This window comes from Siminovitchia acidinfaciens (genome assembly GCF_003605385.1).
GTDB classification, from domain to species: Bacteria; Bacillota; Bacilli; order Bacillales; family Bacillaceae_C; genus Siminovitchia; species Siminovitchia acidinfaciens.
Genome location: NZ_QYTV02000013.1, coordinates 1 through 57,671, shown reverse-complemented (window position 1 = coordinate 57,671; position 57,671 = coordinate 1). Strand labels below are relative to the sequence as shown.

The window sequence follows — 57,671 nt, the reverse complement described above, 5'->3', positions numbered from 1 at the left end:
GTTCTCTACTCGGAGCAAGCTCTTTCATCCATAAATAGATCTGTGCCTTCGCTTTGCGGCCAGATCCGGTCGACTAAGAAACGGAAACCATAATCAGATGAAGGTTCATCGTAAATCCTTTTAACTTGAATTTCCCCCACGGATCGACCCCCCTTTCAACAAATCATTTTCTATACATAGCACATGGGAATGATAATACCAATAATTCGGTAAAGAGTTGATTATTTATGCATGCAGGTAAATCATTGCTGGTCATTATTAATGGTATTATCGTAAAGGTAGATAAATGTTTGCTCAGACTATGACGATAAAAATGCAGAAACGAACGAGCAAAATAAAAAAGCGAGGTCGGATTTAATCCGACCTCGCTTTTTCCTTAATAGGTTTTCCTGTTCCAGAAACGGTGTTCGGCTATTGCTTTCGTATATTCTTCTAAGAAATCTTCGGGTGTATCACCTTTTATAATGCCGGCATTGCTTGGCAGCTCCAATTCATCCAGCAGTTTAGCCCCCTCATAGGAAGCTCCAATCGGCTTATAATGCGAGAAAGCTTCCTTGATAAAATAAGCTGCATCTTGGACAAATTGATGACTGACGTCTGTCCCTCCAATCACATAAACCGAATCAAACAATACTGAGTCGCTCGTAAGGAAGGTTTGATCCACTTGAATAACAGACCCCTCTCTCCCTTGTATCCTCCCTTGCTTTTCACTTATAACTACAGGCATTGTTCCTAGATTTTCAAGCGCTTCTATGACTACTGCAGCATTCTTATTAAAACCTTGACCGATCAATACAGCAATTTTTCGAGTATCCGTCTTTTTAACGGTATTTTCTTGGCTGAGGGCCGGTGAAGAATTTGTAATTTGTGGTCCTGTAAAGTTGCTCGGAGGATTAACTCCTACATTTTCTGCAACAGTCTTTGCCAGTTCAAGATTGATGTTTGCAAGCATATCAACTACCTGCTGGCGTACACTTTTTTCTTTACACATCCCCAATTCGAAACTGAAGGCACTGATGATATGCTCCTTTTCAGGATTGCTCATGCTATTCCAAAACAGGATTGCTTGAGAAAAATGGTCCCTGAAGCTATCGCTTCTCGCACGGATTTTCCGTCCATCTATTTTTTCCTGATAATGCGTATATCCGCCCTCTTCTTCACTTGATGTGGAAGGGGTATTGTCTGCAAGCGAGTTTTTATGATAGCTTACTTGACCTACATTTATCGTCTGTCTTCCATATCCATCCCGCTGATTATTGTGGAATGGGCAAACCGGCCTGTTAATCGGCAGTTCGTGAAAGTTAGGGCCGCCTAGGCGTATTAGCTGAGTATCTGTATAAGAGAATAAACGCCCTTGTAATAAAGGGTCATTCGTAAAGTCTATACCCGGAACCACATTTCCCGGATGGAATGCCACCTGTTCGGTTTCGGCGAATACATTGTCAACATTTCGGTTCAAAGTCATTTTTCCGATGATTTTCACCGGTACCACTTCCTCCGGCCACAGTTTGGTAGGGTCGAGAATATCGAAATCAAATTTGAATTCGTCTTCTTCATCAATGATTTGGATACCAAGCTCAAATTCCGGAAAATCTCCGTTTTCAATCGATTCGTATAAGTCCTGGCGGTGAAAATCCGGATTTTTTCCATTTAATTTTTGGGCTTCATCCCAAACAACCGAATGGACACCCAGCTTTGGTTTCCAGTGAAACTTTACAAAAGAGGCCTGGCCTTCCTCATTAACAAATCGGAACGTATGAACACCGAACCCTTCCATCATGCGAAAGCTTCGTGGTATCGCCCGATCTGACATTGCCCACATAATCATATGAGCCGACTCCTGATTATTAGCGATAAAGTCCCAAAAAGTGTCATGTGCGGTCGCTGCTTGCGGAATTTCGTTATGCGGCTCTGGTTTGAGAGCATGTACCAAGTCGGGGAATTTAATGGCATCTTGAATGAAGAAAACCGGTATATTGTTACCTACTAAATCATAGTTTCCTTCTTCCGTGTAAAATTTTGTTGCAAAGCCCCTGACGTCTCTTGCCAGTTCCCCAGAACCACGTGATCCTGCCACTGTAGAAAACCGGACAAATACAGGAGTTTTTTTTCCTGGTTCCTGTAAAAACTTTGCTTTCGTATATTTTTTCAATGATTCATATACCTCAAATTCACCATGTGCAGCATATCCTCTTGCATGAACAACCCTCTCCGGAATCCGCTCATGGTCAAAGTGCGTCATCTTTTCACGGAAATGGAAATCTTCCATAAGCGTAGGGCCACGTTCACCAGCTTTAAGTGAAAATTCATCCTCCGATAGTTTAAGCCCCTGGTTCGTTGTCATTTTTTTGTCTTTGTCACGGGAACGATAATTTTCCAGTTGTTTATCTTTGCTGTTGCGGTGTTGTTTGCTATCATCCTGCATCTTTATAAATCCTCCCCTGTTAATCATCTCTATATAACTCACTACCCTATCTTTTATATTGGAAACCATGAGATTTGGAGGAACTTTTCTTTTTGAGAAAGGACGTTCATAAAGTGGTAAAGAAGAATCGGTGGAAAAAATATTATTTGCTGACTTGATGCCTCGTTCTATTCTTGAGCGGGATAAGTTGGTACGTTACAAATAAAGGAATATTATAAAAGGGCTCTCCCTGGGGACTTTTGAATACCGAGGATTCAGTAACTGAACCGAGGATCGTACCAATATACCCGCCCCGGGATGGAATAAGCCCGTTCGTGACCGTTCACACAACTTTTCGCAGGGAAAACTGTACTTTCAAAAGGGTACATAAAAAAGCAGATGGAAAAACGAATAAATCGTTTCCATCTGCTACTTTTTTTATGTGCTTTAAAACAGCGCCATATGATTGCTCTTATTCGCTATAAATAGCATTTGAGAGCAGTCTGAACAAGTAATCTGTATGGTCGCGGAAACCTGCTTCCAGAGCAATCAGTGTGACATCTTTATTATTATCTTTGATAATCACCGGCTGGCCTATCGCTCCGGTACGGTCTCTCCAATGACCGGCAAGGAAGAAGTCGTCGGAGTTCTTGTATCTGGCAAGGACTGTATAGTCTCCTGTATTTGTATACCACGCTGGGCGGTAGACAAATCCGTAATCCGTGGAATCGTATCCGGCTGTCAATTGAGATGTCTCGTAATCTACCAAAACAATCCCGTTACTGTCAGATCCTCCGGAGCTGACTCCTGCAGTCGCCAATCCGAGTGTCCTTGTTGCAGAAGATCCTTGCTGGCCGACGGCAATATATTTTCCGCCATTATTAACAAATGCTTGGACTTTTTCCCTGAACTGGGTAACCTGTGCCTGATTTTCCAGACCAAACTCCCTGTTTGAGGCAGATGTTTGAACAGCGATCATTCCTGTAGAGCCGCTGTAAACAAAAACATCTGTATCCCCAAGTCCATTCACTGCAACGTCTCGTGGGGTTTTTTCAGTTACATTAAAGCCCAGCCTTTCAAGCGCCAATCTGGTTCCAGCGTGGGATTGAACCTTTCCAAGACCGCCATCACGCAAGATTGTAACTTTCAAGTCTTGTAACTGCACCGCATCTTTAGGAACTGCCCCTGACTCAACTGTAATACCTGAATCCATTACAAGTTTTTTTAGTGTCGGGTTCATGCCGCTATCAATATGGAAATCTCCGTTATCTGCACGTTTCACAGTAAAGCCGTTTTGAATTAAAGAGTTTGCCAACTGAACAGCTTTGACGGATGTGTTAGGAACGACGTATGGCCCTTTGCCTACCAATTTGCCATCATTATTGACATGCTTTACTTGGGATGTATGGACGCTGAAGTCGCTTTTTGCAGGAACTTCGACTGCTTCAAATCCCCATAATTCCGGTAGGTTCCAAGCCGAAATGTCATACATGTTTGGAATATCATTTGAAATATCTTCTCCATCCCAAAGCATTGTGTTTGCCAAGCCGGCTTTGGCCTGATCCATTTCAACCACAAAAGTTCCTTTTGGATATTTCTTTCCATCAAAGGAGAAATCCTTCTGTGCTTCACTTACAACGATATCGTTTGCAATCAAATGCTCTACCGCTTTTTTGGTAGCTGTCGGATCTTTTTCATCTGCAGGAAGGATGTATGCTTTCGGAAAGAAGCCTTCTTTATGATACGGATGGTCAAAGTTGATACCGCGCTTAAACATTTCAATCTGGTCTTTAACCATGTCTACTTTATTTTCGCTGGAATATTTCAATGCTCCCATTACTGCGTCATACATCCATTTTACTCCGTCCCAGTCATTGGTAGGAGTTTCAAGCGTAAAACCATAAGACCCATGATACATGGCATACATCGGTGTAAAAATAGGAGGATAATCATCCCATCCGGAAGAATTGTCACGAATCGGGATTCTGGTGCCTGTCATTTTATGATAATCAACCCGGGAAACAGCTGTATTTGTATTTTCATAAGTATCTTTTTTATCCATAATTTCCGCTTCCATAGCTACCGCTTGATTTGTTGCCCATTTTAAATACAAATCATGTTGGTAGTTTGGATTGTGTGGCGGCGTACATGGCTCGATCAACCCTTGCCTAGTGCCCCCTGATTGTTTAACATACCCGTGAAGATCAAGGAATACCATAGGATTCCACTCTGTAATCAGATCAACCATCTGCCTTGTTTCAGGCTGTGAACGGGTAATGAAATCACGGTTCAAATCAATTCCGTTTCCATTAAATCTGGTGGCATCTACCCTGCCGTCCGGGTTTGCCACTACGTTAAAGACAATGATATGATCTTTTAAAATTTGTTTCGTCTCTTCGTCATTGTCATTGGAAAATCTATCAATCAAGTGGAGGATTGAATCCGTTCCTGCAAATTCAGTACCATGGATCGATCCATTGACCATGACAGGAATTTTCAGGTCGGGATGCTTGTCTATAAATGCCTGAGCCTTGTCAGGATTATTAAACATCTGCTTTCTGATAGCCTGGTACTTTCCAAACTTACCCTTCGCCTGTGGATCGGAAACTGTAACAACAAGCATATCAAAGCCGTCAGATGAAACTCCCCGCTTTTCAATGGTGACCCGGTTGCTGTCTTTCGTAATTTCTTTCAATTTCGCTTCCAATTGTGAGTATTTGACAAAATTATAATTCTCACTATTGAAAAGGCTTTCATCTTTTTCATCGTAAGAAGTTTCATAAACGTTCACGTTATGCCATTGAAACGGTGCTTCCGCCATCACCGCAAATGGCGCTGAAAGCATGCTTACACTTAATACCCCTGCAGCAAATTTCTTTTTCATTTGAGCATTTTCCTCCCCTTTTATCAAAATAGTCCAACTATTGATAGTTTATCCTAATAACTATCTTTTTGTTATCAGACAATATTCCCGTTTAATAAAGGTAAAACAGGTATAAGCACCCGATAAGCGTATATTACTTTAGTCATAGGGTGGTGAGATTAATAGGGAGCTTTTAAGAATCTTTCGATAAAATGTTTCATCTAAAATTTCTCGGGAATCAAGAGGAGTAGAAACACAATACATCAAAGGAGGATTTTATCATGGCAGACAAAAATAACAACAATAATAAAATGACGGTGGAAGAAGCAGGACGTAAAGGTGGAGAAGCGACTGCAAGAAATCACGACAATGAATTCTACCAAGAAATAGGTCGTAAAGGCGGAGAAGCCACATCTAAAAATCACGATAAAGATTTTTATGAAGAAATTGGCCATAAAGGTGGAAAAGCCCGCGCGGAACAGCGTGATAAGTAAAACCACAACGAAATAATTAAGCACAGAGCCGTATTGGCTCTGTGCTTTTTGAATTGAGCTTTTTTATTCCAACAGCGACCTTCCTAAAGGTCATTTCCCCTGCTTGTGCTACAGTATGTATTCGTTATTTTATTCAGCTAACCAATATTCAAACTCAGGTTTTAAAACATCTCTGACGTGATAAACTAGCCTTATCTAACGGTCCATATTCCGTGACTATCTAGAAGTGTTCAGTTACGATAAAGTAGTACTTTATTTGAAGGAGAGAATCCCATGTTCAATGAGAAATTGGCAGAAGCATTAAACAAGCAAATGAACAACGAGTTTTTTTCAGCACAGAATTATATGGCGATGGCGGCCTACTGTGAGCATAACAATTATCTCGGGTTTGCCCACTTCTATCTTCAGCAGGCGGAAGAGGAGCGCACTCACGGGATGAAAATTTATCAATATTTGAATGACCGCGGAGTCCATGTGAAATTTTCGGCATTAGACGAGCCGAAAACTGACTACGACTCAGTATTAGACACTTTTGAAAATGCCTTATGGCATGAAAAAGAAGTAACGAAAAGGATTTATGATTTAACCGACTTGGCTTGGGAGTACAAAGAGCATGCAACGATTTCATTCCTCAGATGGTTTCTTGATGAGCAGGTCGAAGAAGAGGCATCCTTTGAAACCCACATTGACTACATGAAGCGTATCGGAAATGACCAAAATGCCCTGTTCATTTATGAAAATGAGTTGGGAAAAAGAAACACCGCAGCTGAATAAAGAAAAGCGGAAGCGGCTTGTGACCTCGCGCCTTAAGGCGCGACATCCTGCCGCTTCACTTGCACTCGTACTTCGTGTATGTCGGTAGCATTTGGACCTCCTGTCCGTCGCAGCTAGACAAAACACACCCGATTCCTGACTAATATTCATCTAACTATAACGTGAAGACCTTGCATGCCAAACCGCCTGCAGGGTCTTCACGTTATATGACAGGCTCTATAAAAACATCCATGATTCCGCCGCAAATTCCGCCGTCCTCATACAACAGCCCCTCGGTCAAATCCACCCGATGCTGTATCGGTGTCCTCATTTTCATGACAGTAAATGCTTTTTCAATAACTTCGCCTTCCCCGCAACCGCCGCCAATCGTTCCAAAGATCTTGCCGTCCGGATAAATAATCATCTTTGCCCCAATGTCCCTAGGTGTTGATCCTTTTGTCCGGATAATCGTTGCAACAGCAGCACAAATCCCTTTGTCACGAATAGCCATGACCTTTCCGTAAAAATCAAGCGTGTTCATTTTTTCACTCTCTCCCTGAACTTCAAGTGCGAGTAGCTGGAAATTTTCTCTTTTAACGAATTTCCGCTTCTTCCATTTTTCACTTTTAAAATTTCTGCCATGATGCTGACAGCTATTTCAGCCGGGGTCTGCCCTCCGATATCCAAACCCACCGGAGAATAAATATTGGTAAAATTATGTTCAGAAAATTCATCTTTCAGCTGTTCGAAAACCCCAGATATCCTCCTCCTGCTCCCGATCATTCCGATATAGGCTGTACGCTGCTCCTGTTCAATTTCTTCTTCCCGCCTTAACAATTCCTGCAGACTGACAACATCAAATTTATGTCCCCTTGTCAGTAATACGATGAAAGTATTTGATGTAATGTGAATGCTTTTGAAGAATTTAATATAGGGGGAGCAGACAACTTCATCCGCCATTGGGAAACGCTCCTTATTGGCAAATTCAGGGCGGTCATCTATGACGGTTACATGAAAACCGGTCATCTTTCCGATTTCGGCCACTGGTTCTGATACGTGACCGGCTCCAGCAACAATCAGGCGAGGCGGCACCAGAAAGAATTCCATATAGCATTCAATTGGCAATTGTTCATATTCAAATTGAACAGTTTTTGATCGCCCTTTTTTAAAAGCAAGCAGAGTGCTATTGATAATAGCGGTTTGCAGACCATCTGAACAGGCTCCATCACTCATAAGAATACCGTCTTCACGCAGAAGAAGTTTTGCACCTATAATGGCATCGTCGGGATGTTTTGTAACCGTAATAAGAGCCACATCCTCCTGGCGATCTTTGATTGACTTTAAAAGTTCGGCATACATTTGTTCGTCCAGCACAATCCATCACCCCGAAACGAGTTCTTGTGACTTCGACTCCTGTATCGCTTGATAAATTTGTTCCGGTTTAGCGGGCAATCTTTTGATCCTTACTCCCACTGCGTCATGGATAGCATTCATGATAGCAGGAATGATTGGAATCATGACCACTTCCGCAATTCCTTTTGCGCCAAATGGGCCGGAAGCCTCCATTGATTCGACCGGAACCGTTTCAATCACAGGGGTTTCCCGTATGGTCGGGATAATATAATCTGTCAGGTTCCTTGTCTGATGATAACCGTCTTTCATGATGACATCTTCATACAATGTATATCCGATCCCCATGATAGCTCCGCCTTCTGTCTGCCCTTCCAACCCTTGAGGGTTCAATACTTTACCAACATCCGGAATAGCAACGACTTTCAAAACATCGGTTTCTCCCGTCAATGTATCCACTTCAACCAACACGACATGCGTCATATAGCCATACAGATGATGTGGTGCCCCGCCGGAATTTTTCAATTCTCTTTTTTCGCGTGGAAAATAGAAGTGGCCTTCGACACGAGTGGATTGATTTTTATCCCTCAACACTTCATATATCTCTTTATACGAAACAAAACGCTCTGTGTTGTTGGCTACAATTAGTTTATTCTCGGAAACTTCAATTTGATCTGCTGAAACACCAAGTAATTCTGCTGCCGTTTCAGATAGCAGGCCGATCATATTGGGTGCGGCAGTCGCTATTGCGCGGCCGCCGGTATACGTTGACCGCGAAGCGGATATTGTCCCGCTATCGAGCGTTTCCCTTGTATCACCTTGTAAGACAATGATGTTATCAATATCGCATTTTAAACATTCGGCCGCCACCTGCGCATATACCGTTCCATTTCCGGTCCCGATCTCTTCTATGGCCAAGCCTACTTTAAATTTGCCGTCTGGCATTAATTCAATCGAAGCCGCTCCATAATCCGGTGTCCGCAGGCCCATCCCAATGGCATGAAAGGAGGTTGCCAACGCCACGCCGCGTTTCTTCCAAGGCTCGCTTGCCTGCGATTTATGAAGATCCCGGTTGACCCAGAGATCGCACTCTTCGGCCCTTTCAAGCGTTTGGATGGTGCCGACACTTGACTTCACGACATGGCCAAGGCTTGAAACCTCCCCTTGGCGATAAGCATTTTTTTTCCTTATTTCAATCGGATCGAGCCCTGTTTTTTTCGCCAGCATATCAATATGCGTCTCAATGCCGACACAGACCTGGTTGACACCGAAGCCTCTAAATGCACCTGCAATTCCGTTATTTGTATATACGCAAAAACCTTCCATATCAACATTAGGTATTTTATACGGGCCTGCCGCATGTTCGATGGCCAATGCGACAACCGCTCCGCCCAATGAAGCGTATGCTCCCGTATCCCCTACTGCGCGTACTTTATGAGCCACTAATGTACCGTCTTTTTTAGCTCCGGTTTTCACCGTCACTTTAAAAGGGTGGCGCTTGATCCCAGCCACAACAGATTCTTCCCGGGAAAGGTGAAGCTTGACTGGCCTTCTGTTTGTATTTAAAGCCAATAGAGCCAGGTAGATCTGCACAGTGATCTCGTCTTTCCCTCCGAAGCCCCCTCCGTTTGGACTGGAATGGATGTGGATACGCTCCGGGTTCAATGCAAGCGCTCGAGCAATTTGGAGCTTATCCCGGTGACCGTACTGGCCCGGACATTGGATGGTCAGGGACCCGTCTTCCTCAACTTTCCCCCATCCTCCTTCGGTCTCAAGGAATGCATGCATCTGTCTTGGTGAATAAAACGTATTTTCAAATATGAAGTCCGCTTCCTCAAAGCCTTTGTCAATGTCGCCGTTTTTGATCACCACATGGCTGTGTATATTTCCATCCGGATGCAGTTGCGGCGCCCCTTGAACCATGGCAGCTTCCGCATCTGTTACAGCTTCCAGCGGATCGTAATCCACCTCGATTAAGCCGATCGCTTCTTCTGCAGCTTCTAGTGTTTCTGCGGCGACAAGTGCGACAGCATCCCCTGTACACCTGACAATATCTTCACATAATACGGGCTGGTCAGGAGTGACGATACCAAACCCGTTGAATCCAGGGATATTTTCATGTGTTAAAACACAGACGACATCTGGATGCGCCTCCGCCTTGGACGTGTCGATCGATCTGATTTTTGCAAAGGGGTATTTGGCCCGCAGCACTTTACCCCAAACCATGTCCGGGTAATGGTAATCAGTCATATACTTCTGTTCTCCGGTCACTTTTTCAGGACCGTCAATCCTTTTGACCGCCTTCCCGACCCATTTCAACCCCTCTCCTGTTCCGAATTTTTGGACATCTTCCATTTGCTGGCTCATCTTTCCTCCCACCTTTTCATTAGCCGGTATAGTCCTCTTGCCAATAATGCAGACGCCATACTTCTTCTGTATTTTGCCGTTGCTCTTCCATCCGTAATCGGCATGACTTCTTTCCAAGCAATATCCGCGATATCTCTGATTGTTTCGTCAGTCAATGGACCAAGACTGAGCATCTTTTCACATTTGGCTGCACGGATGATTGTCGGTCCAACTGAACCGAATGCGATTTTTCCACCGATACAATTACGCGGTCCCTCACCCATTTTTAGCGATATAGCCGCATTGACAATTGAGATGGACTGCGCTTTCCTCGGACCAAGCTTTTCAAAAATTCCTATCTCGTTCTCCGCCTGCGGGCGGATAATGATGTTCGTAATCATTTCGTCCTGTGTTTGTACCGTATTTCCTGGTCCATTGAAAAACTTTGTGATTGGAACGATTCTATTTCCCGCCAGAGAACTTAGCTCAATCTGAGCATCAAGAACGAACAGCGGAGGAATGGTATCGCCTGCTGGCGATGCAGTCCCCAAATTGCCTCCAATCGTTCCCATGTTCTGGATTTGGACGCCCCCGACTTCATTGGAGGCTGCCGCCAAAACATCTGCCTTATTCCAAAGCAATTTTGAATGGATAATATCCGTGTGAGTTGTCAAAGGCCCAATATGAATTCCATTACTTTCTTCGCGGATATATCGGAGGGAATCCAATCTCTTAAGATTAATCCAGGTTTCGGGTCTTCCAATGCCATCCTTCATTCGAACCACGGCATCTGTTCCTCCGGCTAATAGCCGTACAGACTTCTCTTTATCACTTAAAAAATACAGACATTCCTCTACTGTTTCAGGGGTGACCATATCGATCTCCGATACGTTCATTTGGACCCTCCTCGCCTGCTATAATAATCTTCCGGTCTATTAAAATTTAATAGAATGGCTGAATCATTTACATCCAGGTAAGTAATTTGTTTTTGAAACTTATCAATGATGCTTCTCAACCCCATCGTTTCTTCATTTACGAGCATCAGTTCATTTTTCAGCGATCCGTGAAACAATATGGGATGACCGCGCTTTTTATTAAATGTTGGTATGACTGCTGCCGCTTCGGTATGTTTCAAATGCTTCACCATCTTCGCTAATACTTCCGATGGGACAGGCTGATCGACAGCAGAGATAAAAATCCCTTGCGGCATTCTCCGAAGACTTTGTACTCCTTTTCGGATGGAAGAACTTTTTCCCTCATCGAAAGAATCGTTTTCGACTACCTTCACCTCATACATCGAGATGGTTTGTTTAAGCTGCTCCGAATGATAACCGAGGACCACGATGATTTCATCAATTTTTGCCAGTTTCATTTGTTCAATCTGGTATTGAATAAGCGGCACGCCTTTCCACGAAAGCAATGCTTTTAATTGGCCCATCCGGCTGGAGCGGCCAGCGGCCAGCAGGATGGCTGCTGCTTTTGTCAATTAGGAATTCCCTTCGGCTTCTGCTTTTTTTGGGCTGCCGTTTGGACAGCTTTGATGATTTTCGTATAACCTGTACATCTGCAAAGGTTTCCGCTCAATGCCTTCATGACTTCATCAACTGATGGAACATGGTTGATACTGTCCAAAAAGGATCTGGCCATGACGATGAATCCTGGAGTGCAGTAGCCGCATTGTGTTGCGCCTTCGTCGTAGAAAGCCTCTTGTATGGGATCCATATTCACTGTCTGTCCAATTCCCTCAACAGTGACAACGCTCTCATTCTCTACTTGTCCCGTAAGCATCAGACATGAACAGACAGCCTCGCCATTGATAAGCACAGTACACGATCCGCATTCTCCCTTTCCGCAACATTCCTTGCTACCGGTCAACTGGAGTTGATCTCGCAATACGTCTAACAAAGGCATGCTGGGCGGGCAATTGACAGACTTTTCCTGTCCATTGACCAAGAGTTTGATTGTTTTCAAGAAATCGACCTCCATACAAAATTGGTATAGCCACTTTCTATTTCAGGATGTAAAGGTATGGGATTTTAGGGAGGAACCTTCTATGAAGTGAGAGCTGGAAGAAGAAAATAAAAAAGCTACAAAAAGGAGCCTTCAATAGTGAGAAAGCGCCTTTTCGTAGCTAAGGTTTACGGTTCCCTGTAGAAACCCCCACACCGACAGCGGGGTTATACGAAAATGGCTAATAAAAAAGCCTGGGTATTTAGTTCCTGATATTTGGCTTTTATTATATATGCAGACGATTTAAGTGTCAATACTAAATTTTCTAAAAAATAAAATATACCTTGGCGATTCATGTAATATTTTAGCGGAAGGCTATTACCTCATGCTGGTGCAGTACTTCATATTTCCCCAAACAAAACATTGGAAGCAAAACGCACAATGACCATTTTTGACGGAAAAGACCTGTCAGGGCCATTATCGAGCCCGGAGCCAACGATTGATGTAAGGCGAAGAGACACTTTGCAGGCTTTAGCGCCAATGCAGATTCCTTCCACAAAAATCTCAAACCACCTTAGCTGAATACTGAAAGATGGTTTTAAATCTAGAAATTGTATTTTTACTCTTTTTCGGTTCTTACGACAAGAACATCGCACTCGGCATGACGTGTAATATGTTCGGATACACTTCCAAGGAACATTCTTTCCACGGCATTGATTCCTGTCGCCCCACAAATAATTAGGTCCGCATTGACTTTTTTGGCAGCATGCTTTGTGATTACCGTTTTTGCTGAACCTTCTTCAACAAGCGTGCCAACTTTATCAAGACCATGTTCCTTCGCTTTTTGAACGTAGCCATCTAAAAGCTCCTCGGCATGCTTGATAGCCTTTTTCGTAAAATTCACATCGTACAATTCGATTCCACGATAGTGGCTCGTATCAACAACATGAACGAGGTTCAACGTGGCGTCATTCCTTTTTGCTACTTCAATTCCTTTTCTAAAGGCCCACTCTGCAGGTTCAGAACCATCAACAGCAACCAGTACTTGATTATAAGACAGATCCATATGTACATCCCCTTTAATATTATCTTATCTCTATTAAACTATTTTATTTGTTTAAAAGCCAGAAAAATATGGAAAAAAGGGTTATACCAAGCGGATTACTATGAAGTATGAAATTCAGCCAATCGAAAAAGTCATTTGAAATCCTGAAAATAATTGAGCCACCATTTATAAGGGGAGTCTTTTATAATCACTGGGCATACTATTTCGAGCCTTCCTTAAAATAGAATTGATAAAAGATGCTGGATTATTTCAGGTTCCTGTATTTTTATCGCCTAAATACCTATTCTATTAGCTTTTTTCTCCATGAGAAGGATCGTGTTGTGGCTGCCAAGAGAGGCAGCTAAATGCATTACAAAGAGTTGTTAAAGAAGCCATGATTTCTACACAACTTTTATTAATATATAAAAAAGCATGTTTTCACCAAAACATGCTTATGCATTATTGCTATGCTAATCATAAAACCGTATTCGCCGGTTCAGCCGGCAGGATTTCTTTGATGCGATTATTTTCATCCATAATGGCCACTTTTGGCTGATGTGAAGCGACTTTTTCTTCCGGGATAAGTACATAGGAAATAATGATAACAATATCTCCTTCCTGCACAAGGCGGGCAGCTGCCCCGTTCAGGCAGATAATGCCGCTTCCCCTTTCACCCGGGATGATATATGTCTCAAGCCGTGCACCATTATTATTGTTAACGATCTGGACTTTTTCATTGGCAGTCATCCCTACTTCATCCAATATGTCCGCGTCGATCGTAATGCTGCCGACGTAATTTAAATTAGCCTCAGTCACGCGGGCCCGGTGGATTTTTCCATTCATCATTGTTCTGTACATGCTGTTTCCTCCTGCTGGTTTTCTTTCTAAAAACTCACCCATATTCGGATTCTCAAATAAAAATGAATCCCCGCAAAATGGCAGAAGGATCTTAATTTCAAATTAATGTTCAGTTCATCCTTCTGTCCCCGTCCGAAAAAGGATCTGGGCAGATATATTTCTTCAAAACTCTTTTGCGAAGGTGCAGTTCAGTTGTGATACCGCCCATCAGAATTATATCAAAAACGGATTTCCTTAGGCTACTAAATATTTACCAAGTTATTTTTTCCTGTGAACTTTCTATAATTTAAAAGCCAATATTAATTTAGGAAATTCGCCAATAAAAACCACTGTTCCCTGTCCTCAAAGTGATATTCCGATTACGCTCGCTGACTTTAAGGCTTTCTGTACGCCACTTACAATGAAGTGCACCCATTACAGGGCCAAGCTGAAAGAAACACTGGTCATGCCAATATTTCTTTTGGTATTAGCGTTGATGGTCCCTCTGTTCATTTATTTAACAGAGCTAGTACAAAGCTTTTTAATCCAGCTCTTCCTATTGTCGAAAAAATACCATCTCTCATTATTTCCATTTGTGTTCTGTATCCTGTTTATGCCCTTTACGAGCGTTTTAAAGCTTGTTCGGGCAATTATCCATTTATAAAATTTGATTTTACCAGCATTATTGAAGAGGATGATTTCACCAAGAAGGGAGTGCCTTTATCAGCTAACTCACTCTTTTTGCTTCACACATACAGTTCCTTTCTATACTGCTAAAAATTGCAGGATTTGCGTGGTCAGCCCTACTTTATCTATTTAATCATTTGCCTTGAATGGTTCAACCCCCTTGAGTTATAGAACTTGGGAACTGTCGGATGGTTCATCAATTTATGATCCCGTGCTGAACAATTTCAACATTAAATGTTGTTTCAATTGGAATCTCTGGATAAGCCTTATTCCAATCTATCTTTTTCCATACAGGATGGTGATAGGCTTTCACTCTTTCACCAAGTCCCAATGCATCACTGTTGGCTTCCTGCATTTTATTTAATGTCTCCTTTGCGAGCTCATTCAGGGCCTTTTCCACTTTTTTTGATAAGACCTTAACTTCTTTTTCACTGCTCAACTTGTTTGACGCATACTCATCAATATCTAGCTTGAGGTTTATTTTTATCTTAGCCCGGATTTGATTATTATTCGTATTGATTTTGATCTTTCTTTTTATTTTACGGACAACTACATTGACAAATTTCTTTTCATTGTTTTTTTCATGATCGTTGACATTTAAATTCAATGACAGGGCTTTGGTCCTGTTGTCCTGTAAAATCAATAGCATACCCGATTCTTGAAGTCCAAGCCGGCCTGTGAATTTATCATCATTGAACAAAGCCAGGCCTTCCACCTTCACTGCCTCTTCCTTTTGATCGCTTAATCCGATATAAGGTAAAACCACATCCTTGCCTTCCGATAAAATGATCGGGCATATTGCCTGGACATTTTCATTTTTTGTGATTCCCCCCCGCTCAGCACTGCGAAGAAGCTCAGCAAAAAACTGACTGATCAAAATTGAATCTTCTTCCTTGAAATTTAAGGCATCTTTTGCTTTTCCGTCTACAATCGCCACTTTTGCATTCAAAGGTCCTCTTAAATCTCGATAAGTAGAGTCCAAAACAGGAAAAACGCCATGCGCCGCCAATTCTTCACCAAACAAAATAACCTTGGCCTTTGACATATCAAATTTTTCTGGAATGATTTTATCCATATGAACCTCTGCATCCCGGACTGTTTCGCCCTGTGAAGAAATCACTTTACTACTTTCATTGGAAACTCCATTTTGCTGTATTCCAGCTTTATTGACTGGATAGGAAACTGTATTTAAGATTTTCTCATCATCAGTCTGGTCATATCCTACTGTCAGAACAAGTGTGTGATCTTTTAATAAACGCTGGTCCCAGCATCCGCAAAGAATGATTGACATGCTAGATGCCCAGATTAGAACCGCTCGATGGTTCATGCATTTTCCACCTGCCCCTTCTTTTTGAATAGGATGGAAATCACTAATAACAGGAACGGTAATCCAAAGCCAAATGGGTAGACAAAATAATTGTTGACTTTAGAAAATGAAGCAATTTCATACTTTCCCTGGAAATTGATAGCAACTAGAAAGCAGGTGCTTGCCGCAATTAAGGAAAAATATTTTATTTCTTTAACGTTCATGACATGTGAAAAACCTAACGATATCCCGTATACCAAATTTACGAAGGTCGTTGCCACTAAAACAATCCACATGGAGGTAAAGAGTAAGTCCGGCCTTTCAACCATTTTAAAAGAGAAGGATTTGATTAAATAAAAAACAGGCTCAGGGACCAACTTTAATTCTTTCGGACTAAAAAAAAGGAGACTTGTTAAAACAAGGAAGGAATAGAACAGGGTGACAAAAACATTTGCAATCGTGGCTGCTTTCAGGACTCCATTTTTTTCACCTTGCACAAAAGGGTAAACGAGTAACAATAACTCGAATCCTTGGAAAGAATAAATACTGGGCTTTATTCCTTTTAAAATCGGAACAAGCCCTTTTTCACCAACTGGCAATATATATGTGATATTTGCATCTTTTAATGCATAGGCGGATAGGCCGATAAACACTACAATCACAACCGATGACAGAACAAAGAAACGAACCATAAGTTGAAGGTTGTCTTTGACAATATAGTAGGCTGTAAAGGTCATAAGCAGCAAGGTTAGCCATGTTGGAGTCAAAGGCAGCATCCAAACCTTGATAATATAGCCAAACTTTGCCAGAACCAGGCTTCCGATTGAGATAAAGTAAATGCAATACAGAATGATGATTGCTTTACCAAGAATTTTACCAAATAAAGCTTGGATGATTCCATATAAATTCGTTGATGGAAAACGGGCCATCAATGCCCAGATTAGAAAAACCATGCCCTGAAGAATAATTCCGGTGAGAAAAACAGATATCCAGCTGTCCCCATCCGCTATCAAAAAAACATCAAATGGCATGGATATGACTCCTACCCCCACCTGGGCGTGGATTAGCAAAAATATCAATTGAAATTGCGTAATCTGTTTTTTACTAATCATTCTTTTTTCCATTCCCTTGATGCCTTTTGTTTAAGAGTATTTTGAGCCTGTGCATTTTTCGGACGGCTATTCAGCAGCCAGACCGGAAAGCGGACAAACGAGTCCTTCAAATCTTTGAAATGCACTGGTGCAACAGGCGATAAGTATGGTGATCCAAAAGATTCGAGTTTGCACATATGCATAATAATGATCATCAGTGAAAAAACAATGCCCACGAATCCAAGAGTTGCAGCTCCAATCATAATAGGAAGCGACAATATCCTAATGGTGTTGCCCATTTCATAAGAAGGGATTGTAAAAGACATGATTGCCGTAAGCGCGATGACAATGATCATCACATTTGACACTATTCCTGCGTTAACCACTGCATCACCTATTATGAGACCCCCAACAATGCCAATCGTCTGACCGATCGGTGTCGGAAGCCTTATACCCGCTTCACGGATCAATTCAATCGTGATGGCCATGACAATCGCTTCAATCAATGGCGGAAACGGAATGTTTTCGATGGAACTTTTTACGATAGTAACGACGTCCTGCGGAATGATCTCATAATGAAACCCGACGACTGCAATGTAAATCGGCGGAAGTGTCAAAGCTCCCCAGAAGCTGAACAGTCTCAGCAGACGGAAAACTGAACCGGCGTAAAATCTGATATTAAAATCATCCGGAGTCTGGAAAAAGGCAAAAAATGAGACTGGAACTATGGATACGTCTGAGGTCCCCTCACTCATGACAGCTATCCTTCCCTCCATTAGATGAGCCTCCAGCCGGTCAGGCCTCTCCGTAAACAATATTTGCGGAAACGGTGAAAATGGACTGTCCTCAAGACATTCCTCGATATAACCGGGGCTGAAAACCATATCGGTAGAGATAGATTCTATTCTCTTTTGGACCTCTTCCACCAATGATGGATCAGCCAGATCACTTATGTAAATTACTGCCAGGTTTGTTTTTGACTCCCATCCCAGTTCGAAATATCTAATCGTCAGTTGACGGTTTTTAATACGTTCCCTGACCAGATTCAAATTTACATTTAATTTTTCTACAAATCCTTCATGTGACCCGCGGACCACTTTTTCGTTTTCGGGTTCATCCGGAGTCCGGACATTCACTTGAAGTGTGTTGAACAAATAAATCTCGGTACCGCCCTCGAAGAAAAGTGCACAACAACCTGATAACATCTGGGATACGGCCTCTTTTAAACTGGCTGATATATGAAGCTCCACACTTGTAATTAGTTCCTCGATACTTTGGCTCTCCCCGGCTTCTGATAATGGAATCAGAAAGCTCCTTTGAATTTCCTTTGTATCAGCTATCGTATCCAGATATATAAGCTTTCCCTGCTTTCCGCGGAAAGTCACTTGACGCATTTTCAAATCATCCGTATTGTAGAAAGCTTTGCATATGTAATCAATATTATCTTCAATCAATGGGAACAGCGGTTTAACTTCTTTCTCCTGATTGCCCATGGTTTTTAACGGCTTTCCGTTATATTTTTTAAAAAAAGACATTCGTATTGCTCAACTCGTCTCCTGTAATATTGCTACAAGTATTTACAGTATTTGCCTGTCCTATTCAAAGTCGGACTTCCTTGTAAAGCAAAAAAGAGCCCATTCTTTTCAATGGACTCTTTAGATAGAAGCTTATTGGTCACCCTTTTTAGTGGGAGGCAGCACTTCTACAGCATCCTCCCCAATCACTGGTTCAGCCGGGCTTTCATTCCAGGCAGGATGCTCCTCAATGTTTTGGTTTACTTTGATTATTTTCTTTTGAGTGTCAGACGTGTTTTCACTTATGGCAAATTCCTGTACAGATGTGCACGCCGCAAGCAGTAGAATGGAAGTGATCGGCACAATCTGCTTCCATTTTAACTTCATACATAAAACCTCCAGATCTTCAGCTTGATTCCGAGCCAATTATAACAGTGTGATAAATAGAAAACTGCATATTTATCTCATCTTAATGAGTGTGTGGCTATATTATAAAAAAAGAAATATGATTTTAATTATTTGTGAAGATATTTCCAGTAATTTGTGGGCTTGTTTTTGATCGGAACGGTTATAAGAGAGTGGCAGCTTATGCAGATACTGTTTGTGAAACATTTTCTGCTTAAACCGGAACACCGGGAAAAGGACTCCTTTCACATCCACCACTTCAATGCTTCCGCCATATTCAAAATCAGGTATATTAATCTATCTGCCTATGAGTCTTGCCGTCCTTTTCGAAGGCTTCCCGAAAAAGATACCAGGGCTGGATCCGGAAAATAATATCTGCTTGTTAGCTTCCAGCCACTTCAATTGCTCGTAATACTGCGACACTGTCAAAAACATGGCCGGCATTCTCCACCTTTTTATTAGAATACATAGACCGCGTTTTTCCCTAATATTCCTGTACTCCTGTATCAACATACTTTGACTCATTAGAATTCTCCTCTGGTAAATCTAATAAATGCAACCATTTTACTCCCTGTCCGCTAATCACTAGCTCGTTATAAAGAAACTTGAATAAACTATACTAACTGTTCGAAAGGCGGTGATTCATATGGGATGCTTCGGTTGTGGCTATGGTGGCTACGGTTACGGCGGTGGTTATGGAATGGGCAGCTCCTTCGCGTTAATCGTGGTTCTTTTCATTCTGTTAATTATTGTCGGCACAGCATTTGTCCGTTACTAGTCCATCCACATGCGTAGACTGTCACCCCAATGGTATTTAAGCCTTTAACTCACCTCACCTCACCACCTGAAGAGCGCTACCGCCAGGCGCTCTTTAATATCCTGTTTCCTTCTCTTAATACCTTCCGAAAACTATTTCCACCATTAAACTTCCATGACGTTTATTGTTAACAAGGATATTTCGGTAGTTTTTTAAAAAGCATTCGCTTTACATGCCGTATCAATTTGTCTGAACTCTATCAGTACAACTTCTTACCTTAATTCTTCGCACGGCAAATCATGGACTGGTACTCCGTCCCTGGAATGGGTCCAGCCTTTTTCAAGCAGCTGATCAATACAAAATTTGCGTTTAGCTTCTAGCGAAACTCTCATAAATCTTCCACTCCTTTCATTGCACCAATTAGCATCTGAATAGCTTTCTCTCTACTCACGCAGGCATAGCTAACCGAGAAAAAAATCAGGATATGGTCCATCGAAAACTAAGCACAGGAAGACGGATTTAAGGAGCCTAAAAATAAAGCTGTAGCGTCAACACCTAAAAAAGACAACCCAAGCGCCATAAACTACTAAGAAAGCTTAGGCAAAGCCGGCACCCGCTCCTAAATCAGATTCGGAGCCTGAATTAAAGGAAGCCGAAGCGGAATTTATCATGTTGCTGGAAGTACACATTACAACAGGACAACAAATGTAGCTCAGTAGTCTGTTCTGAGCAAGAAGCGATAAATGCTCGATACAGGGCCCCGAAGAGATAAAACAACTGTTTTTGAAGAAACGAAAAAAATTGATGAAGGGATAATAGTTGTATCAAGTAAAAACTAGAAACGTACAAAGGGCAGAAGCTCTTTCATTGATGTTGGTCTACTACAATACATAGGTTGGATTATTGTTTCTGGTTTATTTTTTTTCAAACATCTTCAGTAATTTTGAGGTGTTCAAGGGGTATTTTTAGGGGTGTGTTATCACCCGACAAGTGATATAAAAGAACAAAACAAAAAAGCACAGTGTGTGCATGAAGTAATATCAACACTCATCCAAAGCAAAGAGTACACGGTACAAAATAACGAAATATTAAAAAAGGAAACCACTCTTAAAAATTCGAACTCCTTCTCTTTTGAGAGGGGTTTAATTTTTTATATGCGATCGGAAAAAGCAAGAAATATTTATTACATCTTTTTCCACAATCGCGCCCTTTTAATGGAATAAATAGCCTCTATCAGTTCGTTAAAATTACCTTGCCTTTATTTCCTTCCAAAGTTTCAACAATCCGAACGGCTTCCCGTATTTCCGTTAAGCTGTAATATGATTCAGGTCTCATAAGCCTTAACTTTTTGTCTTGGACCAATGTTATTAAGTAGTTAAATGTCTCCTGCCAAGTATTTATTGAGACTCTTTTATTCCAATGACGCAGATGAAATAACTTTACGTTTACTTTTGCTTCATTTGCAATTCTCGCCCAGTCTACTTGGATTCCTGATAAAAGACCTAAGGTTAAAAAAGTACCTTCAGGACGAACGCAAAATGCTAAGTCGTTACCATCTGGGCCTCCAATTGAATCAATAGCTGCATTGGCTCCAACCCCACCAGTTAAATCCATAACTGTTTCGTGCAATGGATCAACCGAGGTATTGATCACACAAGATGCACCAAGCCTTTGTAGATCCTTTGAATAATTATCATTCCTGGTTATCGCTATTAATCGGAAGCCTACAACTTTAGATAATTGGGCAAATAAATGCCCGATAGATGAGCCACAGGCGTTGACTAAGAGGACATCATCTGGTCTTAAACCTAACTCTTGGGTACAGATGACCCAAGCTGTGATTGGATTTATGTACATTTGCGCAGCTGTAAAGTCATCAATAGAATCTGGAATTGTCACTGTATATTCTGCTGATGTTTTAACGAACTCCTGCCAAGTACCTTCTCCCCTTAAGGGTAAAACACGCTTGCCGACAAGACTTTAAGATACTGAGAATCCTACATCTTCAACAATTCCAACTCCCTCATAGCCCGGAATATTTGGTAAAGAGATTCTATGAGAGTAAGCACCCCTTATCGGTATTAAATCAGATGGGTTGATTGGTCTGGCTACCATCCGTACAAGTACCTCGTTTTCCTTTGGGAGTTGAATGTCTTTATATTCAACTTTAAGTACTTCTTTGGGGTTGCCAAATTCAGTGAATTTGAGACATTTAGCTTTCAAGGAACCCTCTCCTTCAGTCATAATACAGTTCTATGTTCTTAAACAATATGACCTGATTACAGAACGCCCTTCTTATTCAAGAAAGGCACCCGTTACTTGAATATCTGTTATCCCATGAGGTGTGCGATAAAATATAGGAAACCATACGCCCCTAACGAGCCAACACTTAGCCCCAAAACTACAATTGATAAAAAAAGATTATAACCGTCTTTCCTCGTATTAAACAAAAAAAGAATAGATAAACATATACTGACAATAAAAATGATAATCCATAGATTGTTTAATGCAAAAGTTTTAAAATTAATAAGGTAGTTCACCATATAAAATACGTTTATCAAAATCAATATAATCAGAATGGATTTTTTCAAAGTAACACCTTCTCATCCGTTACTTCAAGTGCATTTCTTCACAACATATCCCTAATTTTATCATGAAATTTTAACTGTCTTGCTCCACAATCTGACCCGTTTCTGCAAAACAGGTCGCTACCCTTATTCCTAAATAGCGCTCTTTTCTGGAAGATCGTTTAGCAGCCGATAGTGAAACAGGAAATAAAGTCAATGTTCAATTTATAACACGATATATATATAATAAGAGTAACACATTTTACACGGAAGATTTAAATAATTAGAAAGTTGGTAATAAAATGGAAAAATTTTATCTATTTGTCGCTATGTGTATTTTTCTAATTATTTTACCAGGTCCAGATACTGCGATTGCTACAAAAAACACTCTCACTGTTGGGAGATGTGGCGGTCTTAAAACAGCTTTAGGTACGTGTTGCGCCCTTCTTATCCATACTTCTGCTGCTGTATTAGGACTTTCAGCAATCATTGTTAAATCAGCTTTATTATTTTCTGTCTTCAAATACATTGGTGCTGTTTACTTAATTTATCTCGGTGCAAAAGCATTATGGTCTTTGAGAAAAAAAGAAGAAACAACATGCGTGGAGACGGGCACAAAAAAACAATTTGAAAACACATCTTGTTTTAAACAAGGATTCCTTACCAATATCCTTAATCCCAAAGTTGCTGTCTTTTTCTTAACCTTTTTGCCTCAATTCGTGGACTCTGGAGGAAATACCTTTATACCATTTCTTATAATGGGCATCACTTATACTGTATTGACCGCCATATGGTTTTTGGTTTATGTCTTTTTAATTAATCAGATTAGTTCTTTTATGAAAAAACCTAAAGCACAAAATATTATTGAAGGAATCACAGGCAGTATACTGATAGGTTTTGGAATAAAACTAGCCCTAGAAAAGTCTCATAATTAGGTGTTTTATATTTAAATTAAAAGAGTAGACCCTTAATTTTCGTAAATCAAGGGTCTTAATTTTTGCCAGAATATCTTATGTTTACAATTTTGATAAACATACCTGCACCATAATAGTCCACATTCTGCGAAAAAAATATCCTTATGATAATTAGTGTGATGTTCCACAATCTGGTCCAATAATGAAAAAAGGGCGCTTATTTCCTCCGTTAAAGCGCTCGATTGCTTAATAAGGCTTGTTAATTATAATGACTTTTTCATAACAATTCTGTTCCTATTTACAGAATAATTCTTCTTTAAGTAAAAGCTCTCTGCCAGACCGCCCTTAGATGTTAGAAGATAGATACTTGTAACATCATTATTTATTAGTTCTTTCTCCAATGATTCAAGTAATAATGAACCATATCCCTGCCCTTGCTCCTCACTATTAATACATAGTTCAGCAATATAAAATACAATTCCTTTTGGAGTTCTCTTTTTATTTCCAGCTATAAAACCAACTAATTTGTCGTAATTGCATAAGGTATATCCAACAAATTTTGGAGTGTGATATAAATCATCTAGCCTTTCCTTAGCGACTTCATAAGACCAATTTTCTTTCCAAGGTGCACTGTTAAAAACTTTTATGTAAAGATCTATACACTCTTCTATGCTATCAAAAGTGAATGGTTTAATTGAATTTGCTAAGATAAAGATCCCCTCCCTGTTTTTTAGGCAATAGTGCCCGATTGTTGAATATCGTTATTGAACTAAAGCTACCCGTTAGCTCTATTTTGACTAACCATTCACCGAATGTTCTTTATTAAGCGAAGCAGCATTCTTGGTATAAACATTAAGATGTTCCATGCCACTTCAAATAAGATTGATTCCCTAAGTTCGATTAGGATTTCTTTAAAAAAGTCGTTCTGTCTTTCTCTTTTCTTTTTCATCTTCTAACTCCCGATAACTCGATATATATTGAAATTATAATCCCATTTAATTGCCAAGTGTTATTCAATTATCTGGCCCATTTATGAAAACAAGCCGCAAATCCTTATTCCGGATAAGCGCCCTTTTCTGGGAATAGTCCCTGTACTTATTATTAGTTGATATTGTCTTAAAGAAACGATAAATTCAGTCAAGTTCATGGTTTACGGTACTTCCATCATGGTAAGCACGGAATTGACTCGGTGAAAGTCCTGTATTTCGTTTAAATGCATTATAAAAGCTAGAAATGCTTTGATACCCTATATGATAACCAATCTCCGTACTATTAAAGGCCGTCATTAAGAGTAGTTCTTTAGCTTTTTTAACTCTGATCTTTTCTAAATATGTTCGAGGAGTATACCCTGTTCTTTCTTTGAAGATCCGATTTAAATAAAAACGACTAACTCCTACTCTTGATGCAATTTCATGTAAAAACATGTTTTGATCATAATTATTTTCAATCAATCGTTTAGTATCTTCCAAAACTGATTCCAACGGATCATATATTTTTATATTTAGATCTGGTCGGCATCTTTTGCATGGTCGATAGCCTGCCCTTTGAGCTTCGTTTGCATTTGAAAAAAAGGATACATTTTCACAATTAGGAACCTTAGACTTGCAAGAAGGCCGGCAGAAAATTCCAGTTGTCTTGACTGCATAAAAGAATATCCCGTCATATGCTGGATCACATGCTACTGTTGCTTTCCACATGGTATCTTTTGAAAGGTTATTTTGATCCTTCATTAGATTTTAACCCTCCCTTGGAGGCGAGTATCTTCTTATTCAAAAACATATAAATCGTATATATAGCAACAACTATTAACGGAACAAATATATATAATTGAAAAAATGGAATTACCAGAAAACATAAAATGAAAGAGATCAACGATGCCCACCATGCCGATGTGTTCTTCCTAAATAATTTAACGCCTGCTGCCATTGAAAGAACATAAACTATAATCCCAAGAGAAGTCGGTATAAACAAAATATCATCAAACGTCAGTGACAAAGCCTTCGTCACTAAAACACCTGATACCGAAAAACAGATAACAAACAATACCATCTGTCTTGGAATTTGAGTAGTTACATGCAGTCTTGAAAAAAACTTTGGAAAAGCACCATCCCTGCTTAATGAATATCCTAATTGCGTTAGGCTGGCTACAAAAGCATTCGATGTCCCTGTACAAATAATTAACGCCAAAACTGCCGTGACGACTTTGGCACCAATACCTACTGTATCTCCCATTATAACACCAATAGGAGACAGGTTGCTTTCCTGATTCCCATACGTGGCCGTTCCAATAGTGACAAGGCTTAAAGCTAAAAATAATAATCCAATGACAACTGCACTGACAACTGCTCCTTTGACAATATCTTTTTCAGGCCTTTTAAAGTGCTCAGCCAGACTACAAATCGCCTCCCAACCGAAAAAAGACCAAAAGATACCCGTTATAGCACTCCCGACAGAAAACCATCCATTTGGGACAAAGGGAATAAAATTCGCCCATTGTATTCTTGGAAACGAAACAAATACAGCTGCCACTAAAAGAATCAGTAATAAAGAACTTAAAATAAATGCAACTTTACCACTGACATTTACACCGTAATAATTGGAAACACCTGCAATTACCAAAATAAAGACGGCAATCAAAGTTGTTTCTAAATGCGAAAATCCAAAAGCCTGACTGACGTAAAAAGCACCGGTTAAGGACACAATTGTTTGACCAACTGCTGCAGTTACAAAGTAAAACCACCCAACGATATTGCCAAGATGAAATCCGAAAGAATTTCTAACAAAGGTTGCTGCTCCACCGGCATCAGGATATTGCTGTGCCAAACTGGCAAAGGAATAAGCAAGCGGAAAGCTAATTAATATAACAATTAGCCAGGATACAATGGATGCAGGGCCCGCTATTGAGGCCGTTACTCCCGATAAAAAAAGGACACCAGACCCTAGAATAGCTGCAATGTATAGTGCAATTCCTTGAAATAATCCAATGGATTTTTTGTTCATGATTTCACCCCTTATATAGCATTTAGTGTACTAGTAAAGGGGTGAAAGCTCTTCTTGATTTTTGCGGTTTAATTCGTTTAATAAAGCAATCAAAAACATTTTTATTATATTTCTTATTACACAATCTGGCCCGTTTGTTGAATAAGAAAATTAATAAGCCACACGACAATCCGATTATCCATTTTTATATTCAACTTCAACAATCGATTCAAATTAAATTATATTTATTTGTTCCCTTATATCAACAACATGAATCCTTCTGTTTTGCTGGTCTAAATAATGAAGGATCCCTTCAACTTCTTCAAAGAACCCATTCATCCAGATGGTGATTATCAATGGTAAATTAAACACAATTGCAATATGTAATGTCTCGTTGATCTGCTCCCATCATTGCTCATCGACGACAGGATTTTTGAGTCGTTCGTAATCAACGTTCAACTCTTTAAGCACCTTCACATGTTCCGGCAGCATCATTGCAATCCACTTTTTCGTACCGCGGTCTTTAATATCCATCAAGCTCCCCTCCTTTACCTAACCGGGGCGATCGATAATACGTTGGCCAGATTAAACATGCGGAACTGTCTTCTGGTAAAGCAGTAAGCTTTTATGGTGATTCGGTTACTCCCTTCACTTTTATGATGCGTTGAGATATTTGATTACTGTTCGATATGTAAATTAATTCTAACCTCTGCCTGGACCCAGCTGCACGTTTTAACAAGCTTTTCATATTACCCTCCCGAACATGTTTGCATTTATTACGAACATTCGCTTGGTATTCAAGCGAAAAGTTTTCTTGCTATTAAAGAGATATTTGTCATTTTATGTAGAAATATAGTTTTAATGAACTATTTCGAATAGGGTGCATAGGATTGGATTTGGCGATGTTTTTTCTTTCAACGGAAGAAGTCATCAAGGAAGTACTTTCAGCTGTGAAGGTAAAAATCAAGTTGGTTGCTATTGATCGTGATGGTTCGTTGTTTTTGATTGCAGAGTTAGGGTAAACGGTTAACCTATTTAAAGACCCCCAGACTAAGACTTTCAGGGCTTTTTATACTTGGAATAGATTACATAATAAGTAAGTTAAAACAATATGAGAATGAATGGTGATATCGGGATAATCTAGGTTAGGGGAGTGATGTCAATGAAAATAGGTATGCGGAAACCAAGTTTGAAACGCCGCATTAGTGTCCGTACAAGCATTAAAAAACAGGTTGTCCACCGGGTGGGATTAAAGATGCCACGGGGTTACGGATGGGTGAGGAATCCCAAGAAGTATGGCTACAATAAAGTGTATCAGCGTACAACTTTTATAACTTTAAAGTTTTGAAGAAGCTGTTTAAGGAAAGCCCGGCTAACGCCGGGCCTTTTTATTACCAATCACAGTCTTCTTCATGTTCATGTCTGCGTTCTCTACATCTGCATTCAAATTCACGTCTGCGTTCTCTTTCGCGTTCACGCTCGCCTCTTACTTCGAAACATTCGCAGATTAATCTTCTTCTACGTCTTTCTCTTTCTCCACCAACAAAATCCCACATAGTCGCACCTCCTGAACATCCGTTTTAAGCCGGCCGACTTGTTAATAGTATATTGGAGATTGTCAAATATGATTGGATAGATTGTCTGGTAGAAAAGAGGATTTTTGTTCCCAAAAAAGCCCTCTCAAACGAGAGGGAATGTGCGCAACCAGAAAAAGAGGGATGTTTTCATTATTGGCTTATTATTTTTATTTAAACAGCGAACCTGTCCCCGATCCCACGTAAATATTCCGTTTGCCGCGACTGGTGTTGATCGTCACCACTTTAGGACATGGCCTGTCCAGGACATCACACGCCAACCGAACTAGGAAGATTATTTTCCTTCAGATTTTTTTATATTATTTGGAGACCCTATTACAATTTTACAGACAAACGTTCTATATTCAAGCGAAAAATTTAGAGTAGGATAATTTTGATTTGATGTAGAAGAAGAAAAAAGACTCGTGACAGAGTAGATTATTTTCCATCGTAGAATATATATGCAGGATAAGAATCTAAGTACGCATTTTTTGATGAAGGGGGAATCTCATGAATAAATTTGTAGATGACAATTTACATGAAACGAGAAATAACCTAGTAAAGGAGATTACTTTATTAAGCGATGCTCAATTTAATAGTAAGCCTAGTATGAATAAGTGAAGTATAGCACAAGTTTGCCATCACTTGGTTTTAGTGGAAGAGGCATCAATAAAGGCTATTGCATGGGGATTAAAAGAGACTGACCACGCCCCAAAAGAACGTAAAAATGTTCATGCTATATTATTGAATAGAACAAAAAAGATCAAAGCTCCAAAAATCGTTGAACCAGATGTAAAGCCACTTGAAGTTCAGCAAATAATTGACTTGTTAAACCAATCCAGAAAAAAGTTGATGACTTTTCTTAGTACTATAGAAGATAAATCTATATTGGCAAAAAAATCAGTGATACATCCAGCTTTAGGTGAATTACCACTTGATCAATGGATTGAACAAATATATTTGCATGAACAACGACACATAGAACAAATAAACGAGTTAAAATTACTATTAGAGGCGACACCTTAAACTGCTTAAGAAAGCCTGATCAACACCGGGCTTGTATTTGTCCCAGAAATAAAAGACCCTCCCTATTTGGGGAGGGTCCACAATTGTAATAAAAAAGGGACATTTGTATTATCGTCTAATTTATTTAACCCTCAACTTTTGGCCAACAATAATTTTATTGATGTCCTTGAAATTATTCCAGGCTTTAATCTGTGCCTATGTGCTGCCATACTTAATAGCAAGCCTGCTTACCACGTCACCGCAGTTGACGGTGTGGTAAACGGGTTTTTGAGTAGGTGATTTTGCGGGAGCTGCTGAACCTGACAAATTGATTTTTTGCCCTGGATATATTAAGTTGGGGTTTTTAATCCCGTTGATACGGACGAATTCGGCTACAGTTGTTTTGTATCTGGCTGCAATTTTGCTCAAGACATCACCTTTTTTGACAGTATAAATGCCACCTGTACTAGCAGCTGTCTTAGGTGATGGGTTTGCGACTGGTCTGACAACAGGCTTGATTTGAGCTTGCACACTACCCCAATGCCCTGGGCTCTTTTTAATACTATTACGATCAATAGCGACACCGGCCATAACAATGTCATTATGATACTGGTGCATATGGTTGAAGTCTGCAACTTTACCGCCGGACCAAGCGTAGGTTTGCCAGTAGTAATCAACCTGCCCTTTAACAGCATGCATGACAGTGTATGATCCATACATCCCTACTTTATATCCTTTGAGTGTCTTTTTAACCCTAGTAATATAATTCAAGATTCCCCGCATATGGATAAAAAAATGGACAAGAAAAATACTGCCCGTTTTAAAGATTACATGGACAGTATTTTGAAGTAATTTTTATTTTTTAGGGGTGCTTTAGGGGTGTAAGTCCTTTTAGCCTCCACACCCACTATCTACCCCAAATACAAACGTTGCTATATCAAGCTTAATAAAGCGTCATATACTGTTCCCTTTCCCAAGGGTGTACTTGGGTCCTAAACATTTCCCATTCAATCTCTTTCGTTTCGATGAAGTTTTCGAAAATATGGCTTCCCAAACCTTCTTTAATGACTTCATCAGCTTTCAGTTCAGTGAGTGCTTCTTCAAGGTTATGCGGCAGATCCACTACTCCCTCTTCTTCGCGCTCGTGTTTGTTCATGATATAAATATTACGGTCGACTGCATGTGGCGGAGTCAGCTTATCTTTAATTCCGCTCAAGCCGGCCTGTAACAGGACAGCCATCGCCAAATATGGGTTAGCCGTCGGGTCAACACTTCGAAGCTCGATACGCGTGCTTTGGCCCCTTGATGAAGGGATCCTGACAAGCGGGCTGCGGTTTTGGGCAGACCATGCAATATAGCAAGGCGCCTCATAGCCAGGAACAAGCCTCTTATATGAATTGATTGTCGGGTTTGTAATTGCCGTGAACCCTGGAGCGTGTTTAATGATACCGGCCATAAATTGATAGGCCGTCTCGCTCATTTCCAAGTCTCCATTTGGATCATAGAAGGCATTTTTTCCATTTTTAAATAAGGACATATTGAAATGCATTCCGGAACCTGCCACGCCGAACAGCGGCTTTGGCATAAATGTGGCATGCAGCCCATGATTCCGCGCAATTGTTTTTACAACTAGCTTAAATGTTTGTATATGGTCACATGCTGTTACAGCATCCGCATATTTAAAATCAATTTCATGCTGGCCTGGCGCTTCCTCATGGTGGGATGCTTCAATTTCAAATCCCATTTCTTCCAGCTCGAGCACGATATCGCGGCGGCAATTTTCTCCCAAGTCTGTTGGGGCCAAGTCAAAATATCCGCCATTATCATTCAACTCAAGCGTCGGGGCACCATTTTCGTCCAACTTGAATAAAAAGAATTCCGGTTCAGGACCAAGATTGAACTCAGTGAACCCATATTGTTCCATTTCTTTTAAAACTCGCTTCAGATTGCTTCTCGGGTCGCCCAAAAATGGCTCACCTGATTTATGATAGACATCGCAAATCATTCTGGCGACTTTACCTTTCCCGGCAGTCCATGGGAAGATGACCCACGTATCAAGGTCCGGCACCAAATACATATCTGATTCTTCGATTCTTACAAAACCTTCAATTGAAGATCCGTCAAACATCATCTTGTTATCAAGAGCTTTTTCCAATTGACTGATGGGGATTTCCACGTTTTTGACCGTTCCCACAATATCAGTGAACTGGAGTCTGACAAACTTCACGTTTTGCTCTTCTGCAAGCTGTGCAATGCTTTCTTTCGTAAATATTCCCATCGAACTATAATTCCTCCCGTTTGAAGCAGAATGACTCTGCAGCCATGACATGATCTGCGGAGAAAAATATTACTTTAGTAATATAATTCCCGCGTTTTCATCTGTCAAGATTTATTTTAAAATGACAGCAGTAAAATGCTGTCATTCTTATATATACACTTAATTGACCTTTATCAAACCTTTTTCAATTAATCTGTCGACTGCTGATGTAATGGCTATTTTTACATGAGCGTATGTCAACCCGCCTTGAACATAGGCTGCATAAGGAGGTCTGATGGGACCATCTGCTGATAATTCAATACTGGATCCCTGTATGAATGCACCCGCTGCCATGATTACTTCATCGTTATAGCCAGGCATCTCACTTGGTAAAGGTGTTACGTATGAATCAACAGGGGACGCCGCCTGAATTGCCTGACAGAATTCAATCATCATTTCCGCATTTGGGAATTGCACCGACTGAATCAGATCCGTTCGAGGATCATCCCATTTGGGCGTGGTTTGCATACCAAGCAATTCCAAGAAGGCAGAAGTAAATACGGCCCCTTTTAATGCCTGACCAGTCACATGCGGCGCCAAAAAGAAGCCTTGATACATTTCCAAAAGGGTATATAAGGAAGCTCCGGATTCGGCACCCAGTCCAGGTGAAGTCATTCTGTAGGAGCAGGACTCAACAAGATTTTCCTTCCCGACAATATAGCCTCCGCTTTTTACAAGTCCCCCTCCCGGGTTTTTTATCAAGGAACCCGCCATTAGATCTGCCCCAACATTGCAAGGCTCAAGTGTCTCAGCAAATTCACCGTAACAATTGTCGACGAATACAATCACTTGCGGATCAATTTCTTTAACAAAACGAATCATTTCTTCGATTTCCTTAATAGTAAAAGAAGGACGATCATCATAACCTTTTGAGCGCTGAATACCGATAACTTTCGTATTCGGCTTCATGGCAGCCTGAACAGCTTCAAAATCAACCTTTCCATTTTCCTTTAGCGGTACAGCTTGATAGCCGATGCCGAACTCCTTAAGCGACCCGTTCGTATTGCCGCGAATGCCGACAACTTCCTCCAACGTATCGTACGGTTTCCCTGTAATGTATAGCAATTCATCACCGGGACGCAGCACACCAAACAATGCAATGGAAATTGCATGCGTACCTGATACGATTTGCTGGCGGACAAGGGCAGCTTCTCCGCCAAACACATCTGCATATATGCTTTCCAACGTTTCCCGCCCCAAGTCATTGTATCCATAACCAGTAGATGGGGTAAAATGAACCTCACCGACCTGGTGCTTCTGAAAGCTTTGAAGTACCTTGTATTGATTCTCTTCAATGGTACGGTCAATCTTTTGATGGATAGTGCTTATTTTTTCCTCGGCCTGCTCAATCATTGGCCTTAATGTTTCCCCATGTTGTAAGTACTTATGCATTCTTTTCAATACCCCTTCATATCTCAAATAATTTTAATGATCCGGTAACCGGGTGATCTGCAAGGACATACCCTTTGCATTTATAGGCCTGTTGTTCCTCAAGAAAAACAAGCTCCCGTAAAATAGTTTCACTTTTTAATACGGATAGCAGACGGCCTTCATCCGATGGTACGATCACGTGATAATACTGCATGGATGCAACTGCCAGATCTTCAATTTTTTTCTTTAATTGGTTTCTGTCTGTTTCATTGAACGCGCTGATCAACGTTGTTTCTCCCGAGCTTGGGACAAAATCCGAACGCACCTCATCCGCTTTATTATAAACGGTCAGCTGTGGGAGATGATCCATTTCAAGCTCTTTTAACAGTTCATTAACGGTCCGCTCATGGTTGAAATAATCTGGACTTGAACTATCCACAACATGAAGCAATAGATTCGCTTCTTTCACCTCTTCCAAGGTTGACCTGAAAGCCGCAATCAAGGTTGTAGGCAGATCCTGTATGAAACCGACAGTATCCGTAATTAATGCTGAGTAGCCGCTGGGAAGAACGATTCTTCTCGTCATCGGATCAAGTGTAGCAAACAGTTTGTCTTCTTCAAATGATTCTGCCATGGATAAGCGGTTAAATAATGTGGATTTACCCGCATTCGTATATCCAACAATAGCTATTTGGAATGTATTGTTCCTTTTCCGTCTTTCGCGGTATCTTTCCCGGTGCTTGACAATCGTCTGGAGCTGATTTTTTATGTCATCAATACGCCTTCTGATGTGTCTTCGGTCCGTTTCAAGCTGGGTTTCCCCCGGCCCTCTTGTACCAATTCCCCCTCCTAGGCGGGAAAGCGCAGTTCCCTGTCCCGTAAGACGCGGCAATAAATATTGCAGTTGAGCCAGCTCAACCTGCAAGATACCTTCCTTTGATTTTGCACGCTGGGCAAAAATATCGAGAATCAAATGAGTCCGGTCCAGCACTCTGGCTGAAAGCACATTTTGCAGATTCCGCAATTGAGTCGGAGTTAACTCGTCATTAAAAATGATCAAGTCAGGTTCCAGTTCATCTTCAAGCTGATGCAACTCTTCCAATTTACCTTTTCCTATGTAAGTTGCCGGGTGCAGACGGTCACGCTTTTGTTGAACCTGCGTTATGACCTCTCCCTGGGCAGTGGCAGTCAGTGAAGCAAGCTCTTCCAATGAATAGTGGAATTTTCGGTCGTTGTCATCCAGCTGACAGCCGACGAGAATCACTTTTTCCCTCTTTGGTGATTGCACAACATCCCCTGCTTTCTTTGCATTCTTCTTTCATCATAGCAAAAGATGGATATTTAATAAAAGAATGAGCGACGTGGGTTTAAGCGACAAGCAAAGCGCAAGAGGAAATTGTATGTGGAAGCTTTTCCGTATGTCCGCTTGCTTTAAAAAGCTAAAAGAAGGCATGAATATAGACAGATCCTTCTATTCGAAGAGGGATTCGCTATGTCCAGTTTTAGGCGCCATCGGCTCAAGGTCACAAATCACGAGAAATCTTGCTCAGGAAGTTGTACTCCTGCGGCATATCCTATACTCGGAAGCGTCTATTTCCCTCGATGCAATACTGCATGAGGTAATTAAAGTCCGCTGCTTTGCTATGGTGGCTGAGGTACCCTCTCCTTAAAATTCGCCAAAGGCTTCGCGCCTTGCGCTTTTCTTACACCAAAGAAAAACCGCCAAAAGGCGGAGTCCAATCTAAGTATTTTCCTTGAAACTAATATCCACGCTGTGGAGCATCACCAGATCATTGCGATTGATATGTGGCTCTGTCAATAGCCTCATGGCCTGCGATCTCACAGCTTTTTCGATAATGTTCCTGACGTACCGCCCGTTTGAAAATGAAGGCTTATTTCTTGCCTTCACATATATTAGATGATCTTTTAACTTGGATCCGGCATCCGCGCTTAGTTCATATTGCTTTTCCTTTAACATCCTGCCCGCAATTTCCATCAGTTCATTGACCGAGTAGTCTGGAAACTGGAAAACAAGTGGGAAGCGGGACTGCAAGCCGGGATTCAAACTGAGGAAATAATCCATTTCCTTTGAGTATCCCGCCAGAATCAATATGAAAGTATGCTGCTTATCTTCCATATGCTTGACGAGAGTATCGATTGCTTCTTTTCCAAAATCTTTTTCACCGCCGCGTCCAAGCGAATAGGCTTCGTCTATGAATAAAATTCCGCCCGCAGCCTTTTTGATTAAATCACGGGTTTTTTGAGCTGTGTGACCGATATATTCTCCAACAAGATCAGCCCGTTCCGCCTCTATCAAGTGCCCCTTAGGCAGGACACCCATTTTTTGAAAAAGCTTTCCAATCAAACGGGCAACGGTCGTTTTCCCCGTTCCCGGATTACCTTTAAACATCATGTGCAGCGCCTGTGGGCTCGTCTTCAGCCCGGCAGCCTCCCGCTTCTTATTTATATAGATCCATGCATATACTTCTTTTAATGTCTTTTTCACTTCCTGCATGCCTACAAGTTCATTCATTTCCTCTTCAATTTCCCTTAAGATGGCATGCTGGTTGGAAAAAGAATGTGAAGCAGGTGCCTTTCCATCTAATTTCTTTGCCTTTTCGCGTTTCTGCACATTGAGCATAATACTGATCTGGCCGTTATTTTTCATCTTGATTGGTTCATCCACAGCTACTCACCTCTCATTCAGAAACAGTATACGCCCAAATATGTATTTGTGTTCCTTGAACCCGCGAAGGCTCAATTAAATATATTCGGCAGATCACTGGTTGATTACTTGGGAAAATGAAAGCCAAAGCATAGAGAATTATTCGGCAAACAGAGATTTTCCTTTAGTACTCAACCCATATTTTTTCAGTTTTCTGATCACGGTTGTTTGATTCACTTTAAGTGCTGCTGCTATTTTCCTGGAAGTTTTATATCTGGCGATAGCAGTTTCTAATAATTGTTTTTCTACGCTTTCCACTGCATCGTTTAATGGGACGATTCCTTTCATGACTACAAGCGGCTTTCCGTTTCCGCTTTTAACCTGAGCAGGCAGACAATCCAAAAAAAACAATATCGGTACTTGCAGTCACAACCAACTGCTCAATCATGTTCTCAAGCTCCCTGACATTTCCCGGCCAGCTATATGACCGGAGTGCGGCAAGTGACTCATCGGATATGATCACATTGCGGTCATATTTTTCATTGAACCTTTCCAAGAATAATTGGATCAGAAAAGGTACGTCTTCAACGCGCTTTCTAAGCGGCAATATATTTAATGGAACTACATGCAGACGATAATATAGATCCTCTCTGAACAAGCCTTTTTCCATCATTAACTTCAAGTCTTTATTAGTCGCGGAAATAATGCGGATATTCACTTTCCTTAATTGATTGCTGCCTACTCTTCTGAATGTTTTCTCTTGTACAAGGTGCAGTAATTTCACTTGTATTTCAAGTGGAAGTTCACCAACTTCATCGAGAAAAAGAGTACCCCCATCGGCCATCTCTACAAGCCCTGCCTTTCCCTTTGTTTGGGCTCCTGTGAAAGCTCCCGATTCATATCCAAATAGTTCCGACTCGATCAGCGAAAAGGGGATCGCCCCACAATTCACTGATATAAAGCTTTTATCCTTTCTTAAGCTTTCATCATGAATAATTTTGGCAAGTATGCCTTTGCCGACGCCAGATTCACCTTGAATAAGGACCGTTGACTCTGTCACGGCAACTTTCTTAGCTAATTCGATCAGATTCAGCATGTCATCATTATGGGTAAATAGTGGGCCTTTCCCTCTATCGGTATCCTCTCCTGCTGTCCTTTCGTTTAAAATGGACTTTGCCTCTGCCAATTCATTTTTAAGCTGCACCAACTCTGTAATATCCCTGGAGTTTGTGATTATCCGATAAATCTTCCCTTCATGGTCAAAGATGGGGATTCCTGTCGCAACGACTTGAACACCATTCGGATAGCTTTGATTAGCAGATACCATTTTCTTTTCCTTTAAAACATCAATCGTGACGCTATTATTTATTAGACCTTTTTTTACAAGTTCATAAACACTTTCTCCTAAAAACCTTTCCTTCGGAACACCTGTCATCCTCTGACAGGCATCAGAAACCAAAAGGACCTTACCCTCACCATCTGTCACAAATATCTCATCGTACGATGTATTGATAACCTGTTCAAGCTCTATCACTTTTTTCTGCAAAATATTTATTTCTTCTTTTAATAGATCGTTCATTCTTTCCGTACTATGCAGCTGCTTTTTCACCAAGACCTTTTTTAACTGATCCTTATCATAAACAAAAAATTCTCCAGGAGAGCCCGGGAGGATAAAAAACTCGGCAGAAAAAAAAGCCGAACTTTGAATTTCAGCTATTTCATTTACCAATTTGAAGTTTGTATTTATGCAAAGTTCCACCGGTGCTTCATCTCCGTATATTGCAAGAGTCCGCCAATAAGCAATCTCGGAAATGACACCCTCTATCGTCTCTTTGTCACTGCCAATTAATAAAGCCGGAAAACCGGCTGAATCAGCCAGTTTTCTCAGCTCTCCAAGCTGCATTTCTTTATAGATGAATGATGCGGAATGATCTGTCATAAATTTCCCTCCCCTAAAGGCTTGCCGCATATTCAAATCCTTCCAGGATCGCTTCTTCCACTGTTCGGGGAACCATGCAGTCGCCAATTCTTTTCACATTAGAAAATTTCTGTTTTAAGTCGTTATATAAGGCCACTTCCTGAATAAGTCCATATGCCAGGACAAGCGTATCAGCTTCCCTCTCGAGTTTCTGAGCCGTATATATATTTTCGAATACTGCCTTGCCCGGTTCGGCATTCAATAGTTTGTACTGAGGAGTTACTGTTACCCCTTTCATTGCCAGGCGTCCAAGAAGCATATCCCTGACGTACTGCTGCAGTGAAAAACCAGCATGGACCGAGTTTGTGATCAACTCTACTTCGTGACCTTTTTCAGCAAGATAAAGGGCAACACCTATACCAGGCATATCACCTTTCCAGTCCGCGATCACAACTTTGTGTCCGACTTGACCTGTCCCTTCAAGAACCTCCCAAGCATTTAACACATGTGGAGACTCCAGCCCCCCTGCATTCGGATAGAACGGCTTTCCACCAACTGCCAAGATAATTTCATCCGGCTTTTCCTTTTCTAGGAGATCGCTTGTCACTTCTTTATTCAATACCACATTCACCCGATAATAGTCAAGCTCCCGCTTCAGATTAGGAACCAGTTCTCCGAATTCCTCTCGAGTTGGAATTTTTCGTGCAAGTTTCACTTGTCCTCCCAATTCACCACTCTTTTCATATAAAGTTACATGGTGCCCCCGTTCAGCAGCAATGACTGCCGCCTTCATTCCTGCAGGGCCTCCACCTACGACAACTATTTTTTTCCGCTGTTCTGCTTTAGGCATGGCGGAATACTGAATTTCACGGCCCGTAACAGGATTCTGCAGACAGCTGATCGGGATGTTGTCATGCATATGGCCAATACATGCCTGATTACAGCCGATACAAACGCGGATCCGATCAAATTCTTCGCGCAGGGCTTTATTAGGCATGTGAGGATCGCAAATCATGGCTCTTGTCATCGCCACCATATCCGCCTGCCCATTTGCCAGTATTTTTTCACCGATTACCGGATCATTGATTCTTGAGCCAACCATGACTGGTATGGACACAGCCTCACGTATTATTGCAGCGTGAGGTGCAAAGTGGGCAGGTGGAATCGTTGCAGGAGGAACGATAAATACAGAGCTGGCAAGTGTTGCTGAACTTCCGCCGATTAAATTAAAATAGTCCAATCCCCCGATATCTTTGTCAATATATCTAAGAATATCAACGACTTCGTCAAAAGTAGATCCCTCTTTTTCGAAATCATCAACACTCAGCCGAAGACCGACGGTAAAATCAGGGCCTGTTTTCTTCCGGATCGCCTCAATTACTTCAGCCAGGAATCGAAGGCGGTTTTCGAACGATCCACCGTATTCATCATCACGCAGATTTAATCGTGGAGACCAGAATTGACTTGCCAGGTAGCCGTGGGAAGCAACAATCTCAGCACCATCAAGCCCGCCTTGTTTTACACGAAGGGCAGTTTCAGCATAGCCGTTTACAATGTCCTTAATTTCATCCTTTTCCAAGGCTTTCGGCATTACCCCGAATCGGTCGGTCGGTACCATGGAGGGCGCCACCGCTACAGAGGTGCCGGACGGGAATACTTCTCTGCCGGGATGAAACAGCTGTACGAACATCTTACATCCAAATTCGTGCACTGCTTCACCCATTTTTCTGTAATGAGGGATGATTTCGTCCGTAAAGGCACTCAGCGTATTTGACGTGAAGGCAGCGGACGGATGGACCGCATTCGCTTCAACGATTACCAACCCTGCACCGCCCTTTGCCCGTTCCCGGTGATAGGCGATCAATTGATCTGTCGGCAGTCCGTTTTCTACATATGTTGTCATATGACCCGTACTGAAAATTCGATTTTTTACTGTTATGGCACCTATTTTCTGGGGGGTGAACAAATATTTGAACGATGACATTCCACGTTATCTCCCTTCTGTCAGCTCATTGACGATTTCTGCAATATCACGTGTGAAATAATTGGTCCCATCCTTTTGGTTGATCGCCCCGATTGCCTCTTCCATCATGACTAAGCAAAACGGGCAGCCTGTTGCTGTTGTTGATGCGCCTGTCGATACAGCTTCCTTCGCTCTGACATTATTAATTTTTTCACCTTTGTCCACATCCTGGAACATCATTCCGCCGCCTGCGCCGCAGCAGAATGATTTTTCCTTCGTATGTTCCATTTCTTTTATTTCATATCCAAGGATTTCAAGAATGCTTCTCGGTTCTTCAAAAATGCCGTTTTGTCTACCGAGATAACACGGATCATGGTAAGTGATGATTTCTTTCTTTTCTGTTTTAGGAACTTTTAATCTTCCAGTCTCAATCAATTTATAAATAAATGTTGTATAATGCTCGACTTCAAAACTTCCGCCCAGTTTTGGATACTCGTTTTTGAACATGTTGAAACAGTGCGGGCAGGTAGTGACGATCGAAGTCACTCCATGTCTGTTCAATGTTTCTATGTTCGTTTTCGCCAGATTTTCATATAGATCTTCATCACCCATCCTTCTGGCAATATCTCCGGTACACCGTTCTTCATTTCCCAATATTGCAAAGCTGACCTCCGCTTTGTTCATGATATCTGCAAATGCAGCGGCAATCCGTTTTAACCGCGGGTCATAAGCTGCCGCGCATCCTACCCAAAATAATACTTCCATGATGTTATGCCTCCTTCGATGTATTTTTTGAATCTCTTAATACCGGTACATTCAAACCCCTTGTCCAATCTTCCCGTTCGGACCAAGGCGAACCCCAAATGTTCTGATCGTGGCCCAAATGCACAAGGGCCTCTTCCGCATGTGGATTCAACAATTCTTCAGGCAACGCTCCTCTGCGCATGGCAAGTATCAAATCAACGTGATTAATAGATACCGGACAGGCTTCCACGCAAGCGCTGCAGTTGGTGCACTGCTTTAATTCTTCTGCAGAAATAAATGAGGAGATGAGCTTATTTTCATGCATATTTTCACGGATTTTCATGATGATGTTCCTTGGTGCCAGATCCTTCCCGCTTAAATTAGCGGGACATACTTGATCGCATCTTCCGCACTCCGTACAGGCATCCGTGCTCAGCAGCTGCAAGTTTGTAAAATCATAAACACTTTCGACTGCAACCCGTTCTTTTTGATCGTCTTTCAAGAGCACCACCGCATCAAATTCACCTGTACGCTTGACTGGCGAAATCAAAATGTTAAGTGGCGCGGTTATCACATGCAGCAGCTTCGTAAATGGGATCATTGCAATCAACACAAATGCAAACAAGGCATGGGAAAGCCACCAGAATAAATACGTATCTCCATTGAACAGCATGCTCCCTGAAAATAAATGACTTAGTGCATACCCAACTGGAGACCAATGAGCGTAATGGATATTTGTCTCACTCAAACGGATCCCTTCTGTTATATAGCCGCCGATTCCGATCAATATGAATAATATAAGGAACAGGTAATCCATTTTACTTTGAAGCATTCGTCTTCTGAACTTTCCTCCTCTGATAAAAAGGAAAGCGATGAGTCCAATGATGAATGCCAGGCCAAAAATATCCAGTACCAGCTCATAGATCAAATAGAATTTACCTTGCAATATGGGTATTCTGAAGTCCTGGTCGATAAAAACTAGGACAGTTCCAATAAATAATGCTGTAAAGCCGTAGGCGATCATTTTATGCATTGTACCGGCTAATTTATCTTTTTTTAATTTTGTCTGTCTGACAGCAAGCCGTGAAAAATAGCTGAAATTATCTTTTAAATTTTTCCATTGAATCTTTTCTTTCCGACCTCTGTTCCAGAGTCTGTATCTGCGGTAAAATCCGTATAAGAAAATGACGCTTGCGACACCTGCAAGTACATAAAACCAAATTTGCATTTCCGGTGAAATATTCCAAAAGGTATCTCTTCTTATCTCCATTTCGTTCTACTCCTTTAACCATTTCATCAGACGCTCTGCTGTGAAATGAAGATGCTCCTCTGATAATGCATTTGTTTGCTGCGACAGACCGGTATCGCTGTTGTTAGAAAATCCCATTACATTCATCAATCGTTCCAGAGGATTCTCTTCCTCGGGCACTTTTCCAAAAATAATATTCGGTTCAGGGGAGCCGAGCCTTCTGTGAGATCTGGGAATCTGGTCAACTCGTTCTCTTTTCGTGATTTCGATTTCATATTGAAAATGTCTGCTGTATCTCAACTTACTGATTTGAGTGGTAAAGGACAGGGCAACTGGAAATTGGATATCAAATATTTGTGTTGCTCCTCTTTCCTCTTTGCGGTGTGCAAGCAGGTGCTGTGCCCCCTTAGCTTCAATTTGGTGGACAGAGGTCAGAACATCCATGCCGAGAGAATATCCCAACAGCGGGAGCAAACACGAATTGTGCTCATCTTCAGTTTCATCACCGCAGACAACTAAGTCATACATGCCTTGCTCAATAGATGATGCCAGATAGTGTGCGTCGGCCTGCTCGTTCCCGCTTTTTGGGATATGTGTGCATGTATTTAGCGGAAACCTTGCCAGTTTTTCTTTCAAAGTTTCATTGCACTCTCCATCTGCCAAAATGTAAACATCAATGGAGGCATTATGTTCCTTTGAATAATCGCTAGCCCATTGCAGAGCATTCAAGTCTGCCTGATTGATTGTGGCCTTCCTGTTCTTGAAATCATTGTTTTCGTAATCCCAGTGAATGGATTTTTGCTCATACACTTGCCTTAAGATGACTAGTATTCTCACTGTTATTCACTCCACTTTTGTTCTTTATGATGTCGATCAAGAGAGGGATCGCTTCTTTAAAATCACCGATTATACCCAAGTCGGAGCGTTTGAAAATAGGTGCTGCAGCATCGTTGTTGATAGCCAGGATATGTTTGACGTTTTTAATTCCTTCCAAATGCTGCGATGAACCCGATATTCCAATAGAAATGTAAATGTCTGCTTCTTCCAATGAGACGCCGCTTGATCCAATGCGTTTTTCTCTTGGTATGAGCTTTAGCTCATCAGCCACTTTACTACCCCCAATAGGTGCGTTTAATATTTTTGCCAGTTCTTCAATCTGCTCCAGCTGATTGCCGATGTCCGCGTTGTGTACTCCTCTTCCTACTCCAATTACGCAATTAGCTTCCGTCAAACCAATATCTTCCCAGCTCAATTTCTTACTCTCGATAAAGCGGATGCTTGTGTTTGGCTCGACATCCATAGTCGAACGGAAAACTGGTACGTCCTTGTTAGCATTGTTGTTTGCATATGGCAGAAATGCCGGATCATATGTGATGATGCTTCCTAAAGCGCTATCTTCATATAAACAGGCTTTTCCTCCATAGACTTCTTTTTTGATAGACAGGTGCTGATCATTATAAAAAGCATCCATCACTTTATTAACAATCGGCCGGTCCAGTTTGAATGCCAGTCCGGCTGCTATTTCATTGGCCAACGGGGAAGCGCTGAATAAAACGGCTTCCTCCTTACGACCATTTTGAAACTTTTCAAACGCTCTCATATGGTTAGCTGCAATTGGCCACATTTCTTCCGATAGTTCAATTAGATGTATTTCGTCGCAATCCAACGGGGGATGAATTTCATCTATCCCGCAGTGGACGATTAATGCAATCACTCTGTTATTTAGCCTTTTGGCTTGTTTCAGAAGACCGTGAGCTGATGGTTTAATCTGTTTTCCATCCAAAAGAGGCACATAACATACCGTCAACGTCAAACCCTCCTTAAAATGCAACCTTTGAAATCGGCAGATAATAAAAAATGAATGTAATAAGAATTATTAGAATTCCACTTGCCATAAGAAAATACGGGTATCTAGCCGTCAACTTTTGTTCTTTGCTGTCCAGTTCTTCAGCAGGTAACTGTCTTAACTGAGCCTGGAACGTGCGCTCCGCTTCGGTAACTGTCGTAAATTGAGAGACAACAATGATTGTGATTGTACTCAACGCAAATCCGATAATGGCCGGATGCAGATAAATCGGAAGAGAGACTCCCAACAGTTTGAGTACTTCACCGCCGACAACCCCGAGGAATCCAAAAATAATGCTCCAAAAAGCCGCTGTTTTTGTAACCTTTTTTGAATATATACTGAAAAACGCTGCCGGTCCCCATGATGCAGCAAATAATGTGGCCGCAAAATAGCCGATCCACATGACAGATGGCGGCTGCCAAAATGTAATCAATAAAATGATGACACTAACACCAAGCATGGATATCCGGCTGAGCTTCAATGCCTGCTTATCAGGCAGTTGTCCTTGCTGCGCCTTTGGAAGAAGGTCACGAGTCACACTGTTACCGATCAACTGAAGGAACGTGGAGCAGGACGAGATGGCGGCAGCCAATATTCCGCTTACAGCTATAACCCCGACACCTGTCGGAAGCAGGTTTTGCGCAGCCCAGATGAACACTTTTTCCGATGGGACAATATCAGGATTGACCACAGAAACCAGTGACGTACCAATTTGCAAGAATAAATAAAGCGTGATTAATGAAATCATCGCAATTACACCTGAACGGATAGCAACGTGCTCATTTTTAGCCATCAGGTAACGACTTGTCTGCCAAGGAGAAACCGCGATGACGAATCCCCAAACGAGCCCCATAATGATTGCCCAGGCAAGTGCTTCTCCCGGCGTCCCCATATAGGCCCCTTCACCGGTAATTCCATGCCAGCTTAATAAGTCTGGCCTTGCAGCCAATGTTGCGCCTTCCGTAACCGCCCCAGGCCAGCCGCCAACTGCTTTTATAATGAGCGGAATCGAAATGAATGTCGCTATTGAAAAGAGCAGGAACATGAACGTGTCTGTCACTAAGACTCCTTTCGCTCCCGATAAAGTGGTGAAAGAAGTATATACAACCCACATTAAAATAAGTGCAAAAGCATATTTCACTTCGAGAATTTCCGATAATAAAACAGCACCGCCTTGTGTAACGGCAATCAAATAGGCTGAAACGCCGAAAATGGTAGTAGCAGCTGTCAATGTTCTTACCTTCGATGAATCATATCTTTTTCCAAAATACTCTGGCAGCGTAAGCGCCTTGCTTCGGCGAAGGTACTTACCGAAAAACAATACCCCGAAAACGTAGCCGCTTGCGTTAAATATCGTTAATATCAATAATAGAATTGGATAGCCGTCATAAGAAAATCCAACCTCTCCCATGAAAGCGACTGTACTTAAAAAGGAAGCCACCAGGGATCCTGTAATTAACAAAGTGCCGGCATTACGGCCACTTACATAATATTCCTCAACGCTTGACACTTTTCTTGATAAGCCGATTCCTATGACCATGAAAATAACAAAAGATACTAAAATGCCGATTGAAAAAGCCATGTCAAATCACACTCCCCTGCCTGTTTTTGCTAAACTCTTCTTCCCTTTCTACTTTTTCTGATACTTGCTTGGACGTCATTACTTTTACGAGAATACCTGCAACAATCAATGCACCGCCGTAACAAAAGGTAAAAATCAGTTCTCCCATTCGTACCCCTCCTGATTTGTCATTCGATTATTTACAATTGCAAAAACTGTGCCAAACTGAATTGTTACCGTTTACAATGCTTGCGTACACTTTAAACTCCCATTTGAACACATTTTGCATCAATCAAACAAAAAGACCGAACACAAATTGCATCATTAGATGCGATTTGTGTTCGGTTGTGTCAGTCTTTTGAATAAATAAAAAGCGCATCGAAATTTCGATGCGTTTTTACTTATTGTCTAGCGTAATTAATACCGCTTAAGTTTATAGATAACTTATTATCTATTTGTAGTACGTCCAGCTCCGACGGACAGGATGTCCTAGTGGCGCTTTAAGACGGCCAGCGCCTAGCCCCTCGCGGTCACAAGCATGCATGGAAAAGTGTGCTCCTGCGCCAAAGCATATTCTAAGAAGTCTTGGTTCAACTCGTCGCAAAGCCGCTTGAAGCATTTTCAGAAAAGTTTTCACATGATGCGGTGGAAATCAGCAGCTTGGCTGAAGAACTTCCTCCTCTGGAATCGTCTTGTGCTTGTCGGGGCTGATCAAAGGCGCCTGCGCTTTTGTTATTCTACTGCTCCTCGTAGCTTATCTGAACGTTCCTCTGCGGCGAGAATGTTGATATCGCATGTTTGAATACTAGCTGCTGCTTACCTTCTGTTTCAAATAAAACGGTAAAGTTATCGAATCCTTTCACCTGCCCACGGAGTTGAAAACCGTTCAAGAGGAAAACGGTGACAGGAATTCCTTCTTTGCGTAACTGATTTAAAAATTGATCTTGAATATTGACGGGTTGTTTCAATCTGATGGCCTCCTCTTTTTCTCTATTAGTTATGTATTCGCCTTTATTTGTAGCTTTCCTGCAATAAAATCAATAATTTCCTCTATTTTGTTCAAGTGTTCCCCTTCATTAGTCATATCAAACCAGGTAACATCCATTTTGTTCCGGAACCATGTGAATTGCCGTTTAGCGTAGCGACGTGTGTTTTTTTTCAGTAAGTCCACTGCAGCATCAAGGGAAAGATTGCCGGAAAAATATTCATATAGCTCTTTATATCCGATTGCCTGGACGGACTGGACATCACGGATGCCTTTTTCGTAAAAGTGCCTGGCTTCTTCCACAAGTCCTTCTTCCACCATCAAATCTACCCGTTTATTGATCCGTTTATACAGTTTATCCCGATCCATGCTCAATCCGATAAGTGCGGTATCATATAATAATTCGTTATTGTGTGCTTTAGGCTTGTCACTCATCTTTTTTCCTGTCAAATGATGAATTTCCAAGGCGCGAATAACTCGCTTTACATTATTCGGATGAATCCCAGCAGCGCTTTCCGCGTCGACTTTCTGCAACTCTTTGTACAACTCAGTGCTTTCTCCTGCAACTGCCCTTTTCTCCAATTCGGATCTGAATGCAGGATCCCCTTCCATTTCTAAAAACCTGTAATCATAGATGACTGATTGAACATAAAGCCCTGTCCCTCCAACTATGAGCGGAATGGAGCCACGTTCGGTGATTTCATCAATTTTCTGCCTGACAGCGGTTTGGAACTCTGCAACAGAAAACGACTCGTCCGGCTGCCTGATATCCAAAAGATGATGAGGGATCCCCTCCATTTCCTTTGGCTTGATTTTAGCCGTTCCAATATCCATGCCTGTATACACCTGCATCGAGTCCCCGCTAATGATCTCGGCATTGAATGCTTTGGCTATTTCAATACTTACTTTAGTCTTCCCGACTGCCGTTGGACCGACTAGTACTAATAGTTTTTGATTACTATTCAATTGTTTCACTGCTTTCATCTGCATGCTTATTCCCATATTAACAGAAGTGATGTTTTTATCAAAATATCTTTTCATCGGCTATGAACAAGTTTTTGTCTTTAGGCATTTATCGGTTCGCGTTATTTAACCAACTTCAAATGATAGTTAATTTTAGATCTGGCAGGTATTTTGGCGTAAGCCCAGAATAATAGCTTTAACTATCCAAATCCGGAGGGATATTGATGAAAACGGAGAAAAAGACCGCTATTGTTACTGGAGGAGCTTCTGGAATCGGCAAGGCGCTATGCAGCGAGCTTGTTTCACAAGGAATTTTTGTCATCATTGCCGATATCAATGAAAAGGAAGGACGGGATTTAGAGTCCAATTTTAACGAAAAAATGCTGAATTCTAGGTATGAATATTTGGACGTTACCGATTTTACACAAGTTGACCGGCTCATAAAAGACACGTATGAAGAATATGGCCGGCTTGATTACCTCTTTAATAATGCTGGAATTGCCATGTATGGCGAGCTGTTTGATATGACGATCGATGATTGGAAAGAAATGATGGACATTAATTTATGGGGTGTGATTCACGGCACCCAGGCTGGATATAGCATCATGAAAGAGCAGGGCTTCGGTCATATTGTCAACACCGCATCAGCGGCTGGGCTTGGACCTTCTCCCGTCTCATCCGTTTACTCCACGACAAAACACGCAGTAGTCGGACTGACTACGTCACTGCATTATGAAGCAGAACAATTTGGAATTAAGGTAAGCGCACTTTGCCCTGCGTTCGTAGACACACCCATCTTTGAAAAAGCTAAAGCAGTTAATATTAATAAATCACTGATAATGAATCAATTGGAGAAGCAGAAGGTGATGACACCGGAAAAGCTCGCTAAAATCACTTTGAATGGAATCCATAAAAATAAACCCGTCATCTGCCCTATGCCTTTTCGAAAAACAATGGACGCCTTCTTCGCCATATTTCCTCCTGCACATCGTGCGCTGATGAGGATGGTTTGCAAAGTAAGCAGGCAGGCCCGTATCAGCTGATCGAGACTTTGCAAAAATAGACTTCAGCCGGTATGTACTAAACTTCTATTTACATGGATAGCATGTGGACGCGCGGCCAGCGCTTCGTTGAACAACTGAAAACATCGTACAGAAAAGAAATGATTCGGTATTAGCATTTTTTAACATGCTTCCACCCAAAGGAAGAAAACATCATTAGGCTTGGTGAGGAATCAAAAATCTTCGGGAAGTATTGCCTGCTTTATATAAATATCGAGCTCGTGTTCATATGTCCTTTGTTGTTCAGTTGACCAACTCAAGGTCTCTGACATTAAATTGATCGCTTCAAACATACATCTTTTGACCCTTTGAATATTAAAATAAAGATCTCCCGTCCGCCTGATGAAAAAGTCCGAAGGTGTTACCGCCATCTCATCGTTCATAGCATACATTAACTCCGCAAACAAAAGACGGTCGGCCGACGGCTCTGCATCCAATGACCAATTAAATAACACCCCAACATTCGAGCCGTATTTTGAAGCCAGATAGCGGCCCTCCTGCTCTGTTAAACCGAAAGTGGCCGCTTTCTTTGCATGATGGTTGATAAATTGTAAGAATTGATCCGCATCTCCGACCTCACCGCCTGACAGGACGCACTCTTTAGTTGTGCACCGCGCAAACGCTCCTCTTCGCATTGTGAGCAGCCTTTTAACTACAAGTGAAACCACTTTCTCAGCCATTTTTCGGTAACCGGTCAACTTGCCGCCTGCTATCGTGATCAGGCCAGTTTGTGATTCCCAAATCTCATCTTTTCTCGAAATTTCCACTGATGCCTTTCCCTCTTCATATATGAGCGGTCTGACTCCTGCCCAACTTGATTCAATATCGTCTATTGTTAATTGTACATCTGGAAAATAATGTTTAATACATCCAAGTAAATAATCTCGGTCTTCCTTGTCCGCTTTTGGAGTGGAAGGATCACCTGTGTAAAAGGTATCTGTCGTTCCAACATATGCTTTTCCATCCCTTGGAATTGCAAAAATTAACCGACCGTCAGGTGCATCAAAATAGACGGCATGCCGGAGGGGAAATTTGGTTTGGTCAATGACAATATGGACTCCCTTGGAAAGCTTCAAATGCTTTTCTTTATTTGAGCCGGTTCTATCAGCGGCGCGAACAGCATCCACCCAAGGACCAGCGGCATTGACCACAATTCTTGCTTTCACTTTACTGATTTTCCCGCTGAGTCTATTCTTAACATGCACACCTGCGATTTTTCCATCGTGGTTATATTCAAATGACTCCGCTTGTACATAATTAATGATATCCGCACCATTTTGAGCAGCTGTTTTCAATACCTCAATTGTCAGGCGTGCATCGTCCGTGCGATATTCCACATACTTTCCTGCCCCCAGCAGCCCCTCTTTTTTTAACAACGGTTCTATTTCCAAAGTTGCTTCTGGTGATAACATTTTCTTTCTTTCCTCTTTTTTTACACGTGCAAGGGAATCATACATTGTCAGCCCCAAGGATGTAGTCCATCTCCCAAAAGTACCTCCACGATGAAAAGGCAACATCATCCAGATCGGGGTTGTAATATGTGGGCCGTTATTATATACAATGGCTCTTTCCCTCCCGAGTTCCGCCACTTCCTTTATTTCGCCCTGTTGTAAATAGCGAAGCCCGCCGTGAATTAATTTTGTTGACCGGCTGGATGTTCCTGATGAGAAATCATTCATTTCCACAAGGGCCGTATCTATTCCGCGTGCTGCCGCATCCAAAGCAATTCCTGCCCCTGTAATGCCGCCCCCGATAATCAACAAATCATATTCTCTTGATGTCATTTCATCGATAATATGTTGTCTTGCCAAAGAAGAGAAAATCATCGCTTTTTCACCCACTTTTATTGGCCCATCAGTTCAGTTTAAAAGCTGTAGCTGCTTTTACCGCTGTTTTCCAGCCTTTAAATAATTTTATCGATTGATTCTCGGGCATTCTTGGGTGGAACTCTTGATCCAGAGACCACCTTAGATCAATTTCTTCTTTATCCTTCCAATAACCGACAGCCAATCCTGCTAAGTAAGCCGCTCCCAAAGCAGTGGTTTCATTGACTTTGGGCCTTTCCACCCCTACTCTTAGCAGATCGCTTTGAAATTGCATCAAGAAATTGTTTTTTACAGCTCCACCGTCCACCCGCAGTTTTTTTAGGGAAATACCGGAATCCGCTTCCATGGCCATTAAAACATCTTTTGTCTGGTAAGCCAGCGATTCGAGAGTCGCACGAATGAAATGTTCCTTGGAAGTCCCCCTTGTCAACCCAAAAATGGCGCCGCGCACTTCACTGTCCCAATAAGGTGTCCCTAGTCCCACGAATGCAGGAACGACATACACACCATCCGAGGAATCCACCCTCATGGCGTAATTTTCGCTGGAAGGAGAATCATCAATCATTCTCAGCCCGTCTCTTAACCATTGAATGGCAGAACCGGCTACAAATATGCTCCCTTCAAGAGCATATTCGACTTTTCCTTCCAACCCCCAAGCGATGGTTGTCAGTAGTCCATGTTTTGAGGTTACAGGTTTTCCCCCCGTATTCATCAACATGAAGCAGCCCGTTCCGTATGTGTTTTTAGCCATGCCCGTTTCAAAGCATGCCTGTCCGAACAATGCAGCCTGCTGGTCTCCCGCCGCTCCCGCAATGGGCACTTCCTGCTGAAAAAAGTGCTGTGGAATTGTATTTCCGTATATTTCGGACGATGGTCTTACTTCTGGAAGCATTGAAGCTGGTATATCAAGGATGTCCAGCAATTCCTGATCCCACTTCAACGTATGAATGTTGAACAATAAAGTCCTGGATGCGTTGGAATAATCTGTCACATGAGCTTGACCGCCAGAGAGTTTCCAGATGATCCATGAGTCCATCGTACCGAACAAGAGTTGGCCGCTTTTTGCTTTTTCCTTAGCTCCATCGACATGATCTAGAATCCATTTTACTTTTGTTCCTGAAAAATATGGATCAATTAACAGTCCGGTCTTTTCCTTGAATTTGTCTTCAAGTTGCTGATCACGCAATTGGCTGCAGATTGCCTCCGTTTGTCTTGACTGCCATACGATAGCGTTGTAGATTGGCTGTCCTGTGTTTTTATCCCAAATAACAGTAGTTTCCCTTTGATTGGTGATGCCTATTCCCGCAATCTGGGAAGGTTTGACTCTTGCTTCGGTCAAGCAGGTAGCGAGTACTGCCAATACCGAACCCCAAATTTCATTTGCATCGTGTTCGACCCAGCCAGGGTGAGGAAAGTGTTGGGTGAATTCTCGCTGTGAAATATTAACAACCTCACCCTTTTTATTGAAAAGAATTGCTCTTGTACTTGTTGTCCCCTGATCGATAGCGATTATGTATTTGTCCATTGGCCACGTCCCCTTTCCAATAGTTTATTTATTATAGCAATTGAAAGCATAGAACGGTATACTATAAATTCTTATCGACTATTTTTTTCTCATTTGACACCATCATGATGATTTATAGTTTTGACTTCCATGTTTGTAAACAATAAGTTATTTCATTTTATATGGGTAGAAATTAATAATTTATACGCCCATAATCTTCGATCAAAGTTGCCCCTTCTTACTACGATGTTGCCCGTATTTCCCACTTTTCCACTCGTACGGGGGTAAAGTACCGAAACCGTCTAAGGTGATTTTTCCCATGCCGCAGGTCACCATGGTAAAAGTTTTATTCAATTTATATAATATGCTAAACACACATAACCTCGCCCTGACTTTCAGGCGAGGTCAAATTTAAGTTGTTTAATTTTTAATGAAAAACATTTCAACTGAAACTTTTATTCGAAACAGGCCTTTGGCAGCGTTGTAGCCAGGTTGGACGATTTCACAGCTTCTCATTGCTTATTTAAGAACTGCGCCCGACTGCGGAATATCCTTACAGTATTTTCATTTTCATTTTGTCACCGGGTATACAAAAAGACAGGAGAATATCCTGTCTAGATGAGCATTCCAGCAATCGCTGCACTTAATAGATTAGCTAATGTCGCCGCTACTATTGCTCGTAAACCCATCTCTGCAATATCTTGCCTTCTTGAAGGAGCAATTCCCCCCAACCCGCCAATTACCATTGCCATCGACGCTAGATTAGCAAATCCGCAAAGTGCAAAACTAATGATAACAACACTTTTTTCAGAAAGATTAGCTATTTCAGGGGCAAAAGCAGTATAAGCTACAAACTCGTTTAAAACGAACTTCTGACCGATAAAAGAGCCAGCTTTTAATGCTTCATCCCATGGAACACCGATAAGGAAGGCAATCGGTGCAAACAGATAACCTAAAATCTGTTCTAATGTTAATGTACCAAAACCAAAAATGCCACCAAGCCAGCCAATTATCGTATTAAGTAAAAATATCAAGGAAATAAATGCAAGTAAAAGTGCCCCAACACCTGCAGCGATTTTTAACCCTTCCATCGCTCCACGAGAAGCTGCATCAACGATATTTCTTGACTCAGTATCTTTTATCATCTGAACACGTTCAACAATATTTTCCCTCTTGGTTTCGGGCATGATAAGTTTGGCTAATAATAACCCTGCTGGAGCACCCATAAATGCTGCTGCGAGCAAATAATCCAGTGGAACTCCAAGCATTGCATATCCACCTAGAACTGCACCAGATACACATGCCAATCCTCCGACCATAACTGCAAATAACTCAGATCTGGTCATGTTCTCAATATATGGTTTGACGACTAGTGGAGCTTCCGTTGGACCTAGAAAAATGTTCGCAGATGCCGACATTGATTCAGTTTCACTCGTTTTTAGTACTTTTGCTAAAAATCCACCAATTATCTTAGTTGCCCACTGCATTATCCCTAAATAATAGAGAACTGAAATTAATGAAGAAAAGAATATGATAATGGGTAAAACTTGTAATGCAAAAGTAAATCCTGCATTTTCCGCGCCTAGTACCCCTCCGAACAAAAACTGAATTCCTGCATTTGAAGAATCAATTACTTTTTGAACTCCCATTGAGAAATATTCAAGAATCTGTTTTCCGAATCTCCATTTCAATACGATTAAAGCAAAAAGAAACTGAATGGCAAACGCGCCAATTACAGTTCTCAGATTAATTGCCTTACGATGTTTAGAAAAAGCTAATGCTATTAATAAAATACCTATAATTCCTATTATTCCCCATAAGTATTGCATAAACCTTTCCTTTCTTTTCATAGTCGAAAGACGTAGGATTTAAAAATGAGAAGGCTGGAAACTGCCACTCTTCATTCTCACAATCAGACTGCCTCCGTAATTGTCAATACCCCCTTCTCAAAGATTAGAAACCGGTTGCCAGTAAAGCCGCTTGGTGAAATAAGGTTTTCTTTGGGCCTCAGCCCTTAGAAAATGTATTCAGGCTCTGCGTGATTAGCAATAAGTAAGGGATGGATGAAAACGACCGCTGATTGACTTTCACTATGTCGAACACAATTCTTCAATTACATTTTTTGAATGCGTTCCGATCAAGTACCATTTAAATGTGTACATTATATTCATCTTCATGCTGCAATGTATTTGTGATCATTGTCATCCAAAATTTAAGATTTTATACACATTTCCAACCAACTATTGTGATTGGAAAACCTGAATGAAATACATTTTTGCAGCTTCGGCCTCAACCCAGAAATTATAATACAACCGGGGTTGTCCTAAGGTATTCTTCGTACCACTCATAATCTAAAGTTGAAGGGGACTGGTAACAATTGTTGGATCTTTTTTAATTGCCATTGCAATGAATGAATATCTCCTTCTGGTAAAGCTCTTAATATGACACTGTATCATCGCCGGCTGAATCCGTATCAATAATAGCCCGTTTTTTCCCTATCATTGGGAATTCTCCCCGGTTACCTGCTTAGCTAATTCCGTCATGTAATCGAAGAACGCATCACGATTCACGTCATAAACTACATTCACCGGTCGCCCATCAGGTGTTTCAACTGTACGTCCTTGACTTGGGCCATCTGTGATGACAACACTATTAACCGTTTGTACCTTAACAAGATCACTATTGCCAATAAATGCAGTTGTTAACACATCCCATAAATAGTAGGTGGAATTTGTTGAAAAATGAACAAGCGGCGGCACCATAGCATAACATTGGCCGAGGAAATCAACCCCTATATATTTACGCTCTTTTGCCCATCGTTCACGAACATCCAAGGTTAAAGGTACTTGGTTTGTGCTTTCGAGCGCAACTAAATCAATTTCTATGTCAGTTTCCCATACCCGGGCAGCGGCTTCCGGATCCCAAAAGACATTCCATTCAGCCGTTCCATCATGTTCAGGTTCGTGAACATTTCCGGCCTCTCGAAAAGTGCCGCCCATCCAAACAAGTCTTTCAATTTTCTCTTCAATATCTGGAGCTTCATCCAATGCACGAGCAAGGTCAGTAAGAGGTCCAGTGAATAATAAAGTTGTTTTTCCAGTGGTATTTCGAATAGCATCAATCATATGGAGATGTGCCGGCTTATCCGCTACTGGTGTGATGATTTTTCCAGATTCGTTTAAAATCGGTAGTGCATCTACATAAAAAGCGTGCATTCGCCAATCTTTTGGAAAAGGGTTTTTTCCGCGTGAATTTGACTCAGCTACATCAAGACCGCCGTTTCCAAAGCGATCAATAATTTTTCGGCTTGCAAATACCGCCGGCTCTAAATAGCAATCGGCAGGAATAACCGATACACCTGTCAATTTGACATTCTCCATTTTCAGTAATAAAAATAATGAAATAAGATCATCGACTCCGCCGTCATGATTAAAATAAATATTTTTTTTAGTCATTCAAAATTCGCATCCTTTTTATTAAAAATTGTTAATATTGCAATTCGCAGGGCTGCTTCACTGCCATGTTTTTGATTTAAAACTTTGTAATGCAATCAATGATCTTAATGTGTTCCCATTCCAAAACAATTCCCTAGTATAGTCTCCCGAACCCATGGATAGATATTCGTATCCATTCACTAGAGCCTGGTTGTTCCTATTTATGCTTAAATTTTTCACCTCCCTATTGCGGTTCATGTAATTCAAAAAAACCCGGGATATACTCCTACCCAGGTTACGGAATTACATTCAGAAATAGTGGAATGTATTTATTTAATATAAAACACTAATTTCCATTCATTATAGCCCGGTAGTTTACGGTTATCAGGTAGAAACGCTTATGCCATATTCCTAAACATATATTGTTTTTTCACTTTAATATTAATAGCATGAAAATCTTGGGATGGTCAACATTTAAACGATTGTTTTATTTTTTTGTCAATTAAACGTTCGGATATTACAGCAATAGCGCAAGCGCCTTGATCAGCCACGATGAGCAAACATTATGTAAATAGCACTTGCATATTCAGGAGGCTTTCTCCATTCAACATACTACCGCCGAACTTTTTCATTTTCCAAATGCCTTGAAAAAGCCTTTATGGTAAAAAAAAATCAAGCATCTAAAAGATGCTTGATTATTTTCCATAATAGGCGATACCGATAGAGACAATAAGAACGACGAACATTAGTGCTGCATACATCCATGACAGCCTTTTAATATTATACTTCAATGAAGTTTTTTCATAATCATGGGACCTGGCCAATTCGCTTGCGGCCGTGTCTCCTTCTTCTTCATATTGTTTCATTTGCCTTGATACATCTCTTCCGACAAGAAATGTTCCGACAAGAGCGGCTATACTTACAATAATCCCTGCAATGATCATATAAGCAGTCATATCTCTCTCACTCCTTGACATCCTATACTTTCATTATACTTCATTAGGAAATTTTTTCATTGTTTATGAAACATGTATGTGACAATCTAGTGGTTTTTAATCATCTTTGTCTAAAAAAAAGCACCTTTTTCATTTACATGATCCGTTTAAAAAGTGGCTTTTGCTGTATTTCGTAGACTTTCACAAACTATGAAAATACTAATTGTGTCTAGTTTTTTAAAATTGATTTTTTTATAAAATTTCATTTCCGTTTAGAAGGTTTGTGGTCATTTATGTGGTCAGATGGTTAAATGTGGTCAAAAGAATTCCCAGCAATGATGTTTCTTGTATGAGAATATTTTTCAAATTTGCTATCAAAAAAGCTCATCATAAAAAACCACCACTGAAAAAACATTCTATTCAATTAATACGCCTAATACGCCTTGTGACTGAAGATCGTTTCCCCTAGTCCTAGATTCTTCAGTACAATTCTTCCAGAAATGCGCCCGTTAGCTTAATTAAGTTTCTCTTTACTCTTCAAATATCTAGACACTACGCTTTGAAAAGCAATTACAGTTGCACCAAGAATCAGAATGAATATCGGTCTTTCACTTCGGCTAAAAAAGATAAAAATAAAGAATGCTCCAATTATCCAAGTTAAAAAAGAAATAATAGCTACAATTTTCTTTGTTCGTTTCAATAATTCCCCCTCACTTTCATCCTCCCATTTTTTTTAAAGTAGACCTTTTTTGTTTATTATTTTTCTCCACAAACTGGCCCGGTTCAAAAGAAGCGCACTCTTATTCAAAAATGCGCCCGATTGCTGCAGAGTTACTTATTAGCAACAGCTTCAAATGTTATTGTCTGGGTTGAATTTGTAGGATATTTTCCATGCTTGTAGTCCGCCGAGATAACTATTTCTTCAAAACCAATCTGTTCGAGGATTGTTTTAAACTCCTCAACCCCATACCAACGAAGTGGAAATCGTTCTAATTCGGTCTGTATTAATTCGCCGTTATTCCATTTTTCGTACCGGTTATGGGAAATTGTATATTGACTGATATAATCGACTTCGACTATCTTACTTTCCAGTGTGATCATACAACCATTCTGGGTTTCCCAAGTTCTTGTCGATACATTGCCAACCGTTAAATCAGTTTGCAAAAAGATATCTATGATGAGCCTGCCTCCGTCAGAAAGATGGTTATAGAAATTTCTTAAAGCACTAAGAGAATCCTCCCTTTTATGTAGCAGTAAAAATGTTCCAGTCGGCACAATAACCGCCTCGTACTCCGTTTCCAATGAAACTGATTCCATGTTCCCTTCAAATAGTTTTGGATTCAGTCCTCTTTTTTCACAATTATTTCGGCATATTTTTAACATTTCATTGGAAACATCGAAGCCATCAATTTTCAAGCCTTTTTCCAATAATGGAATAAGAATGCGACCCGTACCTACTCCTGGTTCAAGAATATTACCTGTACAAGAAGCCAATCTATCGCTATAAAATTCCACGTCTCCAAATGAAAGACCGACATACTTGTCTATGTCATATACCTCCGAAGAGAGCTTACTATAATAACCCAACATATACTTGTCTCCTTCTTTCGTTAAGTCCAGTTTTTCAATCTGGTTTTAGCTTACAATAAACTACCCAATGAAGAAATCCATTGTTCAACAATCTGGCCCTTTAATGGAATAACATGGTCTTAGTTTTTAAATAACTTTATTTTACGAAACAAAAACCCCTTGGATTAAACTGTCTCAACAGACCATATCCAAGGTGTTTACCAACCTATGCTAGACTTACTTATGTTTTTAAGACCTATGTTATATAAAGAGTTGAATGACTAAAAACAACCTCTTACTCGAAAGGGTGTTTTTATAACAAGCAAAACCCCGGCACTGACCGGGCTTTTGCTAATCGGAAAAAAACTCTCNTTTTAAATAACTTTATTTTACGAAACAAAAACCCCTTGGATTAAACTGTCTCAACAGACCATATCCAAGGTGTTTACCAACCTATGCTAGACTTACTTATGTTTTTAAGACCTATGTTATATAAAGAGTTGAATGACTAAAAACAACCTCTTACTCGAAAGGGTGTTTTTATAACAAGCAAAACCCCGGCACTGACCGGGCTTTTGCTAATCGGAAAAAAACTCTCAGCCAAACACGACATTAAGAATTACATCGGTGCAGCAGCTCAAAATATGCAATTGCTTAAAAAGTTGAGGGGTTAAATAGAAGTAAACAGCCAATAATGTATAATGCCCTCCATTAACATTTGCACCTCCCCTCTCTTTTGAGGGGCTTTTTTTTGAATAGAAAAAGCCTGCTGAATTGCAGGCATAGATAGGAAACCGCTGAAGATTGTAGTGCAAATAATTAAAAGGGAATTCTCATTAACAAGCTTAATTAGAGTTTACTGTGATATCAGAGATACTACAATAGGTTAACAGCCTATTTTTACTTAATTAAAATCCTC

At 41.1% G+C, this 57,671-nt stretch carries 50 protein-coding genes, 6 pseudogenes and 2 riboswitches (1 of these 58 running past the window's edge); of the genes and pseudogenes, 9 read left to right on the top strand and 47 right to left on the bottom strand.

The features are described from left to right. The 3 genes and pseudogenes from D4T97_RS19045 to D4T97_RS19035 form a co-directional block, all read right to left on the bottom strand. Positions 1 to 140: pseudogene (locus D4T97_RS19045) on the bottom strand (DUF488 domain-containing protein) (it extends 107 nt beyond the left edge of the window). 236 nt (positions 141 to 376) lie between these two features. After that, positions 377 to 2,425 (bottom strand): catalase, encoded by a 2,049-nt coding sequence (locus tag D4T97_RS19040; protein WP_126052352.1) that lies wholly within the window; start codon positions 2,423 to 2,425, stop codon positions 377 to 379. Positions 2,426 to 2,876: 451 nt separating this feature from the next. Then, positions 2,877 to 5,288: a M14 family zinc carboxypeptidase gene (locus tag D4T97_RS19035; protein WP_126052351.1), complete on the bottom strand. Its 2,412-nt coding sequence runs from the start codon at positions 5,286 to 5,288 to the stop codon at positions 2,877 to 2,879. Positions 5,289 to 5,548: 260 nt separating this feature from the next. Here D4T97_RS19035 and D4T97_RS19030 point away from each other — a divergent pair. Together D4T97_RS19030 and D4T97_RS19025 are read left to right on the top strand one after the other, a co-directional pair. Then, positions 5,549 to 5,758 (top strand): annotated as a pseudogene (locus D4T97_RS19030) (KGG domain-containing protein); the annotation flags it as partial. A 276-nt stretch (positions 5,759 to 6,034) separates the two neighbouring features. Further along, the gene (locus tag D4T97_RS19025; protein ID WP_126052349.1) at positions 6,035 to 6,535 is read left to right on the top strand and encodes a ferritin; all 501 of its coding nucleotides are present in this window, start codon (positions 6,035 to 6,037) and stop codon (positions 6,533 to 6,535) included. 202 nt (positions 6,536 to 6,737) lie between these two features. Here the strand turns inward: D4T97_RS19025 and D4T97_RS19020 are convergent, their stop codons facing one another. From D4T97_RS19020 to D4T97_RS20850, 14 genes are all read right to left on the bottom strand, one after another. Continuing rightward, on the bottom strand, positions 6,738 to 7,055 hold the full coding sequence (locus D4T97_RS19020; RefSeq protein ID WP_126052348.1) for an XdhC family protein: 318 nt from the start codon (positions 7,053 to 7,055) through the stop codon (positions 6,738 to 6,740). Continuing rightward, positions 7,052 to 7,888 carry an XdhC/CoxI family protein gene (locus D4T97_RS19015; RefSeq protein WP_235872317.1) on the bottom strand — a complete coding sequence of 279 codons (837 nt, stop codon included), beginning with the start codon at positions 7,886 to 7,888 and terminating at the stop codon, positions 7,052 to 7,054. The genes D4T97_RS19020 and D4T97_RS19015 overlap by 4 nt, the downstream gene beginning before the upstream one ends. Positions 7,889 to 7,894: 6 nt before the next feature. After that, positions 7,895 to 10,231 (bottom strand): xanthine dehydrogenase family protein molybdopterin-binding subunit, encoded by a 2,337-nt coding sequence (locus D4T97_RS19010; RefSeq protein ID WP_126052347.1) that lies wholly within the window; start codon positions 10,229 to 10,231, stop codon positions 7,895 to 7,897. Next, complete coding sequence (locus D4T97_RS19005) at positions 10,228 to 11,106, bottom strand: FAD binding domain-containing protein (RefSeq protein WP_126052346.1); 879 nt, start codon at positions 11,104 to 11,106, stop codon at positions 10,228 to 10,230. The genes D4T97_RS19010 and D4T97_RS19005 overlap by 4 nt, the downstream gene beginning before the upstream one ends. Continuing rightward, on the bottom strand, positions 11,103 to 11,696 hold the full coding sequence (locus tag D4T97_RS19000) for a nucleotidyltransferase family protein (RefSeq protein WP_126052345.1): 594 nt from the start codon (positions 11,694 to 11,696) through the stop codon (positions 11,103 to 11,105). The genes D4T97_RS19005 and D4T97_RS19000 overlap by 4 nt, the downstream gene beginning before the upstream one ends. Further along, positions 11,693 to 12,181 carry a (2Fe-2S)-binding protein gene (locus D4T97_RS18995; protein WP_126052344.1) on the bottom strand — a complete coding sequence of 163 codons (489 nt, stop codon included), beginning with the start codon at positions 12,179 to 12,181 and terminating at the stop codon, positions 11,693 to 11,695. Before D4T97_RS18995 ends, D4T97_RS19000 begins: the two co-directional genes overlap by 4 nt. A 137-nt stretch (positions 12,182 to 12,318) precedes the next feature. Then, positions 12,319 to 12,415, bottom strand: a riboswitch (purine riboswitch). Between the two features lie 364 nt (positions 12,416 to 12,779). Further along, positions 12,780 to 13,226: a universal stress protein gene (locus tag D4T97_RS18990; protein WP_126052343.1), complete on the bottom strand. Its 447-nt coding sequence runs from the start codon at positions 13,224 to 13,226 to the stop codon at positions 12,780 to 12,782. A gap of 453 nt (positions 13,227 to 13,679) precedes the next feature. Then, the gene (panD, locus tag D4T97_RS18985) at positions 13,680 to 14,063 is read right to left on the bottom strand and encodes an aspartate 1-decarboxylase (RefSeq protein WP_126052342.1); all 384 of its coding nucleotides are present in this window, start codon (positions 14,061 to 14,063) and stop codon (positions 13,680 to 13,682) included. A gap of 862 nt (positions 14,064 to 14,925) precedes the next feature. Beyond that, positions 14,926 to 16,056, bottom strand: a complete 1,131-nt coding sequence (locus D4T97_RS18980) for a Ger(x)C family spore germination protein (RefSeq protein ID WP_126052341.1) — start codon at positions 16,054 to 16,056, stop codon at positions 14,926 to 14,928. Beyond that, positions 16,053 to 17,147, bottom strand: a complete 1,095-nt coding sequence (locus D4T97_RS18975) for a GerAB/ArcD/ProY family transporter (protein WP_235872319.1) — start codon at positions 17,145 to 17,147, stop codon at positions 16,053 to 16,055. The genes D4T97_RS18980 and D4T97_RS18975 overlap by 4 nt, the downstream gene beginning before the upstream one ends. Then, the gene (locus tag D4T97_RS18970; RefSeq protein ID WP_126052339.1) at positions 17,144 to 18,661 is read right to left on the bottom strand and encodes a spore germination protein; all 1,518 of its coding nucleotides are present in this window, start codon (positions 18,659 to 18,661) and stop codon (positions 17,144 to 17,146) included. Before D4T97_RS18970 ends, D4T97_RS18975 begins: the two co-directional genes overlap by 4 nt. Positions 18,662 to 18,793: 132 nt before the next feature. Continuing rightward, on the bottom strand, positions 18,794 to 19,027 hold the full coding sequence (locus D4T97_RS18965; RefSeq protein WP_126052338.1) for a hypothetical protein: 234 nt from the start codon (positions 19,025 to 19,027) through the stop codon (positions 18,794 to 18,796). A gap of 102 nt (positions 19,028 to 19,129) precedes the next feature. After that, positions 19,130 to 19,294: a hypothetical protein gene (locus D4T97_RS21035; protein ID WP_328588786.1), complete on the bottom strand. Its 165-nt coding sequence runs from the start codon at positions 19,292 to 19,294 to the stop codon at positions 19,130 to 19,132. A gap of 48 nt (positions 19,295 to 19,342) precedes the next feature. Then, positions 19,343 to 19,570: a hypothetical protein gene (locus tag D4T97_RS20850; protein WP_235872316.1), complete on the bottom strand. Its 228-nt coding sequence runs from the start codon at positions 19,568 to 19,570 to the stop codon at positions 19,343 to 19,345. A 175-nt stretch (positions 19,571 to 19,745) separates the two neighbouring features. Here D4T97_RS20850 and D4T97_RS21165 point away from each other — a divergent pair, with 175 nt between their 5' ends. Both D4T97_RS21165 and D4T97_RS20845 read left to right on the top strand, forming a co-directional pair. After that, positions 19,746 to 19,823, top strand: coding sequence for a YjcZ family sporulation protein (locus D4T97_RS21165; protein ID WP_373316437.1), 78 nt, complete (start codon positions 19,746 to 19,748; stop codon positions 19,821 to 19,823). Between the two features lie 620 nt (positions 19,824 to 20,443). Then, a pseudogene (locus D4T97_RS20845) lies at positions 20,444 to 20,574 on the top strand (sunset domain-containing protein); the annotation flags it as partial. Between the two features lie 461 nt (positions 20,575 to 21,035). On the opposite strand, the pseudogene D4T97_RS18950 reads toward D4T97_RS20845, so the two are convergent. Further along, positions 21,036 to 22,025 (bottom strand): annotated as a pseudogene (locus D4T97_RS18950) (zinc-dependent alcohol dehydrogenase family protein). Between the two features lie 646 nt (positions 22,026 to 22,671). Between D4T97_RS18950 and D4T97_RS18945 the strand changes: the two are divergent. Beyond that, the gene (locus D4T97_RS18945) at positions 22,672 to 23,304 is read left to right on the top strand and encodes a LysE family translocator (protein WP_126052336.1); all 633 of its coding nucleotides are present in this window, start codon (positions 22,672 to 22,674) and stop codon (positions 23,302 to 23,304) included. A gap of 242 nt (positions 23,305 to 23,546) precedes the next feature. On the opposite strand, the gene D4T97_RS18940 is transcribed toward D4T97_RS18945, so the two are convergent. From D4T97_RS18940 to D4T97_RS20945, 6 genes are all read right to left on the bottom strand, one after another. Further along, a complete protein-coding gene (locus D4T97_RS18940) occupies positions 23,547 to 23,930 on the bottom strand; it encodes a GNAT family N-acetyltransferase (RefSeq protein ID WP_235872318.1) in 384 nt (127 codons plus the stop codon). A 158-nt stretch (positions 23,931 to 24,088) separates the two neighbouring features. Further along, positions 24,089 to 24,232 (bottom strand): hypothetical protein, encoded by a 144-nt coding sequence (locus D4T97_RS20620; RefSeq protein ID WP_164525648.1) that lies wholly within the window; start codon positions 24,230 to 24,232, stop codon positions 24,089 to 24,091. A 184-nt stretch (positions 24,233 to 24,416) separates the two neighbouring features. Next, on the bottom strand, positions 24,417 to 25,013 hold the full coding sequence (locus D4T97_RS18935) for a bifunctional transcriptional activator/DNA repair enzyme AdaA (RefSeq protein ID WP_126052335.1): 597 nt from the start codon (positions 25,011 to 25,013) through the stop codon (positions 24,417 to 24,419). Beyond that, positions 24,997 to 26,283, bottom strand: coding sequence for an APC family permease (locus D4T97_RS18930; RefSeq protein WP_126052334.1), 1,287 nt, complete (start codon positions 26,281 to 26,283; stop codon positions 24,997 to 24,999). Before D4T97_RS18930 ends, D4T97_RS18935 begins: the two co-directional genes overlap by 17 nt. Positions 26,284 to 26,496: 213 nt before the next feature. Further along, on the bottom strand, positions 26,497 to 26,661 hold the full coding sequence (locus D4T97_RS21160; protein WP_126052385.1) for a YolD-like family protein: 165 nt from the start codon (positions 26,659 to 26,661) through the stop codon (positions 26,497 to 26,499). 9 nt (positions 26,662 to 26,670) lie between these two features. After that, complete coding sequence (locus D4T97_RS20945) at positions 26,671 to 26,796, bottom strand: hypothetical protein (protein ID WP_268920460.1); 126 nt, start codon at positions 26,794 to 26,796, stop codon at positions 26,671 to 26,673. A 356-nt stretch (positions 26,797 to 27,152) separates the two neighbouring features. Here D4T97_RS20945 and D4T97_RS20940 point away from each other — a divergent pair, with 356 nt between their 5' ends. The 3 genes and pseudogenes from D4T97_RS20940 to D4T97_RS18910 all read left to right on the top strand — a co-directional run bounded on the left by D4T97_RS20940 (position 27,153) and on the right by D4T97_RS18910 (position 28,862). Further along, positions 27,153 to 27,284 carry a hypothetical protein gene (locus D4T97_RS20940; protein ID WP_268920459.1) on the top strand — a complete coding sequence of 44 codons (132 nt, stop codon included), beginning with the start codon at positions 27,153 to 27,155 and terminating at the stop codon, positions 27,282 to 27,284. A 140-nt stretch (positions 27,285 to 27,424) separates the two neighbouring features. Beyond that, a pseudogene (locus D4T97_RS18915) lies at positions 27,425 to 27,624 on the top strand (hypothetical protein); the annotation flags it as partial. Between the two features lie 722 nt (positions 27,625 to 28,346). Then, positions 28,347 to 28,862: pseudogene (locus tag D4T97_RS18910) on the top strand (DinB family protein). Positions 28,863 to 29,057: 195 nt separating this feature from the next. On the opposite strand, the gene D4T97_RS18905 reads toward D4T97_RS18910, so the two are convergent. The 16 genes from D4T97_RS18905 to miaA all read right to left on the bottom strand — a co-directional run bounded on the left by D4T97_RS18905 (position 29,058) and on the right by miaA (position 46,444). Continuing rightward, positions 29,058 to 29,612 carry a LysM peptidoglycan-binding domain-containing protein gene (locus D4T97_RS18905; RefSeq protein WP_235872315.1) on the bottom strand — a complete coding sequence of 185 codons (555 nt, stop codon included), beginning with the start codon at positions 29,610 to 29,612 and terminating at the stop codon, positions 29,058 to 29,060. 172 nt (positions 29,613 to 29,784) lie between these two features. After that, positions 29,785 to 31,119, bottom strand: coding sequence for a type I glutamate--ammonia ligase (glnA, locus tag D4T97_RS18900; protein WP_126052331.1), 1,335 nt, complete (start codon positions 31,117 to 31,119; stop codon positions 29,785 to 29,787). Positions 31,120 to 31,278: 159 nt separating this feature from the next. Then, a complete protein-coding gene (locus tag D4T97_RS18895) occupies positions 31,279 to 32,550 on the bottom strand; it encodes a methionine gamma-lyase family protein (RefSeq protein ID WP_126052330.1) in 1,272 nt (423 codons plus the stop codon). A 16-nt stretch (positions 32,551 to 32,566) separates the two neighbouring features. Beyond that, the gene (gene hflX / locus D4T97_RS18890) at positions 32,567 to 33,817 is read right to left on the bottom strand and encodes a GTPase HflX (RefSeq protein ID WP_126052329.1); all 1,251 of its coding nucleotides are present in this window, start codon (positions 33,815 to 33,817) and stop codon (positions 32,567 to 32,569) included. A gap of 453 nt (positions 33,818 to 34,270) precedes the next feature. Continuing rightward, entirely contained in the window at positions 34,271 to 35,215 is a 945-nt protein-coding gene (spoVK, locus tag D4T97_RS18885) for a stage V sporulation protein K (RefSeq protein WP_126052328.1), read from the bottom strand. Positions 35,216 to 35,353: 138 nt separating this feature from the next. Beyond that, positions 35,354 to 35,605 (bottom strand): TyrR/PhhR family helix-turn-helix DNA-binding protein, encoded by a 252-nt coding sequence (locus tag D4T97_RS18880; protein WP_164525646.1) that lies wholly within the window; start codon positions 35,603 to 35,605, stop codon positions 35,354 to 35,356. Further along, positions 35,571 to 37,133 carry a sigma-54 interaction domain-containing protein gene (locus D4T97_RS18875; protein WP_164525645.1) on the bottom strand — a complete coding sequence of 521 codons (1,563 nt, stop codon included), beginning with the start codon at positions 37,131 to 37,133 and terminating at the stop codon, positions 35,571 to 35,573. The genes D4T97_RS18880 and D4T97_RS18875 overlap by 35 nt, the downstream gene beginning before the upstream one ends. Positions 37,134 to 37,146: 13 nt before the next feature. Further along, the gene (locus tag D4T97_RS18870) at positions 37,147 to 39,096 is read right to left on the bottom strand and encodes an oxidoreductase (protein ID WP_126052325.1); all 1,950 of its coding nucleotides are present in this window, start codon (positions 39,094 to 39,096) and stop codon (positions 37,147 to 37,149) included. A gap of 6 nt (positions 39,097 to 39,102) precedes the next feature. Beyond that, positions 39,103 to 39,840 (bottom strand): (Fe-S)-binding protein, encoded by a 738-nt coding sequence (locus tag D4T97_RS18865; RefSeq protein ID WP_126052324.1) that lies wholly within the window; start codon positions 39,838 to 39,840, stop codon positions 39,103 to 39,105. 4 nt (positions 39,841 to 39,844) lie between these two features. Continuing rightward, entirely contained in the window at positions 39,845 to 41,089 is a 1,245-nt protein-coding gene (locus D4T97_RS18860) for a 4Fe-4S dicluster domain-containing protein (protein ID WP_126052323.1), read from the bottom strand. Between the two features lie 6 nt (positions 41,090 to 41,095). Next, a complete protein-coding gene (locus tag D4T97_RS18855) occupies positions 41,096 to 41,905 on the bottom strand; it encodes an adenine nucleotide alpha hydrolase family protein (RefSeq protein WP_164525644.1) in 810 nt (269 codons plus the stop codon). Next, the gene (locus D4T97_RS18850) at positions 41,871 to 42,875 is read right to left on the bottom strand and encodes an electron transfer flavoprotein subunit alpha/FixB family protein (RefSeq protein WP_126052321.1); all 1,005 of its coding nucleotides are present in this window, start codon (positions 42,873 to 42,875) and stop codon (positions 41,871 to 41,873) included. Before D4T97_RS18850 ends, D4T97_RS18855 begins: the two co-directional genes overlap by 35 nt. Positions 42,876 to 42,888: 13 nt before the next feature. Next, positions 42,889 to 44,496 (bottom strand): sodium:solute symporter family protein, encoded by a 1,608-nt coding sequence (locus D4T97_RS18845; RefSeq protein ID WP_126052320.1) that lies wholly within the window; start codon positions 44,494 to 44,496, stop codon positions 42,889 to 42,891. 1 nt (position 44,497) lies between these two features. Next, positions 44,498 to 44,644, bottom strand: coding sequence for a hypothetical protein (locus D4T97_RS20615; protein ID WP_164525643.1), 147 nt, complete (start codon positions 44,642 to 44,644; stop codon positions 44,498 to 44,500). A 568-nt stretch (positions 44,645 to 45,212) separates the two neighbouring features. Continuing rightward, a complete protein-coding gene (hfq, locus tag D4T97_RS18840) occupies positions 45,213 to 45,443 on the bottom strand; it encodes an RNA chaperone Hfq (protein ID WP_126052319.1) in 231 nt (76 codons plus the stop codon). A gap of 29 nt (positions 45,444 to 45,472) precedes the next feature. Then, positions 45,473 to 46,444: a tRNA (adenosine(37)-N6)-dimethylallyltransferase MiaA gene (miaA, locus tag D4T97_RS18835; RefSeq protein WP_126052384.1), complete on the bottom strand. Its 972-nt coding sequence runs from the start codon at positions 46,442 to 46,444 to the stop codon at positions 45,473 to 45,475. 203 nt (positions 46,445 to 46,647) lie between these two features. On the opposite strand from miaA, the gene D4T97_RS18830 reads away from it, so the two are divergent. Continuing rightward, positions 46,648 to 47,466: an SDR family NAD(P)-dependent oxidoreductase gene (locus D4T97_RS18830; RefSeq protein WP_126052318.1), complete on the top strand. Its 819-nt coding sequence runs from the start codon at positions 46,648 to 46,650 to the stop codon at positions 47,464 to 47,466. A 191-nt stretch (positions 47,467 to 47,657) separates the two neighbouring features. Here the strand turns inward: D4T97_RS18830 and D4T97_RS18825 are convergent, their stop codons facing one another. From D4T97_RS18825 to D4T97_RS18795, 7 genes are all read right to left on the bottom strand, one after another. Continuing rightward, positions 47,658 to 49,310, bottom strand: coding sequence for a glycerol-3-phosphate dehydrogenase/oxidase (locus D4T97_RS18825; RefSeq protein WP_126052383.1), 1,653 nt, complete (start codon positions 49,308 to 49,310; stop codon positions 47,658 to 47,660). 28 nt (positions 49,311 to 49,338) lie between these two features. After that, positions 49,339 to 50,835, bottom strand: coding sequence for a glycerol kinase GlpK (glpK, locus tag D4T97_RS18820; protein WP_126052317.1), 1,497 nt, complete (start codon positions 50,833 to 50,835; stop codon positions 49,339 to 49,341). 593 nt (positions 50,836 to 51,428) lie between these two features. Beyond that, a complete protein-coding gene (locus D4T97_RS18815; protein ID WP_126052316.1) occupies positions 51,429 to 52,643 on the bottom strand; it encodes a NupC/NupG family nucleoside CNT transporter in 1,215 nt (404 codons plus the stop codon). A 669-nt stretch (positions 52,644 to 53,312) separates the two neighbouring features. Beyond that, complete coding sequence (locus D4T97_RS18810; RefSeq protein WP_126052315.1) at positions 53,313 to 54,269, bottom strand: nucleoside hydrolase; 957 nt, start codon at positions 54,267 to 54,269, stop codon at positions 53,313 to 53,315. 322 nt (positions 54,270 to 54,591) lie between these two features. After that, positions 54,592 to 54,691, bottom strand: a riboswitch (purine riboswitch). Between the two features lie 252 nt (positions 54,692 to 54,943). After that, positions 54,944 to 55,204 (bottom strand): hypothetical protein, encoded by a 261-nt coding sequence (locus D4T97_RS18805; RefSeq protein WP_126052314.1) that lies wholly within the window; start codon positions 55,202 to 55,204, stop codon positions 54,944 to 54,946. A gap of 493 nt (positions 55,205 to 55,697) precedes the next feature. After that, complete coding sequence (locus tag D4T97_RS20675; protein WP_126052313.1) at positions 55,698 to 55,883, bottom strand: hypothetical protein; 186 nt, start codon at positions 55,881 to 55,883, stop codon at positions 55,698 to 55,700. 131 nt (positions 55,884 to 56,014) lie between these two features. Next, positions 56,015 to 56,773, bottom strand: a complete 759-nt coding sequence (locus D4T97_RS18795; RefSeq protein WP_126052312.1) for a class I SAM-dependent methyltransferase — start codon at positions 56,771 to 56,773, stop codon at positions 56,015 to 56,017. Positions 56,774 to 57,671: the final 898 nt, after the last annotated feature.

Coding starts and splice junctions, on each gene's coding strand:
- D4T97_RS19040 (WP_126052352.1), bottom strand. CDS start 2,425: ATGCAGGATGATAGCAAACAACACCGCAACAGCAAAGATAAACAACTG.
- D4T97_RS19035 (WP_126052351.1), bottom strand. CDS start 5,288: ATGAAAAAGAAATTTGCTGCAGGGGTATTAAGTGTAAGCATGCTTTCA.
- D4T97_RS19025 (WP_126052349.1), top strand. CDS start 6,035: ATGTTCAATGAGAAATTGGCAGAAGCATTAAACAAGCAAATGAACAAC.
- D4T97_RS19020 (WP_126052348.1), bottom strand. CDS start 7,055: ATGAACACGCTTGATTTTTACGGAAAGGTCATGGCTATTCGTGACAAA.
- D4T97_RS19010 (WP_126052347.1), bottom strand. CDS start 10,231: ATGAGCCAGCAAATGGAAGATGTCCAAAAATTCGGAACAGGAGAGGGG.
- D4T97_RS19005 (WP_126052346.1), bottom strand. CDS start 11,106: ATGAACGTATCGGAGATCGATATGGTCACCCCTGAAACAGTAGAGGAA.
- D4T97_RS18990 (WP_126052343.1), bottom strand. CDS start 13,226: ATGGATCTGTCTTATAATCAAGTACTGGTTGCTGTTGATGGTTCTGAA.
- panD (WP_126052342.1), bottom strand. CDS start 14,063: ATGTACAGAACAATGATGAATGGAAAAATCCACCGGGCCCGCGTGACT.
- D4T97_RS18980 (WP_126052341.1), bottom strand. CDS start 16,056: ATGAACCATCGAGCGGTTCTAATCTGGGCATCTAGCATGTCAATCATT.
- D4T97_RS18975 (WP_235872319.1), bottom strand. CDS start 17,147: ATGATTAGTAAAAAACAGATTACGCAATTTCAATTGATATTTTTGCTA.
- D4T97_RS18970 (WP_126052339.1), bottom strand. CDS start 18,661: ATGTCTTTTTTTAAAAAATATAACGGAAAGCCGTTAAAAACCATGGGC.
- D4T97_RS18965 (WP_126052338.1), bottom strand. CDS start 19,027: ATGAAGTTAAAATGGAAGCAGATTGTGCCGATCACTTCCATTCTACTG.
- D4T97_RS20850 (WP_235872316.1), bottom strand. CDS start 19,570: ATGAGTCAAAGTATGTTGATACAGGAGTACAGGAATATTAGGGAAAAA.
- D4T97_RS21165 (WP_373316437.1), top strand. CDS start 19,746: ATGGGCAGCTCCTTCGCGTTAATCGTGGTTCTTTTCATTCTGTTAATT.
- D4T97_RS18945 (WP_126052336.1), top strand. CDS start 22,672: ATGGAAAAATTTTATCTATTTGTCGCTATGTGTATTTTTCTAATTATT.
- D4T97_RS20620 (WP_164525648.1), bottom strand. CDS start 24,232: ATGAAAAAGAAAAGAGAAAGACAGAACGACTTTTTTAAAGAAATCCTA.
- D4T97_RS18935 (WP_126052335.1), bottom strand. CDS start 25,013: ATGAAGGATCAAAATAACCTTTCAAAAGATACCATGTGGAAAGCAACA.
- D4T97_RS18930 (WP_126052334.1), bottom strand. CDS start 26,283: ATGAACAAAAAATCCATTGGATTATTTCAAGGAATTGCACTATACATT.
- D4T97_RS20945 (WP_268920460.1), bottom strand. CDS start 26,796: ATGGATATTAAAGACCGCGGTACGAAAAAGTGGATTGCAATGATGCTG.
- glnA (WP_126052331.1), bottom strand. CDS start 31,119: ATGGGAATATTTACGAAAGAAAGCATTGCACAGCTTGCAGAAGAGCAA.
- D4T97_RS18895 (WP_126052330.1), bottom strand. CDS start 32,550: ATGCATAAGTACTTACAACATGGGGAAACATTAAGGCCAATGATTGAG.
- D4T97_RS18875 (WP_164525645.1), bottom strand. CDS start 37,133: ATGACAGATCATTCCGCATCATTCATCTATAAAGAAATGCAGCTTGGA.
- D4T97_RS18870 (WP_126052325.1), bottom strand. CDS start 39,096: ATGTCATCGTTCAAATATTTGTTCACCCCCCAGAAAATAGGTGCCATA.
- D4T97_RS18865 (WP_126052324.1), bottom strand. CDS start 39,840: ATGGAAGTATTATTTTGGGTAGGATGCGCGGCAGCTTATGACCCGCGG.
- D4T97_RS18860 (WP_126052323.1), bottom strand. CDS start 41,089: ATGGAGATAAGAAGAGATACCTTTTGGAATATTTCACCGGAAATGCAA.
- D4T97_RS18845 (WP_126052320.1), bottom strand. CDS start 44,496: ATGGCTTTTTCAATCGGCATTTTAGTATCTTTTGTTATTTTCATGGTC.
- D4T97_RS20615 (WP_164525643.1), bottom strand. CDS start 44,644: ATGGGAGAACTGATTTTTACCTTTTGTTACGGCGGTGCATTGATTGTT.
- miaA (WP_126052384.1), bottom strand. CDS start 46,444: ATGAAAGCAGTGAAACAATTGAATAGTAATCAAAAACTATTAGTACTA.
- D4T97_RS18830 (WP_126052318.1), top strand. CDS start 46,648: ATGAAAACGGAGAAAAAGACCGCTATTGTTACTGGAGGAGCTTCTGGA.
- D4T97_RS18825 (WP_126052383.1), bottom strand. CDS start 49,310: ATGATTTTCTCTTCTTTGGCAAGACAACATATTATCGATGAAATGACA.
- glpK (WP_126052317.1), bottom strand. CDS start 50,835: ATGGACAAATACATAATCGCTATCGATCAGGGGACAACAAGTACAAGA.
- D4T97_RS18815 (WP_126052316.1), bottom strand. CDS start 52,643: ATGCAATACTTATGGGGAATAATAGGAATTATAGGTATTTTATTAATA.
- D4T97_RS18810 (WP_126052315.1), bottom strand. CDS start 54,269: ATGACTAAAAAAAATATTTATTTTAATCATGACGGCGGAGTCGATGAT.
- D4T97_RS18805 (WP_126052314.1), bottom strand. CDS start 55,204: ATGACTGCTTATATGATCATTGCAGGGATTATTGTAAGTATAGCCGCT.
- D4T97_RS18795 (WP_126052312.1), bottom strand. CDS start 56,773: ATGTTGGGTTATTATAGTAAGCTCTCTTCGGAGGTATATGACATAGAC.